This window comes from Intestinimonas massiliensis (ex Afouda et al. 2020) (assembly GCF_900626285.1).
Taxonomy (GTDB): Bacteria; Bacillota; Clostridia; order Oscillospirales; family Oscillospiraceae; genus Flavonifractor; species Flavonifractor massiliensis_A.
In genome coordinates this window covers 311,269-366,505 of the sequence record NZ_LR131148.1, presented here as the reverse complement: position 1 = coordinate 366,505, position 55,237 = coordinate 311,269, and the positions used below count along the sequence as shown (strand labels likewise).

The following is a 55,237-nucleotide window of genomic DNA, read 5'->3' as shown; positions in this document are numbered from 1 at the left end:
CCGTGCTGGTCTTTCTGTTGGCCAGATACCTGGGCCAGTCCTTTGTGGACCGCATGGTCAGCCAGTCGGTCACCGGACGCTATCTGGAGATCATCCGGCGCAAGCAGGACGTATTCCTGGCCCTGGTCTTTCTCTTTCCCTTCTTCCCCGACGACCTGATCTGTATTCTGGCCGGTCTTACCACGATCCCCTTCCGCCGCTTCCTCATCATCGCACTGCTCACCCGACCCTGGGGCCTGCTGGTGGCCTGCGCCCTTGGGGGCTCCGCCCTGTCTATCCCACTATGGGCTATGGCACTGCTGGCCGTTGGCGGAATCGCCGTATTTCTGGTGTGCCTGAAGTATGGGGATCGGTGGGAAAACTGGCTGCTGGAGCGCTTGAAAAAATGAAGAAACCTCATCTCTTCCTTGCCGCCCAGGCCGTGCTCTACGCCGCCTTCCTGGGGCTGGACCTCTTCCTGCCGGGCACCGGTTGGGACGTTCCTCTCAAATACCTCTCCATCCTGCTGTGCTTTTTCTGGTCCCTGGGGTCCGCCGGGAATCTGGACGGGAAGCTGACCTGTACGGCCCTGGCCTTCACCCTGCTGGCCGACCTGTTTCTGCTGGTGCTGGACCGCTGGTACGGGGCCGGGGTGGCCGCCTTCTGTGTGGTGCAGCTGCTCTACCTGGCCCGGATCCACCGGGCAGGCAGCCGCCCTCTGGCCCTCCGCCTGCTGCTCCGGATCGGCCTGACCGCCCTCCTGCTGATCGCAGGGGCTGCTCTGGGAGCCTTAAATGGGCTTACCGCCCTGACACTGTTCTACTTCTCCCAGCTGGCCGCCAACTTCATTGCTTGTCTCTCCCTGGGGCGGCGGGGCCGGGTGTTTGCCCTGGGGCTTCTTCTGTTCATGGGCTGCGATCTGTGCGTAGGACTGAGCAACCTGTCCTCCGTGCTGCCGCAGGCGGCGGTTCTCTCCCTGCTCCCCTTCGCCCGGGTGGGTATGTGGCTGTTCTACCTCCCCTCCCAGGTGCTCATTACTCTCTCTGCCGGAAAGTTGTGTGACTGATATGAAAGGTTCCAAACCCGCCTCCCTGCTGTGCGCGGCGGCTCTGGCCCTGCTGGTGCTGAGCTTCTCCATCGCCGTGCCCATTCTGTTCCGCCCCTTCTACTATGTACAGATCAACGCCCTGGAGCTGCCGGAGCGCACCGGCTGGTCGGAGGAAGTGATCCGGGAGGCCTACGACGAAGTGCTGGACTTCTGCGTGCTGGGTAAGCCCTTCGGCACCGGTCAGCTGGCCTGGTCGGAATCGGGCCGCAGCCACTTTGCCGACGTGCGGGTGCTGTTCCTGGTGGACTTCGCAGTACTGGCCGTCACAGCCGTGGTCTGCGCCGTGCTTCTGATCCTCCGGCTGCGGGGAAAGCTCCGCTTCCACCGCTTTCTGGGCCGCGGGCCCGGCTTCTGGGCGGGCATCCTGGCTGCCGGTCTGGTGCTGGTGGTAGGCGCGCTGGCCGCCCTGGACTTTGATCGGGCTTTTACCGTGTTCCACGCCATCTTCTTCCCGGGCAAAGACAACTGGCTTTTTGACCCGGCCACCGACCAGATCATTCTGGTCATGCCGGAAATATTTTTCCGCAACTGTTCCATTCTGATCGGCGTGGTGCTGCTGGTGTGCTGCGCGGTTCTGATCCTCTCCGACCTGCTCCGCCGCCGGACAGAGCCGCGCCGCGGCGCCTGAGAACCGAATCGTTTTCGCTTTCCCGGGGAATACTGCCTGTTGAGGTGATTCTATGGCCAAACAAGGCATGGCGCGTCCGGACCGGACCCACACCCAGCCCCGCAATGAGCTTGCTCCCGTTCCTGAACTCCAGGGCAGAGCCAAGCAGGGGAAGGAAAAGGCAAATCCCATCATCGCCGGTACCTCCGGCCCTCACATGAAGGTCTACCACTCCGAAAACAAGAATTGACAGCAAACAGGCGCCGGGCCGTCTCATAGTTTCTTTGATAAAAAGAGGGGCGGCTGCGGCCGTCCCTCTTTTTGACTTCCTTCGGGCACCAACCGGCCGGGCGCACATAGAATGGAGCGGAAGGGTTTCCCTTTCAATATCTGCTAGGAGGTATTGCAATGCCTGAGAAGGTTATGCCCGGCCCCGTGCAGGATACCGCTTGTATCCGGGAGGCCGTCTGCATACACACTAAGAAGATCTACGATTCCTGCAAAGAGGAAGATATGGCGTCTTTTATATTCACTTTTCTTTTCCTGACACGGCATCCCCTGCATCATCCACTTTGGATTCCAGGGCGGCGATCATCTTGGTCAGCCACGCGGGGATGGGGGCACCCAGGGCGCCGGCGTTCTCAATAATTGAGCCCGCCTCGGTTAGGATGTACCATACCACCACCAGGGGGCCAAGCAGCACAGTGTAGGTAAAGGGCAGCTCCACGCCGGGCACGTTTGCCAGCAGGTGGCCGATCACCACATCCAGAACGGCTGCCACGATGACGGCCACGATACTGCCCAGCTTGTGCCAGATGCCGTCCCGGGCACTTTTGCTGGACCACTCCCCTGCCCGCAGAGCGGCAGCAGAGCCGGTGATATAGTCGATCACCATGAAGCATACCCAGGCCACTACCACCCAGCCGAACCAGCCCCACAGGGCGGTCAGGGCAGCGCAGATAGCGGCGACGGCCGCTTTAAAGGCATTGATGTGCTCCATGTCCATCCCCTCACTTTCCCCGCACATAGGCGGCCATGCTCTTGATCAGGGCGTGGACGTTGCTGCTGGAGTAGGAATCTCCCTTCCAGTAGTCCACGGCAGTCAGCACCCCGGCCTCGGCCAGGGTATCCACAGCTGCCTCCAGCTCAGTCTGCTCCGGATCGCACAGGTCCAGGAAGGCCTCCCAGCCGCCTGGGGTGGCCCGGATGGTCTTGGGGCAGTCCTTGCCGTTCCAGTGGTTGTGCTGCACCACCTTGTCCAGCGGGATGCCATGCTCCGCCATCAGCAGGCGCACCAGGGAAGCCGCGTTGGCCTTGGCCCGCTCAAAGTCCCCGTCCTCGTTGACACAGATCTCGATGCCGATGCTGGTGGTATTGCCGGGTCCGTTGGCGCCATCACCAGCGTGATAGGATGTCTCACTGTCCGGCAGGTGCTGGACAATGGCGTGGTCATCCACGGTGTAGTGGTAGCTGATGTACTTCCCGGCCGCATCGTCACTCTTGAGCCAGGAGGCATGAGCGGCGGCGTCCGCCCCCTTGGCATCGTTGCCTGTCTCATGAATGGTGATCGCGTCATCCGGATTCGTTCCGCCGGGCCGGTTTTTCCGGCCCTTGGGGATGCAGTCCACCTGGATGACTATGCCGGTATCCGTGACCCGCTGGACGGCCTCCACAGGCTCCAGATAGGCCATGGACACCCACCCCTTGCCGGTCTGCCCCCAGCCCTCCTGGATGGCCAGGATCTCCACCACAGTGCCGCAGGAATAGGCGCCCGCCTTGTCGTAGTTTGTCCCGGGGCCGCTGCGGATGTTCAGGCCCACGGATGGGGTCACTCTGTACTTTCCCATACTCTCCTCGCTTTCCGGCGGCTCAGGTGCCGCCTCTTTTTTGACCCACACACAGATCCAGTTGTGAGGCCGTTTTCCTCCCTGGATCTGATCCCCGTCAAAGTCGCACTGGCTGGAGGTGCCGCTGTCCAGCATCATGGCCGAGCTGCATCCCCGGTCGGCCAGCTCGTCACTGAGCTGCTCCGGCGTCATGGCGGAATTGGTGCAGTACAGGAGCAGTGAGCTGCCCACGATGCCCATGGCGCTCCGGGGCCGGGCTCCGCCCTGGGCGCTGTCGTAGGGCAGTTTTGCCAACCGCTTGCCGTCCACGATCAACGGAGAGGTGGCGATATAATTGTCGAATTCCTGCCATGCTGTGGTCTGGGTAAGATCCTGCGGCGTGTCCCAGCCATAGCCCGCCAGATCTCCCCAAGGGGTGGCAGACAGCAGCTTGCCGGCCACCTTCAGCCCCCTACAGGGTGAGCCGTCACCGTTCCACATGCCGCCGTTGAGGATATAGTCTGCGCCGGTCTCCGCTTTGACCTGCTCCAAGGTCCTGCGGCAGTTAGTCACTGCAATAGACAGCCGGCTGATCCGTTCCAGCGGAATAGATGCCATACACTTCATACAATCACCTCCTGTTGCCCGGACCCCAGTTTTCGGATCGCATCCGGGAACCGGTCCGCCACGATGGGATCGGTGCCGCCGGACACAGACCGGATAGCGTCTGCGATGTCGGCAAACAAGGCTGTCAAGCTGTCATGCTCCTCTATTTTAACGACGTAAAAGGTGTCTGTCCCGTTGGCGGTCATCCAGTAGATCCCGGTCATGGGATAGATTTTTCCGCTTTCGGTCATGGTCATAAATCCAAGCTGATTGCCTGCCTGCGTAATGAAACCTTCTGCCGCACTGAAAAAATCCGCTGAATATGCTGTGACCGGCAGAGACATCCCATACTTCTCGGCAGACGCGGCCGCTTCCTCCAGATAGCTGATTCCTTTTGCAAAGGATGCGTCCGAAGCGGAAAATGATATCTTCTGCAGCACGAAACGTGCCTGCTCCGCAAGTTGGCTGCCGCTAATTTTTGCAATTATTTCGCACAATTGGTCTATAAACTTTTCGTTCATCAGTAACTCGCCCCCATTGCGCCAAAGATTGCGGCATCTACATACTCCTTTGTGGTCGAACTGGCCAGCAGCCCGTTGAACTCCGGCTCCGTCCCAGTATAGCCCCCATCTACCGCGGATTGGTAGGCAGTCTTTCCATCTTGGCCGGGTTCTCCCTGGTCCCCCTTCGGGCCCTGGGGTCCCTGCTCACCGGGATCGCCCTGGTCACCTTTCGGGCCCTGGGGTCCCTGCTCACCGGGGACGCCCTGGTCGCCCTTGGGGCCCTGGGGTCCCTGCTCACCGGGGACGCCCTGGTCGCCCTTCGGGCCCTGGGGTCCCTGCTCACCGGGATCGCCCTGGTCGCCCTTGGGACCCTGGGGACCCTGTTCACCGGGATCGCCCTGGTCGCCCTTCGGGCCCTGGGGACCCTGCTCACCGGGGACGCCCTGGTCGCCCTTCGGACCCTGGGGTCCCTGTTCACCGGGATCGCCCTGGTCGCCTTTCGGGCCCTGGGGTCCCTGCTCACCGGGGACGCCCTGGTCGCCCTTCGGGCCCTGGGGACCCTGCTCACCGGGGTCGCCCTGGTCGCCCTTCGGACCCTGGGGGCCCTGGGGGCCCTGGGGGCCCTTGGGAAGCGGCAGGTCAGATTCGATGTATTGATTCGATTCATGGTCCCATACAAACCAAAATTCACTTTCACTGACCATGGTGGGCGGATGTTCGCTGAGCGATCTGATCGAGGCCTCAATCTGGCTAAATTCTGACGGCACTTCGGGCCACTGCACATCTCCGGACATACTCTCAGGGATGAACACCCGAATTATATTGGTGTGACGTACAATTTCTCCCCGAGAGGCCCTGAGCTGCATGGTATAGTACCCGGACAGGGCCAGCATCTCCCTGGTCAGCGTGACCGACAGGGCTCCGTTCCCCAGGTCGGAGAGTGCGATTACATTAAAGTTGTCTTCCGCCTGCACCAGCAGGTCCCAGCTCCACCCCGCCGGGATATCTCCCTCTATGCGCAGCTCCCGGGTCAGGTTGTCATACTGTCTCGCAAGTGGTTCTCCATTCACATCAATGTGCCAGCTCGAAAATGCTATCACTTTATCACCCCATTCTGAATTTGCCTATCTACCGGTCAGACAGTGGGACACAGGCAGTTCACCCACGCCTCATTACTGCGGTACATTGAACTGAAGTTGGACGAAGCCATACAACGGCACAGCCACTCACGCTTTTCAGTCCCCTTGCGGCGGGGCAAAAGCCCGCTCCAGCGCACCTACGCGCTGTTCCAGTGTCTGTCCCCTTTCTTCGCCTCACACAATCGGCCGGCGGTCTGAACCGTAACTGACCCGGTCACCCCCTCAAATTTTATTTCCCATTTATTTTTTCTCCTTTTTAATATGTGCACCCTCCATGGGCATGCTATTATCGGAGGTGATTTGATGGAACCCACTTACAGTGACAGATACGCCAACCTGACAGCAGATCCGGCCATGGAGGCCTACTTCTCCCAGTTACCCGGCTATATCCAGGCTCAGATCCGCGCCCGCAAGCAGCAGCCCGCTACCCTGGAGGAACTCCAGCGTGCGGCGGATGAGGTCAAGAAACTGTTTTAAACACAGGCATTGAGGTGATCCTATGGCCAAACAAGGCATGGCACGTCCCGATCGGACCCATACCCAGCCCCGCAATGACCAGGCCCCCGTTCCCGAGCTCCAGGGCAGGGCCAGGCACGGGAAGGAAAAAGCGAACCCCATCATCGCCGGCACTTCCGGCCCTCACATGAAGGTCTGCCACGAAAAGCCCATCCCATCCGATGCCTACCCGGAGCTGGATACCGACCTGGCCCGGGACAACGTGGAGAACGACCTTCCCGCAGCCGATCTTGAAGATCTGTAGCCCACACGCCACCGTACCGCCCTATCGTGGGCGGTACTTTTTTATCATGCCCCGGCCCTCTGCCGGGCGCCCCGCATTTCCTGCCACGCCCAATCTTGACTTCCCGACCTGTTCTCTCAACGGGATTCCAACGGAAACCCGGCCGCCGGTTCCCCTCTGGCTGACCTGGAACGCCAGCTGGAGGAAAAACGCAGCGAATTGGAGGCCATCAACGCCCGTATGAGCCGCTTCTCTTACCGTTTTCGGAGGACCAGCCGCAGCTTTCTTTGGCTGCTTTGGCTTTCCGCCGTTTGCCTGATCTTGTTTGCTGTTACGATCGCCGCCCCGCTGAGGGGCGGTTTTCTGTTTTTACCGCCTATCCCCTTCCATCAGTTCCGCCGGAGACCGCCGGGCCTTCTCCCGGAGGCAGGCCGCCGAATCCTCCACCACCGGGCTGCGGCGCCGAAGGATCGTCGGGATCGTCGTCATAGATCCCCTCCCAGAAGCGCTCGGCAAAGCTCGCCTGCTTGTACTGCCTGGGCCGCTTAAAGGGGGCCGCCTGGGGCACCACGGACTGGCGGAAGCGCTGATAGGCCCCGTCAAAGGTGAGGTACATCCGTCCCCGCTCTCCGTCCTTGTTCTTGGCCAGCTTGAGCACCCGGCGGCTCTCGTTGGGCTTGGACGGGTCCTCCAGGTAGAGCAGCAGAATGGCGTCGGCGTCCTGCTCGATCTGCCCGGATTCCCGCAGATCGCTCATGGTGGGCTCGATGTACCTGCCCTCGTCCTTGGTCTTTTCCGACCGTGTCAGCTGGGACAGGGCTACCACCAGGATGCCGTTTCCGTGGGCCATCTGCTGAAAGGTCCGGCTGATGGCGGATACCTGCTCCGTACGGTTGGCCTTCCGGGGCTCCGGCTCCACGATCTGGAGGTAATCCACATAGACGATCTGGTACCGGTTGGCCAGGGCATCTGCCCGGATGTCACTGGCCGTCATGCCGGAGGCGTCGATCAGCTCCAGCTGGTGCTTGAGGATCCTGGGCGCCGCGTCGGCCGCCTGGGCCCATTCCCCCTCTGTGAGTGCCCCCCGTTTGATGGCGGCCATCTCAATGCCCGCCATGTTGGAGATCAGCCGGTCGGCCAGCTTGTAGCGGCTGGTCTCCAGGGAGTAGAACCCCACCCGCTTGGCCTCGCTCTGGTGGTAGGCGAAGGACACCGCCAGAGCCGTCTTGCCGGCGGAGGGGTAGCCCCCCAGCACCACCATGTCCCCCAGGTCGGCAAAGAGCTGCTCGTCCAGCTTGGACAGGCCCCAGGTCAGATACCGGTGGGGCGTGGTGTGCCGCTGCCAGAAGGATTGCAGCATCTGCTCCATGTTCATCCGCCGCACATCCTGGCGCTCCACGGTGAGGGCCTGGAGCTTGTCCAGACCCCGGCGGAGCTCCTCCATGTCCCGGGCCTCTGCCATGCTCTGTGCGATCTCCCGGCCCTGCACCACCCGGGCCTGCTCCTGCATCCGGGGCACATACTCCCAGATGTTCGCGGCCGTGGGCACATCCTCCATGATCTGGAGGAGCAGCTTGCCCCAGTTCTCTCCCCCGCCCAGCCTGTCCAGAACGGTCACCGGGTCCACCGGCTTGCCGCTGACGAACTGGGCCCGGATGGCCTGAAAGATCTGCCGGTAGGTACTGTCCAGGAAGTCCCGCTCCGACACCTTGCTGAGCACCGGCCCGATCAGCTTGTCCTCAATGAGCAGCGCGCCCACCACCGCCTCCTGATTGGACAGGCGGTCTTTGAGATCCAGGCTCACCATGTGGGCACCTCCTCACGGGCGGCCATTCCGGGCGGCGGCTGCTCCGGCGGGGTTATGTACTCGTCCTCCCAGGCCCTGGCATTGAGCCAGTTGGAGGCCATGGGGATAAACTTTCCGTTTTCCTCCTGCCACTGGGGAGACTGCTTGTCCCGCTCCAGCGCCGCCGCCATCCGGCGGCATAGGGCCGGGTCCGGCTTGAGCTTGTCCCACGCTTTCCGGGCCGCCTTCTTCCCGCCCCGCTTTCCCTGCCGGGGCGGGTAGACCGACCAGAACCGCTCAAAAAGCAGTTCCTGCCGGTCCACCGGGGCAGGCTTGTCCCCGTGGGGGACTATAGGGGGTATATTTAACTGGTCAGTAACTGTTTCCTTATTACATTTCCCCGTCCGGTGAAATGGTTGTCCCGATTCGGTGAAATGCATTTCACTGCTTGGTGAAATGGGAGGCGCAAGAAGCCCGTACACCTCCAGCACGCTGTCCGCCAGGGCATACCACACGGTCCGGTCGGTCTTGTCCTGACTGAAGTTGCCGGTAAGCAGTCCCCCGTCCTCCTTCAGCTTTGCCACGATCCGCTCCACCTGCCGGCGGGTCCAGAACGGGAACCGCTCGGCCAGGGCCTCCAGGGTGTTGTACGTCCAGGTACGGCCCTCGTGGAAGTGCCGCCCGTTGGCCTGGTTCTTGGCGATCCAGAAGGCCATTGCGTGCAGGAAGATGGCCCCATTCACGCCGTAACGCCGGGCCAGCTCGGCATTGAAATGATATTCTGTCACGGCCCCCCGCCCCCTTGAACATTCAGACTGTTTGCGGCATCAGAATTATGATTTCCGTGCACGAAACCATTGTCCGGCCCTGCTGTCTGTGCCCGCAGACAGCGGGGCCTCTCTTTTTGCTCTCTCATGGCGATCCTCCTACCAGATCCCCTGGTCCATCATGGCCTTGATGGCCGCCTTTTTGATCCGCTCCCGGTTGGCGGCCCGCTCCTCCTCACTGACCTCGACGTCCTGGTGCGGTGTGAAGCACAGAGTGGTGCCCAGCTTTCCGGAATCCATCGTGGCGCTCTCGTCCACCAGCACCCGCTCCCCCGACATCGCAGTCAGCCAGTGCAGCCCCTTCCGGCGGGTCATGACGGTGTCCACCTCATGCCGGCCGATCTTTTCATGGATGATCTTGGTGGTGACCACCAGCTCCTCCACAGGCTCGATCTTCAAATCCCGCATATGTACCGCACCTCCCTCATTTTGTTGTATGCGCCCCCATGGCTGTCCTATGTGGATTCCCGGGCGCAGCGCAGCTCCAGGACAGACTTGGGCCGTACCTCCGGCACCACACTGCTGTACAGGAGCACCATCAGCTCCGCTATCTTATTGGGCGGTACCCGCCGGCCAGTTTCATAAGCACGTACACTTTCCGCAGATATTCCCGGCCGCAGAGCGGCCGCTTCCTGTGTCGGTCCGGCGGCCTTGCGGCATTCCGGGTCTCATCCGGCATGGTGATCTCCGCCTCATCGGGGTAAAATGGACGGCATCAGCCACCTGCTGCGTCATCCCCCTTGCCTCCCGCAGTTTTTTCAGTTTCAAGATTTTTCCTCTTCTCAGATTGTCCTTTCTCCGGTTGTATGGTATAATTTATAAAAAGTGTCTGATTTGTACACTTTGAGAGAGGGAGGATACATATGATGAAAAAAGCCTCGGCAATTTTATCTCTGGTGCTCCTGCTGTTTGTACTGGCCTCTTGTTCCTCAACCACAGACAATGACGTTTCCGGATCGGCTCCGGCGGCGGACACAGCCACGGAAGGCCTCGTCTCCACAGAACCGTCACAGCAAGTTCAGGCGGAAGAAGTACCTACGCCAAATGCTGATGCATCCCTTACCATGGGCCAAAAAAATGCACTTGGCCAGGCGAATAGTTACCTTTCCCTCATGCATTTCTCCCGGACCGGCCTGATCGATCAGTTAGAGTTTGAAGGATATACCACCGAAGAAGCTGCTTTTGCCGTAGATAATTGTGGGGCAGACTGGAAGGAACAGGCTGCCGGAAAAGCGCTCGATTACTTGGATACCACCGCATTTTCTTACTCCGGCTTGATTGACCAATTGGAGTTTGAGGGCTTCACGACAGAGGAAGCCACCTATGGCGTCGATGCCTGCGGGGCAGACTGGAAGGAGCAGGCAGCTTTAAAAGCACAGTCATACCTGGATCTCATGTCTTTCTCCCGGTCTCAGCTGATCGATCAGCTGGAGTTTGAAGGTTTCACGGCAGAGCAGGCCGAGTATGGCGCCACTGCCGCGGGATATTGATTGGTACTTATGTGAGGACTATTAAGAATTTCTCCAAAAAACCGGAACATAGAAGGCGAACAACATGGCAAGAAGGAAAACGAACAAGCCCCAAAAGCCAATGCGAACAATTATTATCGTTCTCATTGTGTTGGCATTGATCGGCGGCATCATGAGTGCATGTAATCCGGAAAGCACTCAGCCCAGTGATACGCCGCCTGCCGTTGTAACGACCGCTTCTCCCGATCCCTCGAGTGAAGCAGCACCAACACCGACACCCACGCCCACACCTACACCTACGCCGACACCCACGCCCACACCCACACCTACACCTACGCCTACGCCTACGCCCAAGCCTACGCCTACGCCCAAGCCTACGCCCAAGCCAACACCCGCTCCCACTCCTGCACAGGAACAGTCAATGGGCGTATTTATCGGCAGCGTGGAATCTGACAAATACCATTACCCTTCCTGCCGCCATGCCAAAAAGATTACCGACGCCAATGCGATCTGGTTTTCCAGCGCGGAAGATGCTCAGGCTCACGGCTATTCAGCCTGTAAAGTCTGCCATCCGCCCTCCTGACCAGCGGCACGGAACGCACAAAAGAGCCGGGGCTTACGCCCCGGCCTCTTAAACCGCCAGAAATCGAACATTTGTGCCAGAAAAGGCAGGTGACAGACATGGACGCAGCGCAATACCTCCGCAAATCCCGGATGGAGGAGGGCATGGACACCGAGGAGGTACTGGCCAAGCACCGGAAGGCTCTGGCTTCCTTCGCCGCCGCCCACGGCATCCACATCATTGAGACCTACTACGAAGTGGTCAGTGGGGAGAGCCTGTACGCCCGTCCGGAGATGCTGCGCCTGCTGGAGGACGTGGAGGATGGCCGGTATGACGCGGTGCTGGTGATGGATCTGGACCGGCTCTCCCGCGGTCGGATGAAGGACCAGGGCATCATCCTGGACGCCTTCCGGGATTCCGGCACCCTGATCGTCACCCCGGAAAAGACCTACGACCTGTCCGACGACCTGGACGACGAGATGGCGGAGTTCAAGACCTTCATGAGCCGCCGGGAGTACAAGATCATCAACAAGCGGCTGCGCCGGGGGCTGAAGCAGACCATCCAGGACGGCTGCTATGTGGCCAACGCCCCCTACGGCTACCGGAAGGTGACGGTGGACCGGAAGCCCACCCTGGAGATCTACGAGCCGGAGGCCAAGTTTGTGCGGATGATGTATGACCTCTATCTCCAGGGCTACGGCTGCGTGTCCATCGCCCGGTACGTTAATTCCCTGGGGGCCAGGCCTCACCGCTCGGCGGAGTTCAGCCGGAACAGCGTGGCCCATATCCTCCGCAACCCCACCTTTGCCGGCAAGATCGTGTGGGATCAGAAGACCCACATCCGCAAGGGGGCCAAGGGCAACCCCAAGCACATCACCATCTGCAATCCCCGGGATCAGTGGACCATCGTGGACGGGATGCACCCGGCCATCGTGTCCCAGGAGACCTACGACCAGGTGCAGGCCATTCTGGCGGGGCGGTATGTCCCCTCCAAGCGGGACGGCACGGTGCGCAGCTCCCTGGCGGGGCTGGTGCTGTGCGCCAACTGCGGGCAGCATATGCAGCGCCTGACCATGAAGGGCACCCCCTACCTGCTCTGCACCCGGCCCGGGTGCTGCGCCTCCACCAAGTTTGAACTGGTGGAAGGGCGCATCCTCTCCTACCTGGAGGAGACCCTGGCCCGGATGGAGCTGGAGCAGCAGACCGGAGCCGGCCGGGATACCTCGGTACTGGACAGCACCCTGGAGGCCATCAAGAAGGAGCTTGTAGCCGCCCAGCGGCAGAAGAACCGGCTGTACGAGCTGCTGGAGCTGGAGGAGTACGACCTGCCCACCTTCCGGGAGCGGATGGCGGCGGTGAAGGAGAAGATCGCCGGTCTGGAGCGCCGGCAGCGGGAGACCGAGCGCACCATAGAGCAGGTCAGGCTGGCTGACCCCGCCTCCCTGGCCAGGAAGATCCGGGCGGTGCTGGACGCCTATGACGCCGCCGACGCCGCCGGCCGCAACGCCATGCTGAAGAGCGTTCTGGACACCGTATGGTATGAAAAAGAGAAGAAAACCGCGCCCACCGACTTTCAGCTGAGATTCGACCTGAAACTCTTCTGAAGGAGAGTTTTTTTCTATCTATAAGGTGCGGTATCTTCCGATAAGGATTGTATCGAAGATCTTCGCTTCTACCCCACCCAGAACTCCCAGGCCGCCATTGAGCGGGCCGTCAGCATCAAGGCCGGCAGCGCCGAGCTGCTGTATGTTTACATCGACGTGGAGCCGGTGAGCTTCCACCGGGGCTTCTACACCGTGGATGTGCGCTACTTCTACAAGGTCACCGCCGACGCCTTCGTGGGCGCCGCCCGGCCGGTGGAGGTGTGCGGCCTGTGCGTCTTTGACAAGCGGGTCATCCTGTTCGGCAGCGAGGGCAGCGCCAAGGTGTTCTCCTCCGAGCTGTCGGTGGACGGCCTGGATGAGCAGAGCCTGCGCAAGACCAATCTCCCCACCGCGGTGGTGGAGGTGGTGGACCCCATCGTGCTCAACATGAAGCTGGTGGACGTGTGCGAGTGCCACCCCTGCGACTGCGCCCTCTCCGAGGTGCCCCCCTGCATCTGCTCCTGCTTCGGCAGCGACCTGTGCTTCGGCGGCGACAACAAGCGCATCTACGTCACCCTGGGTCAGTTCTCCATCATCCGTCTGGAGCGGGATTCCCAGCTCCTCATGCCGGTGTACGACTACTGCATGCCCGAGAAGGAGTGCGCCTGCGGCGGCAACGAGGAGGATCCCTGCGAGATGTTCCGCCACGTGAAGTTCCCCGTCAACGAGTTCTTCCCCCCCAACGATCCCACTCCCTCCCACGACTGCTGCCCGGCTCCGAAAGGCTGCTGCCGCAGCTGACAGCACAGAACGGGCCCATCCCTCCGGATGGGCCCGTTCTCCTTACAGATCCAAGATCTTCACATCCAGCCCCTGCCGCATGGCGTAGGTCAGGGTATACATGGTGCCGCCCAGCATCCCGTCATACACGGCGATGAGCAGGGCGGAGCGGTCCACCATATAGCGGTTGCGGCGGAGCATGCAGCCCTTGTCATAGTGCCGCTGGACCATGGTCTCCTGGTCGCATTGCTCCACCAGCGTGAAGTACCGCTCCCGCTCCCGCTCCCGCCACCGGGCGGCCTGCTCTTCACAGGGGATCACCGCCTCCAGCGTCACGTCGGGGTACCGGTCCCGCAGCTTGAACACCGCCTCACAGAAATAAAAGTCTGCCCCCCGGGCCATGCCGCACATAAAGTGCCGCATGCCCCGCTCGTATGCCTCCTCCACCGCTTCATCCAGCCGCGCCTTCAGCGCCACGCACCGGGGATCGGCCTCGTTGTCCCTCCAGGGCAGCTTCTCCGGCCGATGGCCGGTAAAGCTGCAGGTGGTCTCCCGATCCATGTCCGCCGCCTCCCATCCAAGCAAAGTAAATTCAGTGGTTTCATTGTATTATATCCAGAGGGACAAGTCAACGATTTATCGAACATTTGTTTTTCTGTAAAGTCCCATTTAGGGGTTGCATTTCTGACAGGCTTGTGTATAATATGGTTGGAACAACTGAATGAGATGTCTTCAGGGCAGGGTGAAAATCCCGATCGGCGGTATAGTCCGCGAGCCTTCGGGCCGACCCGGTGGAACTCCGGGACCGACAGTGACGCGCACAGCGAGGCGCGAAGTCTGGATGGAAGAAGATGTGTTGAAATTGCGCATGCTCCTTTGATTTTGACACCTGGAAGACATGGTCTTTCGGGTGTTACTGTTTTCTAAGGAGTGTTTTTTATGTCTGCAAGATCCGCCCGCATCAAGAAGCTGGCCGTCATGGCCATGCTGGTGGCTCTGTCCATTGTTCTGGTGTCCCTGGTCCACTTTCCCATCTTCGCCCCGGTGGCCTTCCTGGAGTATGACCCCGCCGACATTCCCATCCTCATCGGCACCTTCGCCTACGGCCCCCTGGCCGGCATCGTGCTGGCGGTGGTGGCCAGCCTGATCCAGGGCTTTACCGTCAGCGCCCAGAGCGGCGTCATGGGTATCGCTATGCACATCTTCGCCACCTCCACCCTGGTGCTGGTGGCGGGCACCATCTATAAGATCCGCCACACCCGCTCCGGCGCGGTGATCGCCCTGGTGGCCGGCGTGCTGGCCATGACCGTGGCCATGATGGTGTTCAACCACTTCCTGACCCCCTACTTTATCACCGCCGACATCAGCGACGCCGCCGCTGTGGCCGCCAACCGGGCCTATGTGGACACCCTGCTGTTCCCCTTCATCGCTCCCTTCAACCTGATCAAGGCGGGCGCCAACTCGGTCGTCACCTTCCTGGTGTACAAGGTGGTCTCCCGGTACATCGTCCACGGGGACGCCTTTTCCGCCAAGCCCCGGAAGGCGGCCGACCAGATCTGAGCCGTTCTTCTGAAAAATGTCCCACAGCAGCCCCTGCTGTTTTGTTGAAATCTGCCTTTGAAAAAGGGCGGGCGGCATTTTATAATAAGTGTATAGCGTGTGGCCGAAGGCATAAATCCAGCTTTCGGCCACACGCTTTTTTGTCGCCCGTCAACGGGTCCAGCAAAAAAGGAGGCTGCTGCTTATGCACGAACAATCCAACTCATTTCTGGTCACCCAGCCCATCGGAAACCTGATGCGGCGCTATGCCATCCCCTGTATCATCTCCCTGCTGGTGGCGGCGCTTTATAACATTGTGGATCAGATCTTCATTGCCAACGCCAGCTATCTGGGCTCCTACGGCAACGCTGCCAACACGGTGGTCTTTCCCCTGACCGTGGTGGCCCTGGCCATCGCGGTGATGATCGGAGACGGCTGCTGCGCCTTTGTCAGCATCAGCCTGGGCTCCGGCCAGACGGATCGTGCCCGGAAGAGCATCGGCAGCGCCATCCTGCTCAGCGTGCTGCTTGGTATTCTGCTGACCGTCTGCTATCTGCTTTTCTCCCCACAGATCCTGACCGCGTTCGGCGGGCAGGTCAATCCGGAGACCTACGCCTGCTCCAGGGAGTACTTCTTCTGGATCACCCTGGGGGTCCCCTTCTACCTGTTCGGCCAGGCCATGAACCCCATCATCCGCTCCGACGGCAGCCCCCGGTTCGCCATGGCCTCCACCCTGGCGGGGGCGGTGGTCAACCTGATCCTGGACCCGGTGTTCATCTTCGGCTGCCGCTGGGGTATGATGGGAGCCGCTGTCGCCACTATCCTGGGCCAGATCCTCACCGCCTTTCTGTCCATCTGGTATCTGCGCCATATGAAGGCTGTCCGGCTGGACAAGAGCTGCTTCCGGCTCCACGGGGACCTGGCCAGGCGCTATCTGCCCCTGGGCATCTGCAGCTTCCTGTCCCAGATCTCCCTGGTGGCCGCCATGGCCGCCATCCAGAACATGACCCTGAAATATGGCGCTCTGGACCCGATCTTCTCCCAGGCCCAATACGCCCAGATCCCCCTGGCGGTGCTGGGCATCGTGATGAAGTTTTTCCAGATCGTCATTTCCGTGGCGGTAGGCATGGCCGCCGGGTGCATCCCCATCATCGGCTATAACCTGGGGGCGGAGCGCCGGGATCGGGCCGCCAGCCTGCTCACCCGGCTGGTCCTGGCTGAGGCCGCCGTGGGCGCACTGGCGCTGGTGATCGTAGAGCTCTTCCCACGGCAGCTCATCGGCCTGTTCGGCGCCGCCAACGAGAGCGCCTACTACACCCAGTTTGCTGTCCGCTGCTTCCGGGTCTACCTGTGCATGATGATCCTGGCCACGGTGAACAAGGCCGCCTTCATCTACCTCCAGGCCCTAGGCAAGTCCTTCCTGTCCACTGCCCTGTCCATGATCCGGGAGGTAATTTTCGGCGTGGGTCTGTCCCTGCTTCTCCCCCATTTCTTCGGTCTGGACGGCGTGCTGTACTCCATGCCGGTATCCGATGTGCTCACCTTCCTGATCTCCGCCGCGGTGCTGGTCCGCACCTACCGGGCCCTGCGCACCGCCGCTCCCCGGCCCGGCGCCCCTCTGCCGCAGAACAGCTGTCCGGGCTAAGTTTTCCCGCTCTCCGTATACTCCGAAATTTCGTCTAAAAAGCACTCCTTCATTTTGGCACAACCACCAAATTTCCCGAAAAAGCGCCGCTGCCATTTACGAAGGCCGGCGGGTGGACTATAATTGAATCGTACAATTTGATGTGTTTGTGATTATTTGGCCAAGAGGGCCAGATTTGGGGGAGAATTGTGGAGCTTGCAAATATCATCGCCGTATTTGGCGCTGTGGCCACCTTCCTGTTTGGCATGTCCACCATGACCGACGGTCTGGAAAAGCTGTCCAGCGGCCGGTTGGAAAACATCCTGGAACGGCTGACCAGCAACGTGTTCAAGGGCGTCCTGCTGGGCGCCGTGGTCACCGGCCTGATCCAAAGCTCCGCCGCCACCACCGTCATGTGCGTGGGCTTCGTCAACGCCGGCATCATGAAGCTGGAGCAGACGGTGGGCATCATCATGGGCGCCAACATCGGCACCACCGTCACCGCCCAGCTGCTGAGCCTGGGTGATATTTCCTCGGACAACATCGTGCTGATGTTCCTCAAGCCCTCCTTTCTGGGCCCCATTCTGGCGGTCATCGGCATTATCTTCTATATGTTCATCAAGGGCGGGCACAAAAAGACGGTGGGCCAGATCGTTCTGGGACTGGGCCTGCTGTTTATCGGCATGAACACCATGTCCGCCGCGGTGGAGCCTCTTCAGGACCTGCCGGAGTTCCAGGCCGTGTTTACCGCCTTCTCCAACCCCTTCCTGGGTGTGGCCGTAGGCGCCCTCATCACCGCCCTGCTCCAGTCCTCCTCCGCCTCCATGGGCATTCTGCAGGCTATCAGCACCACCGGCGTGGTCTCCTTCCATATCGCCATGCCCCTGATCATGGGCCAGAACATCGGCACCTGCATCACCGCCCTGATCTCCTCCATCGGCGCCTCCCGCAACGCCAAGCGCACCGCTATGATCCATCTGTTCTTCAATATTATCGGCTCGGTCTTTTTCCTGGTGGTGCTTTACGCCGGCAACGCCCTGTTCCGGTTCCCCTTCTGGGGTACCACTATGACCATGAGCTCCATCGCCAACCTGCACCTGGCCTTCAACGTGGCCTGCACCGCCCTGCTGCTCCCCTTCCACCGGCAGCTGGTCAAGCTGGTGAAGCTGGTGGTGCCCGGCGATGCCGAGGAGCGGGAGCTGTCCGTGCTGGATGACCGCTTCCTGTCCTCCCCCTCCCTGGCGCTGGAAAAGTCCCATGACGCGGTGGTGCAGATGGGTGAGTTCGCCCGGGACAACTTCCTTCTGTCGGTGGACCTGATCAAAAAGTTCGACCCCAAGAAGCTGGAGCGGCTCAATGAGACCGAGACCGCCCTGGACAAGCTGGAGGGTCTGCTGGACAACTACCTGGTAAAACTGACTGACCGGGCGCTCTCTCCGGAGGAGAGTACCAAGGTGTCCGAACTGCTCCACACCCTGTCCGACTTCGAGCGGATCGGCGATTATGCCGTCAACGTGTCAGAATGTGCGGTGATTCTCCGTAACCGGGGCATGTCCTTCCCCGCTCAGGCCCAGATGGAACTGGATCAGCTGGCCGCCGCGGTGAATGAGACGCTGGAAAAGACCATCGCCTGCTACCAGAGCAGGCAGCGGGCTGTGGCCGTCCAGGTGGAACCCCTGGAGGAAGTGGTGGACCTGATCGCCGACACGCTGAAGAACCGCCACGTGGAGCGGCTGAAGACCGGCGAGTGTACCATAGAATTGGGCACCCAGTTCCTGGAGTTGCTCATCAATCTGGAGCGCATTTCCGACCACTGCTCCAACGTGGCCCTGCGCATCGTGCGCCAGACCGCCTCCAAGGAGGACAAGGCGCGGATCGACTCCCACGCCTACACCCGGGACCTGCACCACGGCGGTACCAACCCGGAGTTCGACCAGCTGTTCGGGCAGTACCGGGAGAAATACTTCTCCCCCATCGCGCAGGAAACGACAGCCGCTCCGTAAAAATCAAAACGCCCCGGTTCGTCTGAACGAACCGGGGTGTTTTTTTACAGCTCTGCCTTCCGCTGGCGGCGGATGGTCATAACGCACAGAGCCAGGGCCAGCAAGGCGGCCAGTGCGGCGCAGAGGAACTCCGTCCCCGGCAGGCCGGTGAGCCGGACGGGACTGCTCATGAACAGTCCCGCTCCCGCCATGATCCAGGGCACCACGCCCCAGCACAGCACGAAGATCAGGGGGATGGCCTTGAGGAGCATGGCCACATAGCTGGCACTGAACCGGGAGAGCACCACCGTGAACCCGGAGGCCGCCAGGGCAAGCAGGAAGGTAAGCCCCAGCAGGATCAGCAGATACTGGCCATAAGTCCAGTCGAACCAGGGAAATTCAGCGTTCCACACACTGACCAGGGGGCAGTTCCGAAACCGCAGCGCCCCGGTGGCCAGGAAGGGGCCCAGGTAGACGGCGCAGTTGAGCAGGGTGAGCAGCACCCCGGACAGCAGGGCCGCCCCCATCTGGGCATTCAGCACCCCCCGCCCCCGGCGGGAAGTCCACTGCATGGCTCTGGTGCGGCGGAGGGCGTCCCGCACCAGGGTGGGGGACAGCAGCAGCACCGCGCTGAAGACGCACCAGATGGCGAAGTAGTGAAAGAAGTTGTCGGTATTGTTTGTCACGGTGCCGGGCAGGAAGCCATAGACGCCCTCCGCTCTCACATCCTCCACCCGCCGGATGCTGGGCTGGTGGGCGGGAGAATAGTCCCCCACTTCACCGCCCCAGGCCTCCGGCACTTCCCCCGCCGCCAGGGTGTCATAGTTCTCCATAAACTGAAGCAGCGATTCTATTGTGTTCAGATTGGTGGTATAGTAGATGGCCCGGGACAGGTCGGAATCCTCCTCCGTCCGCGTCCCTGCCTGGGAGCTGTTGTGGTAGTCCGCCTCCCAGTCCAGATAGCTCTCGTAATCGGTGATCCCCGCCTCCGCGGCCCCGGGGACCTGGGCCGCCTGCCGGGCAAACTCCGCCTCCAGATCTTCCAGCTGGCCGTCCAGCTGAGCCCGTTCCTCCGGCTCCATGGTGGTGCCGCAGGCCTCCAGCCAGCCGGAGGAGAGCTGAGCCTGGGCGCCCCTCCAGTCGCTGGAATCCCAGAAATATTCCAGATAAAAGCCGGGCCGCGCGTCATAAAACACCAGGCCGATGAGGGCGATGGCCAGCAGCAGGCCGGGCCGCCAGATCTTTTTCAGTTCCCATTTCAGCAGAGCCATTCACGCCACATCCTTTCTTCCGAACCGCCTCAGGGCCAGCAGAGTGAAGCCGCCCCACACCAGCAGGTTGAGGGCCAGCCCCGCCGTCTCCTGCCAGGGGATAAGCCCGCCCTGCCCCAGCTCGGTGAACCAGCCGCTGATGGACAGCCACAGATGGGCCGGGGAAAAGGTGGTGAGCAGATAGGCCCACCACAGGCCCAGGTTGTTGACCAGGACAGAGGACAGGCCGATCATCAGAGCGCACAGGGCCGCCGCCCCGATGGCCGCCCCGTAAGTATTGCCTATCAGCAGGCCCGCAACAGCCCCCATCAGGGTAAAGACCGCCACCAGTGCCCCGCCGGCCGCCACCATGGCGGCAAAATAGCTCCCCACGGTGAAGTCCGCCCAGGTGAGGAAGGGGCGGGGGTGGAGCATATCTACAAAATAGTTGAACTGGCTGGACACGCTGGCCGACCAGATGCCGCCGTAGTCCCACAGGATCAGATAGGGCCCCAGGGTGAGCAGGACCAGCAGGGCGTACAGCCCCAGGGCGGCGGCCAGGGCGGCCAGGGCCTTGCTCCGCCACAGCTTCCGCCCCGTCCGGCTGGCGCAGGTCAGGGCACGGGTGCCGCTCATACCCTCATACCCCACCAGATAGAGGGCGCACAGCAGGCCCAATAGAATGCCCTCGGCCACGATGGCCCGGAACAGGGTGTCATAGAGGTACTGATGGCTGTCGTGGGTGATGGGCCCCACGTACAGGTCCAGGGCGGCGCCGGTCCGGGCCAGGTGATCCACCCGGGCCTGGAGCAGGCCGTACTTCCAGGCCATCCAGCTCTGGGCCAGGGTGTCCCCCTCCATCAGCTCCTGATAAAAAGCGGTCAGCTCCCCGGTGTCGTAGCCCTCCAGGGTGTTCTCCAGCCCGGTCACATAGGGGCGCAGAAGCGCCCGGTTCTCGGTGTCCGGCAGGGCGTCCAGCCCCGTCAGGAACGCCTGGTCCACCCGCTGGCCCAGGAGGGCGGCGTCCGCCGAGGTGTCGTTGAAGAAGGCCCGGTCCAGGGCGGAGGGTGAGGACAGCAGCAGGCCGTTGAACACCAGGCACAGGCCCACAAACACCCACAGGGCGGGCAGGCGGAACAGCTTCCGCCATTCCCACACCGCCAGCCTCATGCTCCTCCCTCCTCCCGGTAGATGGCCAGGAAGGCGTCCTCCAGGCCGGGCGTCACGGGAACGGCTCCCGCCGGGGGCGTGTCGGACAGCACCCGCAGCACCGCCCCGGCCTCGCTCTGGCCCTCGCTGAGGACCAGCTGGTCCGGGCCCAGGGCGGCGCCCGCCGGCACCTGCCAAACCCTGCCCTTCCACTGGGCGCAGATGCGGGCGGGACTGTCGCAGCAGTACAGTTTATGGTCCTTGAACAGGACGATCTGCCCGGCGATGGTCTCGATGTCCGAGACGATGTGGGTGGACAGGATGACGATCCGGTCGGCGGCCAGGGCGTGGATCAGGTTGCGGAAGCGCACCCGCTCCCGGGGGTCCAGCCCGGCGGTGGGCTCGTCCAGCAGCAGCAGTCTGGGGTTCGTGAGCATGGCCACGGCGATGCCCACCCGCTGGCGCATGCCGCCGGAGAAGGTTTTCAGCTTCTTGTCCGCCGCGTCGGCCAGACCCACGGTGTCCAGCAGCTCCGCAATGCGCTTTTCCGCCTCCCCCTTGGGCAGGCACTGGAGGGCGGCGGCGTAGCGGAGGAACTGCCGGGCGGTGTAGGAGGGGTAAAACCCGAAGTCCTGGGGCAGGTAGCCCAGCAGGCCCCGGTACTCCGCCCCCAGGGTGTGGATGTCCTCCCCGTCCCACAGGATCTGCCCCTCCGTGGGGAAGAGCAGGGTGGCCAGCAGCTTGATAAGGGTGGTCTTGCCCGCCCCGTTGGGGGCCAGCAGGCCGTACACCCCCGGCTCAAAGGCCAGGTTCACGTCCTCCAGGGCGGTGAAAGTCCCATAGCGCTTGGTCACATGTTCAACTGAAAGCATAAGCCTCTCCTCTCCTCCGCCCCAGGCAGAACCGTCTCAATTCCAGCAGATACAGGGCCAGGGCTCCCCCGGCCAATGTCAGGAACACCGCCCCGGGCAGGGCGGCCAGCCAGGCCGACGCCCCGTCCCACGCCAGCAGCAGGCCCCCCAGTGCCGCCCAGATCACCGGCGGAGCGATCAGCCGCCCCCGTCCCTTTCCCTCCAGGCAGGCCAGGGACAGCAGGCCATAGAGGAACAGGCTGGACAGGGACACCCCCAGCATCCAGCTCAGGGGCAGTTCACCCCCCATGGCTTTCCACAGCCACAGGTTCACCGGCACACACACCAGCACCGAGCCGCCGCCGAATACCGCCATCCGCAGGGCGGTCACCGCCTGGACGGACAGCCGGCAGCTCCGCTTCCAGTCCAGCAGACCGGACTGGGCCTCCTTCCAGGCGGTGAGCCCCAGCAGCAGGGCGTACAGCGCCGGGGAAGCCAGAAAGAGCATGGGGGCCGGGGACAGCAGCTGGAGGGCGGCGGCCAGCAGGGGGATCATCAGCAGCACCGCCGCCAGGATGCTCAGAAAGATGCAGTCGGCCACCCCGAAAAAGAGCACCCGGACATCCAGAGCCGTTCGGAGGGTGGCCGCCAGCCCCGGCCTGGGCACAAGCCCCTGATCCAGAATGGCGGAAATGGCCGCCTCCCGCTCCCCATGGGCGGGCATTTGTTCCTTCCAACGCTCCATATCAGCCAAACTCCTTTCTCAGCCGGCCCATCAGCCGGTAATAGCGGGTCTTGACCGCCGCCTCCGGCTGACCCAGAGCGGCGGCGATCTCGGGAAACGTGCGTTCTCCATAGAGCCGCAGGCGGTACACCGCCTGGGTGTCCGGGTCCAGGCGGGAAACATATCCCTCCAGCCGGTCCAGCAGGTCCCGGTCCTGGACCTGGGCGGCAAAGTCGGTCCCATCCGGCGCTCCGGCCTCCTCCAGAGGCATGGTGTCCCCCCTGGCTCTCCGGCGGCAGTCGATGGTCTTGTTCACCGCGATGCGGTACAGCCAGGTGCGGAAGGAGGCCTTCCGTCCGTCAAAGGAAGGCAGGGCCCGCAGCACCGCCAGGAAAATGGTCTGGGTCAGGTCCATGGCGTCCTCCTTGTGGCCCAGCTGGCGGTAGGCAAACCGGTAGATCTCGTCATAGTAGGCCCGCACCAGCCGGTCTGCCGCCTGCCGGGAGCCCCGTCGCTGGATCTCCCGGATCCACTTTTGCTCCTCCTCCACTGCCTCACCGCCCTTCTGTTGGTATATTCGTTCCAGGATGGCCTGTCGTTTCACAAAAAATAAAAAACGGCCCCGGCGGAAAAATCCGCCGGGGCCGCTGCTGTACTCAGTTCAAAAAGTCCTTCAGCTTCTTGGAGCGGGAAGGATGTCTCAGTTTCCGCAGGGCCTTGGCCTCGATCTGACGGATGCGCTCCCGGGTGACGTTGAACTCCTTGCCCACTTCCTCCAGGGTGCGGGTGCGGCCGTCCTCAATGCCGAAGCGGAGCTTGAGCACCTTCTCCTCCCGGGGGGTCAGGGTGCCCAGCACGTCCACCAGCTGCTCCTTCAGCAGGGTGAAGGAGGCGGCCTCGGAGGGCTCGGATGCGTCCTCGTCGGGGATGAAGTCCCCCAGGTGGGAATCCTCCTCCTCGCCGATGGGGGTCTCCAGAGAGACGGGCTCCTGGGCGATCTTCAGGATCTCCCGCACCTTGTCCACCGGCATGTTCATCTCCTCGGCGATCTCCTCCGGCGTGGGGTCGTGGCCCAGCTCCTGGAGCAGCTGCCGGGAGACACGGATGACCTTGTTGATGGTCTCCACCATGTGGACGGGGATGCGGATGGTGCGGGCCTGGTCGGCGATGGCGCGGGTAATGGCCTGCCGGATCCACCAGGTGGCGTAGGTGGAGAACTTGTAGCCCTTGGTGTAGTCGAACTTCTCCACCGCCTTGATGAGGCCCAGGTTGCCCTCCTGGATCAGGTCCAGGAACAGCATGCCCCGGCCCACGTACCGCTTGGCGATGGACACCACCAGACGGAGGTTGGCCTCCGCCAGGCGCTGCTTGGCGGCCTCGCCCCGCTTCACCAGACGGCGCAGCTCCTTCTCGTCCTCCTCGCTGACGGAGGTCTCCTCCCCGTTCTTCCTGGCCTCCTCCAGCTCATCCAGCTGCTCCTTGGCGGCGTCGCCGGCCCCCATGTCCTGGGCCAGCTGCACCTCCTCGTCGGGGCTGAGCAGATTCACCTTGCCGATCTCCTTCAGGTACATGCGCACAGGATCGTCGATGCCGAAGGAGTCCACCAGAGTGTTGGGGTCCACGATCTCCTCCTCGGGCAGCTCCTCGATCTCGTTGAGCTCCTCCAGAGGGGGCACCACGTCGTCGGCCAGCTCAGGCAGATAGTCGTCTCCCACGGTGTCGATACCCAGGTTCTCCAGGGTATCGTAGATCTTGTCCATCTGCTCGCTTTCCAGGTCCATGTTCTCCAGCACGTCCATCAGCTCGCTGGCCGACAGCTTGCCGTTTTTCTTGCCCCGCTCGATCAGCTCCGCCAGCTTCTCGGCGCCCTGGACGCCTTCCACCACCTTCATGACCTCGATCTTGCCCTGCTCCATTTTCTTGGCGTTTTCCCGGGCAAGCTTGTTCTGGTCCTCCAGCGTCAGGGTGTGTACCTTCTTGCCGGTGGTCTTCTTCTCACTCATGCGGTTATCCTCCATACGATTTTTTCTCTCTGAATTTCTCCCGCGCGGCCAGCAGCGGATCTTGCTCCGAACCGCCTCGCTTCAGTGCTTCTGTTTCTATGATCTCTATGTAATCCCGCAGAGCCTGTTCACTGTTGGACAGGACCTGCGGCTGGTCCATAATATCTACCAGGCAGCTCATTTCATCCGCTGTCAGTTCCCCCGTCAGGGCGGCCAGCTGGAGGCTGCGCCCCTCCCGGTGGCGCTGGCGGAGCAGGCCGTAGATCTTGGCCAGCGCCGGAGCGGAGAATTGCTCCGGCTCCAGCTTCTCCACCGCCGGGAACAGGGTGGGCTCCAGCAGCAGCAGCCGCAGGACCCCTTCCTCCGCCCGGGCGGAGCGCACATTGTCGTACCGCAGCTCCCGCTCCCTGGGCTGGACCCGGACCGCCGGGGTCAGATCCCGGCGCTCCTGCCGTTTCCTGGCCTGCCAGGTCTTGTTCTTGCGGTACCGCGCCACCTCCTGGCCAAAGGCCTGGCCGGTGATGCCCGCGGCGGCGGCGGCTTTGTTGCCATAGATCTCCCGCTCGATGGGGCTTTGCAGGGCGGCCACCGTGGCAACCGCCTCCTTCAGATAGGCCAGCCGGCCCTCCTCACTGCTCAGATCGTGGCGGCTCATCAGATCGCCCAGCCGGTAGTCGTTCTGTCCCGCGCTGCCGTTGAGGCACTTCTCAAAGGCCGCCGGGCCGAACTTCTTCACAAAGTCGTCCGGGTCCTGCTTGATGGGCTTACCCTCGCTGTCATAGGCGTTGGGCAGCTGGAGCACCCGCACGGTGAGCTCGGCATTCTTCAGAATGTCCAGCACCCGCTGGGTGGACTTTTTGCCCGCCGTGTCGTTATCGTAGCACAGCACCAGCTCCTTGGTGTACCGGGACAGGATGCGGGCGTGCTCCTCGGTGAGGGCGGTACCCATGGTGGCCACCACGTTGTCAAACCCCGCCTGATGGAGGGTGATGACGTCGATATTGCCCTCCACCAGCACCAGGTTGGGCCGTTTGGTGTTCTTGGCCAGGTTGAGGGCGTAGATCAGCCTGCCCTTGTGGAACACAATGGTCTCCGGGGTATTCAGGTACTTGGCCCCCTCCTCCCCCGGCAGGATCCGGCTGGTGAAGCCCACCACGTCCCCCCGCACGTCGATGACGGGGAGCATCAGGCGGGCACGGAATTTATCGTACACGCCGCCGTTTTTCCCGGCTACCGCCAGGCCGGCGTCGATCAGCTCCATTTTGCTGAACCCCTGGGCGGTAAGGGCTTTTGTCAACTCGTCCCAGCTGTCCGGGGCGGCTCCCAGGCCGAACCGGACGGCATAGCGGTGGCTGATCTGCCGCTGGGCGATGTAGTCCCGCACCCGCTGCCCCCCGGGGCTGTTGAGATAATTATAGTAGAACCGGGCGGCCTGCTTGTTGGCCTCCAGCACCCGGGCCCGCTTCTTCCTGCCCGCCTCGTCGGTGCCGGTGTCCGGCACCTCCAGGCCCGCCCGCTGGGCCAGCAGACGCACCGCGTCGGGAAAGGACAGGTTCTCCATCTCCATGATAAAGGAGATCACCCCGCCCCCCTTGCCGCAGCCGAAGCATTTGTAGATCTGCCGCTCAGGGACCACATGGAAGGAAGGGGTCTTCTCATTGTGGAAGGGACAGCAGCCCCACAGGCTCCCCCCTTTGGGGGTAAGGTGGACATAGCTGCCCACTACGTCGGCAATATCGATGCGGGCCACCAGCTCGTCGATGAATTGTTCCGGGATGGCCACCGCATGTCCTCCTTCCGACTATCTTTTCCAAAAAGTCCCAAGTCCATACCTGGGGGCGCTACTTCACGCTCCAGGCCTTGGGGATGAACAGCTCCCCGAACTGCTCCACGGCGTATTTGTCCGTCATGCCGGATATGTAATCGCAGACGGCCCGCTCCACGCCCTCCTCCACCCGGATGGCCTGGTATTCCGGCGGCAGCTTGTCCGGGTCCTTCACATAGGCCTCGAACAGGCGGCGGAGCATATCCTGGGCCTTGCCCTCCTCCCCCTTGGCCACCGGGTTGCGGTAGACGTACTCGAACATGAACTCCCGCAGCTCGTGCATGGCGTCCCGGCAGGCGGGAGACTGGAGGATCTCGTTCTTCCCGTCGCTCTGGGTCATGATGTCCACCGTCAGGGTGTTGATCCGCTCCGAATGAGTGAACCCCAGCACCTGGGATACCGACAGGGGGATGTCCATGGGGTAGATGATCTTGCCCCGGATGGCGTCGTCAATGTCGTGGTTGATGTAGGCGATCTTGTCCGCCAGGCGGAGGAGCTGACCCTCCAGGGTCTCCGCCCGGTCGGGGCCGGTGTGACACAGAATGCCCCGGCGGACCTCGTAGGTCAGGTTGAGGCCCTCCCCGTCCTTCTCCAGCCGGTCCACCACCCGCAGGGACTGCTCATTGTGGGCAAAGCCCCCGGGCATGATCTCGTTGAGCACCCGCTCCCCGGCGTGGCCGAAGGGGGTGTGGCCCAGATCGTGGCCGTAGGCCGCCGCCTCCGCCAGGTCCTCGTTGAGGCTCAGGCCCCGGGCGATGGTGCGGGCGATGCGGCTGACCTCGATGGTGTGGGTCATCCGGGTGCGGTAGTGGTCCCCCTCCGGCTCCAGAAAGACCTGTGTCTTGTGCTTGAGCCGCCGGAAGGCCTTGGAGTGGACGATCCGGTCAATGTCCCGCTGGAAGCAGGTGCGGACGGGGCAGTCCTCCAGAGGCCGCTGCCGTCCCTTGGACTGGGCGGACAGGCAGGCATAGGGGGACAGGGTCTCCCGTTCCCGCTGCTCGATCTGCTCTCTCAGTGTCAAAAAGGGTCACCGCCTTCCCTTTTTCCGCGCCGGTCTATCTGTTTATATACGCCCTTTCCCGGAAAAACCCTTCTCTTTCCTAAAACATTTACGATTTATTCACAATTCTTTTTTCGGAACGCCCCGGAACTGCTCCCCCGCAACAGTGACGGTCAGGCCGCCGGCGGTCAGTTCGGTGAGACGGGATGTAAAGCCCTCCACCTTGCCCTCCGGCAGCAGGGCGTGGATGGTCACGTCGGCGGCGTACTCCACGTCCCCCACCACGCCGTTCTGCCCCTCCACCTCCTGGCGGACCCGCTCAAAGAAGGCGTAGGGACAGGGGACGGTCACCTCGATCCAGCGGCGGACCACCGAGATGCCGGCGGCGTCCAGGGCGTCCTTGGCCCCCTGGGTGTAGGCCCGCACCAGGCCCCCCGCCCCCAGCAGGATGCCGCCGAAATAGCGGGTCACCACGCAGCACACGTTGGTGACGGCCTCCCGCTGGAACACGTTGAGCATGGGCTGCCCGGCGGTGCCCTGGGGCTCCCCGTCGTCGGAGTAGCGCTCCACGCCGCCGTCCTTGATCCGATAGCACCAGCAGTTGTGCCGGGCGTCGTAGTATTTCTTCTTCATGGCCTCGATGCAGGAGCGGGCCTCCTCCTCGCTGTCCACCGGCCACACGTGGCCGATGAACCGGGAGCGCTTTTCCACCAGCTCGGCCTCCCCGGGGGCGGTGGGGATCTGATATTCCGTCATCGCTTCTCCCATTCCCTCCTGGTGATGGCATAGTAGCGGGCCAGCCGGGTCTCCCCCAGCTGGGCCACGTCCTCCACCCGGGACAGGCGGTAGGTCATGCCGCACTTCTCCATCACCCGCTTGGACTTGCGGTTGCCGTCGTAGTAGGCCGCCCACAGGGCCTGGTAGTCCAGCTCTGTAAAGGAATATCGGATGACAGCCTCTACCGCCTCCGGGATCAGGCCCTGGCCCCAGCAGTCCCGGGCCAGGGAGTAGCCGATCTCCTCGCTGGGGGTGCCCAGCTCAGTGCGGTGCCGGTCCACAAAGCCCGCCGAGCCGATGAGGCGGCCATCCGACTTGCGGATCACCGCCAGAGAGTTGGCGGGCTGGAAGATCTCATGGATCACCCGCAGGCTCTCCTCCACGCTCTCGTGGGGCTTCCACCCCGCCGGAGGACCCACCTCCGGGTGGCTGGCGTAGGCGTACAGGCCCTCCGCGTCCTCATCGGTAAAGGGGCGCAGAAACAGGCGGTCAGTCTCCAGTTGACACATAGGCGGCCTCCTTTTTTATGCGGGCCGATGTGGACATCGGCCCTACGGTTTATTCTTCCCAGAACTCCTTGGGGGGCGTCCAGCCGGATACGATATACTCCTTCAGGCGGCCCAGCTGGACGGGGGTGCAGACAGCCTCCACCTCGATGGCGTCGCCGTAGTCCACCCGCTCCACCTTTGCCTCCCGGTGGAGCAGGTCCACGATCCCGCCCTTGTCGTAGGGGATGCGGAGCACCACCTTCTGGGCGCCGGTGTCCAGCCGGTCCCCGATCTTCCGGAGCAGCTGGTCCAGTCCCTGGCCGGTCCTGGCGGAGATGGACACGATGTCCTCCCCGTGGGGCAGGATCTCCCCGGGGCAGCGGTCCACCTTGTTGAACACGTCGATGCGGGGGGTCTGCTCCGCCCCCAGCTCCACGATGAGCCGCTCCACCACGTCGGCCTGCTCCCGCCACTCCGGGTTGGAGGTGTCGATGACATGGAGAAGCAGGTCGGCGTAGGAGAGCTCCTCCAGGGTGGCCTTGAAGGCCTCCACCAGGTGGTGGGGCAGCTTGCGGATAAAGCCCACGGTGTCGCTGAGGAGCACCGTGCAGGTGTCACTGATCTCCAGGGTGCGGGTGGTGGTGTCCAGGGTGTCGAACAGCCGGTTGTTGGCCGGGATGTCCGCCCCGGTCAGCTTGTTCAGCAGGGTGGATTTGCCCGCGTTGGTGTAGCCCACGATGGCCACCACCGGCACCTCGTTCTTCTCCCGGCGCTGGCGCTGGGTGGCGCGCACCCGGCGCACCTGCTCCAGCTCCTCCCGCAGCTTCTGGATCTTTCTGCGGATGTGCCGCCGGTCGGTCTCCAGCTGGGTCTCGCCGGGGCCGCGGGTGCCGATGGCGCCCTCCTGCCGCTCCAGATGGGTCCACATGCCCAGCAGACGGGGCAGCAGATACTGGTACTGGGCCAGCTCCACCTGGAGGCGGCCCTCCTTGGTGCGGGCCCGCTGGGCGAAGATGTCCAGGATCAGGGCCGCCCGGTCCAGCACCTGCACCTTCAGGTCCTCCGACAGGGCCCGCTGCTGGGAGGGCGACAGGGGGTTGTCCACAATGACCAGGTCCGCCCCCATGGCCTCCACCAGCTCTTTCACCTCGGCCACCTTGCCCTCGCCGATGAAGGTGCGGGGGTCGGGGGCGTCCTTGTTCTGGAACACGGTGCCCACGCACTCCCCGCCGGCGGTCTCCAGCAGGTCGGCCAGCTCCTCCATGGAGGAGTCGTCGGCATTTTCCTCCTCGGGCAGGCAGTGGGCATTGAGGCCCACCAGCACCGCCCGGTTCAATACGATTTTCTCTTGGTTGTCCGTCATTGGTTCCTCCGAGCCGGGTTCACCGCCCCGGCCTCATTTCTTTTTCAGTACCGTCTCGATCTCCCCGATGAAGATGCGGTGATAGTCCTTCTGGGGATACCACTTGCTGTCGATCTCCCCATCCAGGAAGTGGGTGGGGTCCATGTCCTGCCAGTAGGCTTTCCGGCACACCAGCACCAGGTCGGCCTCCTGGAAATAAGGCGCGCCGTCCGCCGTCTCTACCGTAAAGCTGCATTCCTTTACCTTGTCGATGTCCCGGCCGCTCTTGGAGCCGCACAGGGCCAGTGCCTGCCGGTACTCCTCCCCGAAGAAGCAGAGGGTGAACCTCTCCTCCCGCTCCACAAATTCCAGGGTATACCGCTGGGGGCGGATATATACCGTGGCCACCGGCTTGCCCCACAGCACGCCCAGGCCGCCCCAGCTGGCGGTCATGGTGTTACACTTGTCCCTGGTACCGGCGGTGATGAGCATCCACTGGTCCCCGATCAGGGAAAATACATTCTGGTCCAGGCTCTTGGGGTCGATCTTTTCAAACATAGCGTTTCCCTCCTGTCAGGCTATTGTATGCGTGCCGGATGAAAAAGAGCCCGTACCGGCTTCGGTACGGGCTCTTTCGACCAGCTTACTTCTTGTCCAGGCCGAACTTCTTGTTGAAGCGGCTGACACGTCCGCCAGTATCCACCATCTTCTGCTTGCCAGTAAAGAAGGGGTGACACTTGGAGCAAACTTCGACGCGGATATCCTTCTTGGTGGAGCCGGTCTCGATCACGTTGCCGCAGGCGCAGCGGATCGTGGTCTGCTCATAGTTGGGATGAATGCCTTCCTTCATGTTGTGTTCACCTCTTTCTCGTTCCGGATGAAGCGGCGCAGCAAACCTCCACGCCTTATAAACGCTAGAATATGATAGCACAAAGAAACCCGGATTGCAACTGTTTTTTCAAATTTTTTTACAGCGGCAAGTTCTAATATGTATTTAGACAAGCGGGAATCCGCCAGAGAAAGGGGAAGGATAGGCTCCCCGCCGCTGGTTGGGGTTCCCGCTTGTTATATAAACAGGGGTATAGCCCCAGAAAGAGAGGCTCTATATGGGCAAAGAATTCATCGTAGAAGGCGGATACGAAGGTTACGTTTTTGTTGGTTGGGCATCCGGCCAGTTTGACACGGAGCAGGGGGAGAAACGGCCCTACTATAATATGTATGTCATTTCTCCGGTCAGCTCGTATCAGTCTGCGGATTACCAGGCGTCCGGTTACAAGGCCGAAAAGAAGCGTTGCTCTGGGCCCGATGTCTGGAAGGATCTTGAACCCGGCACCCGTGTGAAGCTGTTCTTCGATGATAAAGGTCGTGTTGTCATGACCGCACTGGATGGTTAAACGCACTCGCACTCCCGGAGGGTCGCTCCCTCCGGGAGGCCCCCCTCGCTAACAGGGGGGCACTATCTACATAGGAGACAATGGGGGGCATACCATGGACAGTAATATCAATGAAAATGTTGTGCTGTATGACTGGCTGTCATTCACCAGTAANGGAGGGTCGCTCCCTCCGGGAGGCCCCCCTCGCTAACAGGGGGGCACTATCTACATAGGAGACAATGGGGGGCATACCATGGACAGTAATATCAATGAAAATGTTGTGCTGTATGACTGGCTGTCATTCACCAGTAAGAAGCATACTCCGCAGCAGCTGATTGAGGCTCTTGGTATGTCGCATTGTCCCTGGACTGAAACAAAAGGCGCCCGTGGTTACATGGACCGGCTCTATTTTGGCTGTATCTCCATCCATTATAATGGCCGTGAGGATATGGGTGTCTGGTGCGAAATGTCCGGTCAGGGCTGCCGGAATTTTGAGGATCTCACCACGTTGGCCAATAAGTGGGAAGATCTTTTTGCGTTCATCCATGGCAATGATTTGCATATGACCCGGCTGGATGTCGCTTATGACGACCATACCGGGATATTGGATATAAACCGGGTGGCGCAGGATACTGAATCCCAGCACTACATCAGCCGTATGAATTGGTGGGAAGTGACACGTTCTTGCAAAGGCATCAGTGTCCAGATCGGCAGTCCCAGGAGCAAGGTCCTTGTCCGGATCTACGATAAGGCCGCCGAGCGTGGTTTCGGTGATGGTCGTCATTGGGTACGTGTGGAGCTGCAGCTCCGGGATGGCCGGGCGGAAGAATTCAGCAAGATCCCCATGGATGTGGGCGAGGCCTTTGCCGGTGTGCTGCTCAATTACCTTCGCTATGTGGAGCCGGATGAAGATGACAGTAACAAGTCCCGTTGGCAGACAACGGATTATTGGTATGATCTTATCGGTGATGTGTCCCGTATCAAGATCTTTACAGTGCCCGGCGGGGCCTATAACCTGGAGAAGTGCAAGCACTATGTGTTTGAGATGGCGGGTAACGCCATTGATGCCATGCTCCAGGTCTGCGATACATTTGATGATTTTGTGAGTATGGTCAATATGCGCCGCTGTAAGCCTAATCCCAAGTATGAGCTGATTGTAAAGGAGCATCAGGCTCGGAAGGAAGCCTTTGCCGACAAGGTGCGGCGGTGGTTCACCGTGGAAGATGATCCGGAGTTTTGATATAAATTTGCTGGTTTAAGTCACATAAAAAAGCCACAAAGGGAAGTCTGGGTGTTAAACGTCGCCCTATTAAATAGTCTTCTGCATGTAGACAACTGATGATACAAAAGGCTTTCCAGCATTTATATCGCGGGTTGGTGCAATGGCAGCACGTCAGATTCTGCGTCTGGAGCCGCTGGTTCGATTCCAGCACCCGCAACCAAATTTTGTAGGAAAGGAGGAGTGACCGCAGGAAGCTGTTACCGCCGCCACTCTGCTTACCGAAGCAGGTACCGTCATCACTTCCGGTATTAGTATCGTTTGGGACGTCATCACCGGCAATCCCATCCTTACCCTCTTTGTCGGTGCGTCCATCGTGTCTCTTGGTTTCCGGTTCTTCCGCAAGGCCAAGGGTGCCGCCCGGTGATCTCCGCTCAGGGGTGTGGGCCCCGAGCTCACACCCCTACTCTTTTTGGAGGCTGTTATGATTGATTTTTTCTCTGGCTGTTCCGGCCTGTTTTCAGATATCTTCCAGGCTGCCTGTAAACTGGAGTTTTTCCGGTTTCTTGCGGGGTTCCTGGTTTTCCAGATCTTCCTGGGCTTGTTCCTGTTGATCTATCATGGTTCCAGGAAGTTGTAACACAATCCGTTCCTGCAGCTGCTCCGGATCCGGCCGGCAGCACGAGCTGGTTGTGTGACAAAAGAACAGCGCCCCCAAAGGGAGCGCTGTTCCTGATTTCGATTATCACCGGTGGCGTTTGCTGACTGCGCCGGTGATGATACCTAAAGCGATGGGGATATAAATAACAATCATATTGGGGCTTGTCATTACATCCCAGATTGCTTTTAGGTTTTCCATGGGGCTTTCATCTCCTTTCCTGGAATTCTGTCCCTATACTGAATTCCAGGGAGGAGGCCCCCTTATAAAGTTTTTGAATCTCGTTACGCAACACCTCCAGGAGTGACATCAGATGGACGCCCTGTTTGTCGTCCTGCCATCTAGGCCTGTCTTCTCCTGGAGGTAATGCGCCCCTATAAGGAGTTCCCGCTCCGGGGTAAAAGCGGCTCCTGTTCAAATGCTGGTTGTGTGCCTACGGCTGCTTTTTGTTTGCGGCCTTCCATTCCTCAAAACTCTGCTGTGTCAATGGCTTGGATGCCGCCCGAAATTCCTGGTTTGCCTTTTCTTCTGCTTCGCGCTCAGCTTCCCATTGTTTGCGGAACCGTTTTTCTTTAGGCGTGTAATGCCCATTTTTTCTGTCGATTTTTACCGCAATAGCGACAATTATCCAGACTGCGAGTAAAATCGCTCCTCTTATCAACCAGTCCATAGGCTTACCTCCTGGTGGTGAAATAGGATGAAAATCTTTAACCGCATTATAGCATTGATTTTATCGGTTGTCATGTGTATTTCCACATGTTTTACTGTTGTTTTTGCTGCTTGGTATAATGAGGTAGCTTACTATTATGTAACGTCTGGTTATGGCCCTTGGCTAATGGATGCAAGTTTGCAGGCATTAGGGTTTGTCGGGGATTTCACCGTTCTTCCTGGTGGCCTTGGTACATTTTTAGCGTCTGTAGCGAGTTCAGGCATTAATTCCTTTGCGGAATATCTTGCCGCCGGTTACACCGAGGCCGACATATATGCCGCTGAGGATGATTATATATCTGGCCTTCCATATGTTGCGGTGAGTTCAAATGGTTCTTTTGTCATTTATCCGGTTTGGACGTATACTTCCAATGAAAATTTCTTTGTTCTTCAAGATTTCATAACATCTAATGGTGCATTTTCCGTTTCGGAATATTGTTTTGAGACTTATGGCAAGCGTTATCCCTCTATTATGTCAGATAATTTTTATCTTTCACCTGGTAAGTATCGATTTTATGTCGATAGTTTTATCTTTCAAGGTAATCCGGTGTCATCTATTACATTTTACGTAAATGTTGGAACTCCTGGACAAGGAGGGACATCTGTTGCGTATGGATCTTATATAGCACCTGTTGATTTTGAAGTTACTTCAAAATATTTTGGACAAAGCTATGTAGATTTAAATTGTCAGTCGCCGCTTAATATTTTTAGGGGTGATACTTGTACATTTTCTGGTGCTGTTCATATTGAGCGGTTAGATAATATTTCTGATGTTCCTGGTGTGGTGTCTCGTCCCAGTTCCTTCATGCAGCTGGTAACCAACTACAACAATGTAGACAACAGCACCAATTACTTCATTGGTACGGTGGATGCTGACGGAAAGGTCACCGATGTTTTCGACCCGGATTTGTACGATGAAGATACCCTTGTCTTTACTGAGCCGGTCACCGGCGCTCAGTATCAGACCACCGGCTGGATTTTTGACTACAATACCCGTACTTACCAGCTTTTTCTGGAGCCCGGCACCTTCCTGATCGGCGAGGCCGATATTGACCGGATTGACCTGACCTATGGCGATGATCTGCTGACCATCTCCTATTATGCGGACGGGGCTCTGATCCAGGCCGATACCTACGCCTATGTGACGGCGACCAAAAAGGACCCCAGTACCTGCCAGCATAGTTACACATCAGAGATCACCACCGCCGCCACCTGTACCGCTCCCGGCGTGCGGACCTATACCTGCTCTCTGTGCGGGGATACCTACACGGAAGAGATCCCCCAGCTGGATCATGTCTATACCTATGAGACAGTGACGCCGCCCACCTGTATTGATCCAGGGGAACGAAAAGGCGTCTGCTCAGTGTGCGGGGCTGAGGTCGTGGAGGATCTGGAGCCGCTGGGTCATGACTGGCAGCCCACATCCTCCACCCAAACCACCTATGCTCTGCCGGAGGATGCCGCCTGTCCGGACTGCGGCAGCACATCATTCGATTCAGTGCTGAGCCAGAGCAGCGGCAGCTATGACTGCATCTGTTCCAGCTGCGGCACAGAATGGATCGAGCAGGCTGTTATTACCTACGGTCAGACCACCTACACCTGCACCCGCTGCGGCGAGACGTACGTGGAAACGCAGAATGCTGACAGTGGGCTGTTTGCGTCCATCGGCAATTTTATTGCCAACGGGATCGGCTGGATCGTGGACAAGCTGAAGCAGCTGATCGATAGCCTGTCCGGTATCAACGATATTTTCTCGGATTTTATCGCAGATATCAAAAGTAAAAGTGGGCAGTATCCCGCTTTCCTGGGCGCGGTCATTGGAGTGCTGCCAGAGGATTTCATGATGGTTTTCTGGTTCGCTGTTATAGCTGGTATCGTCCTGGCCGTTTGGAAATTGTGGTTTCGCTGAGAGGGGGGATCGCCGGTGCTGGATTGGATCGGCGGCGCGGTAAGTGATATTGCCGGTTGGCTGGGTGATGGAATCGGCTCCTTCTTTGACTGGCTTCTGGGCGGTATCATTACCATATTTACCAAGATCGTGGATGCGTTCAATGGGTTTTGGGATGTGCTGGACAGCCTATGGAATTTCGCTGTCGGGTTCAAGGATTCCCTGTTTGGCCTGTTGTCTGCGTTTTTCCCGTTTATTCCGGAGCCGGTTATGGCTGTGATCTCTCTCGGCCTGCTGGCTGCGCTGCTGGCGGGGATCGTGAAAAAAGTGTGGGGGAAATAGTATGGAGGATTTTCAGGCATTGGTTTCCACGGTGGTCAAGGTCATGACTGTTCCCTTTACTCTTTGGGGTTTTACTCTGAATTTTTGGGATATTATGATCTGGACGATGATTGCGGGTATTATTATCTACCTGATCGTGAGGTTTTTCAATGGATGATGAAATGATGGTTGATAGGGAGCTTGTATCCAGTCCTGAGCCGGTGGAGTCCTCTGCTCCGAGCATGGAAGTAATCAGTGTGGATGAGCTTCTGGAGCTGCTGGCGGTCAACGCAGCAGAGGAAGACGTGCCGGAAGCGTCCCCTTCTCCGGAGCCGACGCCGGGACCGGTGGAGGTGGTTGGAACTGACGAGACGATCCAGCTGTTGGGGAGTATCCAGGAGGATGTAACACCCCATCCTTTCCTGACTACCAACTTTGAGGATTATACCGTTACTGAGGGGCTGCTGCTCCTGGTCCTGCTCCTGTTTTTCATTGCCGGTTGTATCAAGCTGCTGAAGGAGGGCTTTTCATGGCTGCTGTCATAGCGGAGTTTTTTGGTATCATCGGCGTGGACGCTGTGCCGCCGTCCACCATGGCGGAGCTGATCCCTTACTTGCTCACTGTGGCTGTGGGCGTTGCCCTGGTTTCCGCTGTGTTCCGGGTCATCGGCAAGGTGGCGGAGATCCTGCTCAATTACAGGCGGTGGTGATATGTGGATCTTATTGCTGATCGGCTTGGCTGTTGTCTTGGTCATGTTCCCCACTTTTCGCTGCGGTTTCTTTCATCCGTTCCTGTTCATCTATCACGGTATCCGGGATCTGTGCGGCTACCTGCTGCATCGGCAGTATAATCTGTACGGCACTGGGGAGCTGGTGGCCTATACCGGCCTGTTCGGCAAGGGTAAGACCCTTTCAGCCGTGCATCGTGTGGTTGCTGCCTATCGCCAGTATGACGGGAAGAAAGTGTGGTGTCCCCGGCGCAAGAAGATGGTCACCCAGCGGGTGAAGGTGATCTCCAATGTCTCCCTGTCTATTCCTTATGAGGATTTTGTGAGCCTGGAGCAGATCGTTCTGGCTGCTGAGCGTAACCAGGCATATGATGACGAGCATGATACCCTCACTGTCACTTTGGTGCTGGGGGACGAGTTCAGTGTGCAGATGAACTCCCGGAACTTCAAAACCAATATTGATCCGCTGTTCCTGAACACCATTTTGACATGCCGTCATTACTACATATCGTTGTACTATACCGCCCAGCGCTTCGGCCATGTGGATGCTTTGCTGCGTCAGGTGACCAGCTATGTGGTGGACTGCGATAAGCTGTGGCGGTTCCAGCGTTACCGCACTTATGACGCTTGGGATCTCGAAAACGCCGCCAATACCCAGCTGATCACCCCCATGGGCCGGGGCTGCTGGTTTGTCCGCAATCGAGACTATGAGGCATATAATACCCTTGCTTGTGTGGGCAATCTGAAAAAGTCCATGAAGGCGGGCGACATGATGTCCGAGGAGGAGATCCTGAAGCTCCAGCAGAACACCCAACAGGTCAACATGGAGGGGATCTCGAAACCTTCCCGACGCTGGTTGAAGTCCAGAAAGAAGCAGAACAAGTAATCGGGGGCCCCGCCGCCGAGGCTTCAGCCGCGGCGGGGTCCTGCTGTAACACAATCCGGTGTTGCTGCGTCGCTGATCCTGGTTTCCTGAAGATCTCTTTTGTGTTACACGGTTGTTCCGGAATCTGTTCGTAACACGATTTCAAGTCCTGGTCGCCGGCAGCTGCAGGTAAATTGTGTTACGCTGCCATTTCCTCCGGTGTCCTCCAGCCTAATATTTTTCGCGGGTAGCCGTTCATCCAGTTCTGGATCTCGGCTATCCGCTTTTTTGATACCTTGGAGAAGTCCGTGCCTTTGGGGAAAAAGCGCCGGATCATCCTGTTGTGGTTCTCATTGGTTCCCTTCTCCCAGGCTGCGTAGGAATGGCAGTAATAGACGTCAAATCGTGTTCCGGTGTATATGGATCGGCGCAGCTGGTCGTACTGTAAAAACTCGCTGCCGTTGTCTGTAGTGATGCTGCGGAATTTGGTCATGAAGTGGTTTTTTCCCATGGAGCGCTCCAGCTTATCAAAGACGCTTCGGATTGTCTCGGCTTTTCGGTTTGGTAATTTGAAAATCAATTCCTCTCGTGTGGCCCGTTCTGTCAGCGTCAGCAGCACGGCCCGGCTGCCGGCGCGGCCCACGATCAGATCCATCTCCCAGTGACCTGGTTCCCGGCGCTGGTCGATCTGCTCCGGTCGGTCTGCGATGTTGGGCAGCTGCGGATGTGCGATCCGTTTTACCGGTGCATAGCTGCGCTTCTTCCGCTTGCGCTTTTCCCAGAGGTGAGCGTTGGTCAGGTGAAGAAATACTCCTTTGTCTATGTAGCTGTATAAGGTTGAAATGCAGATCACAGTTTGATGCCCCTCCGCTCGGGCCGCCGCCAATGCTGCCGCCGGTGAAAAACGGTTGTTCAGGATCTTCCGCTCCAAAAAGTCGGCATAGGCCCGGTCGGTCCCGATCTTGAGTGGTCTGCCTTTGGCAGTCTGATTGTAGTCGTGGGTCTGTTGGGCTTTGTCTGCGGAGTACCTGACCTCGGTGTAATGGTAACAGTCGTGCTCATAAGCGCCTCGTTTAATCTCGTTGTATATGGTCTGCCTGGTGAACCCTAATTCTTTGGCGATCCAAGCCACCGGTTTTTTGGCACGGAGATATGCCTCCAGCTTGAGCCGTTCATCCCTGGTCATATAGTGCTGTTTTTTCGTCATCACCCTACACCCTTTCCGTGTATTGAAGTTTTGACCTTAAACAGTCCCGCCCATAGCCGAAGCCATGGGCGGGTATATTGTAACACGGTTTTCAGCCTGGGCGCCTGGCTGCAGCCGTGGGTTTGTGTTACAGCTCTTTCAGCTGCTGCATGGTCTGATCCATGGATGCAGCGCATTGCTGCAGCTTGCGATCCAGCCCATCCATGGCCCGCTGGAGGCCCCAGCGCTTTTGCTGCAGCTCTCTGAGATGCTGCCGCTCCCGGTCGATCTGCTCCTGAAGCTGTTTCAGTTCCGCCTCCTTCTGCGGCAGCTCCCAGACGCAGCGGGTGACCAGGTTTTCAAACTTTTCTGTGAAGGTCCGGCCCATTTGTCGGTCTATGAGGTCTGCCAGCTCGTCCGAAAATCGGATGCTGCGGATATTGTTCTTTTGTGCCATTACCATACCTCCGTTACGTCCATCCACCAGTGGCAATCTTCGCAGGGAACTTCTCCAGCGTCCACAGCAGGCTCGAAGCTCGGGTCATCGCAGGGACAGTAGTCGTTGCTGGGCGTGCTCCAGTCCGGTCGTTTGCAGGTCATCATGGCTGTTCCTCCGTTTCCAAAATAAAGAGTAGGTGAAGCAAAGCTCGCTCGCGAGCTTTGCTCCCTACCCTCTGCGCGGAATTCTAAACGGGTCAAGACTTGGCCTCCCCCGCGAGAGGCCAACTCTGCATAAAAATTTTTAGCCGGGACCCATGCTTCGGGTCCCGGCGTTAAGAAAATTTTTATGGTCTTGACGCGATTTGATTTCCGTGCCCCGCCGTCCGCGGAGGACACCTTATTCCCCTCGTCCCGCCCGCAGGCGACACCAGCTCTCGACATTGTAACACGCCGCGCTCCTAAAGCAGCTCTGGATCCGGCCGGCTGCGGTCGCGCTTTGTGTTACATTCTTTCCCTATTTGTCAAAATTCTTCTTGACATCTGCCAAATTTTTTTACAGCTCCACTTCCCTGTCCAGGGCGAAGAACCACAGGGCCCGGCGGACCACCGGTTTCCCCGTGATCTCCTCCAGGGCCTGGCTGTAGGCCTCCAGCTGGGGCCGGTAGTGCTCCGCCCGCTCCGCCACCGTTTTGGCCGTCACCCGGTCGGTCTTGAAGTCCACCACCGTGATGCCCTCCAGGGTCTCGAAATAGCAGTCCACCACGCCCTGGAGCAGGACTTCGTCCCCCTCCGGGGCCATTGGGATATACCGCCGTGCAGGCACCAGGATGGAGAATTTGAACTCCCGGCGGAGGGATACCGAGGCCATCAGCTCCCGGCCCAGCTCCGACCGGAAGAAGGCGGCAATGCGCGCCGGGTCGGCGGCCTCCCCCTGCTGAGGGGTGAGGAACTGCTGCTCCACCAGCCGGGAAATCTCCGCCGCCACGCCCTCCGGGGTGCCCGCTTTCTCAAAGTCGATGTACTGCATCACCAGGTGGAGAGCGGTACCCTTCTGGGCGGGGGTCAGGCCCCACTCCTCCGCGGCCAACCGGGGCCGGCCGAAGGTAATGGCCCGGGGAGGCCGGGGTGCCTCCTCCGCCGCCTCCTCATCCAGCCCCCGCCCCTTCAGCTGGGTGGCGGTGAGCTTGGAGGGCAGCGCCTCGCTGGCCTCATAGGGGTAGCGCCAGGCCAGTTTTTCCGTCAGTTCCGCCGGGTCGTGCTCCGGCTCTCCTTCCTCCGGCGAAGGGGCGGCGTGGTACACCCGTTCCGGCCCCTCCAGGAAGGGGGTACCGTCCACAAACTTCACGTTCCAGTCCGGGCCGAAGTCCACATCGGGTATGGGCACGTCGGTCTCCGCCGCCCGGCGGAGGGCGGACCCGTCCGGTCGGCACAGGGCGGCCAGCAGCACCCACTGGCCCACGCTCTGGCAGGCCAGCAGTACCTGGGGATCCACCGGGCAGCCCGCGTCCCCCGCCAGCCTGGCCAGGTCCTTTCCGCCGCCGGTGAGGGCCACCGACAGGATCAGCTTCTCCTTTGCCCGGGTCATGGCCACGTACAGCAGGCGCAGCTCCTCGGCCATCATCTCTTTCTCCAGCTGCCGGGCCACGGCGGTGCGGGCCAGGGTGGGATATTCCCCCCCCCGCTCCAGGTCCAGCCCCTTGGGACCCACCCCCAGCTTGGGGTGGAACAGGATGGGCCGGTTCATGTCCTCCCGGTTGAGCCGCCGGGCCAGGCCGCACAGCAGCACCACCGGGAACTCCAGGCCCTTGGACTTGTGGATGCTCATGATGCGCACCCCGCCGCCGGTGCGGCACGCCCCGGGCAGAGCCAGCCTGGAGCCGTTCTCCCGCAGACGGGTCAGGTAGGTGAGGAAGCGGAACAGGCCCTTGTGGCCCGCCCCTTCGTACTGCCGGGCCAGCTCCGCCAGGGTAAGCAGGTTGCCCTGCCGGGTCTCCCCCTCCCCCATGGCGCCGAAAATGCCCAGCAGGTTGGTGCGGTCGTAGAGGTGCCAGATCAGCTCATGGCTGCTCATGTCCCCCGCACCCAGCCGCAGCTTTGCCAGCTCGTCCAGGAAGGCCCGGCAGTCCTCGCCGCCGTCTGCCTCCAGGGCGGCGTACAGGTCGGTATCCGGTGAGGCGGCCCGGAGCTGGGCCAGCCGGTCGGCGGAAAAGCCGTACACCGGGGAGCGGAGGACCGACACCAGGGGCACGTCCTGCCGGGGGTTGTCAATGATCTGCAAGAGGGACAGGGCCACATTCACCTCGGTGGCGGCGAAGAAGTCCCCGCCCCCCTCCGCCTCCCAGGGGATATCCCGCTCCCCCAGGGCCAGGGCGTAGTGCCGCAGCACCGTGTTGGGGGAGCGGAGGAGGATGACGATATCGGAGGTGCGCACCGGCCGGGTGCCGCCCTCCCCGTCGGACACGGGAAAACCGACGTCCAGCAGCTCCCGGATGCGCCGGGCGGCGAAGCGGGCCTCCAGCAGGTCCCGGGCCACCTTCTCCCCCTCGTCCTCCCCGGTCACCGAGGCATCCAGCACGTCCAGCTCCACCTGATAGGCGGGATCGGGCGCATAGGGTGCTCCGGGGTAGAGGGCCTGGTCGTCGGTATAGTCCATCTCGCCAAAGGGCACCGACATGAGGCTGCGGAACAGGAAGTTGCACCCCTCCAGCACCTCCGGCCGGGAGCGGAAGTTTTTGGACAGGATCACCCGCCGCTCCTCCCCCTCCTCAGCCCGGTCATATGGTGTAAAGCGTTGATACTTGTCCAAGAAGATGGTGGGGTCGGCCAGCCGGAAGCGGTAGATGGACTGCTTCACGTCCCCCACCAGAAAGAGGTTGGTGCCGTCCTTGGACAGGGCGGAGAAAATGGCGTTCTGCACCTGGTTGGTGTCCTGGTACTCGTCCACCATGATCTCGTCGTAGCGATTGCTCCACTGCCGGGCCAGAGGGGTGGGCTGTCCGTCCGCCCCCACCAGCAGGGCCACTGCCAGGTGCTCCAGGTCGGAGAAGTCCAGCAGGCTCCGCCGCTTCTTCTCGGCGGTGTAGGCCGCCTCAAAGTCCTTCACCAGGGCGAACAGCCCCCGCACCGCCGGATACACCGCCCGCAGGCCCTCCAGCAGCTCCGAGCCGTCCTCGCAGAACCAGTCCTCCAGCTTTTCCAGCCGCTTCTTGCAGGCGCTGCGGATGGCCTTCACCCGCTCCGCGGCGGCGGGGTCGTCGGCCATCTTCTTCCGCCCCACCGTGGGGAAGGGGATGGGCAGGGCGGCGGCAGCGGCGTCCCAGCCGGTCCTGGTTCCCGCCAGGAAGGCGTCCATGGCAGATATGGTCTCCCCGATGCTGGGGGCGTAGTTGGCCTCCAGATTGGCGTCCCGCTGGCACAGCTCCAGGGCCTGGCCCATCCGCCGCCGCCAGTAGGCCGCCTGCCCGGCGGCGTCGGTCAGCAGCAGCTCCCCCCAGGGGGTGTCGGCGGGGTCGGTGATCCCTTCCAGGGCGAAGGTTTTCTCCTGCTCGTCCAGCCAGGCCGCCGGGTCCGGGTGGGCCTGGACCCGCCCCCGGATGTCCAGCACGATCTGCACCAGCCGGGAATCGTCCCGCCCGGCGGACATGGTGTCCACCAGTTTTGCAAAGTCGCTGCCCTCGCTGATGTCCTCATAGCGGGCGTCCAGCACGTCGTTGAGGGCGCGGAGCATGAGGATGCCCGCCTCTCCCTCGTCGCACAGCCGGAAGTCCGGGTCCACGTCCGCGCTCTGACCGCACTCCCGCAGCAGCTGGGCACAGAAGGCGTGGATGGTGGAGATCTGGGTCTTGTACACCAGGGTGGCCTGCCTCCGCAGGTGGCCGTCGGTGGGCCGCTCCGCCAGCCGGCGGGACAGCTCCTCCACGATCCGGCCCCGCAGCTCGGCGGCGGCGGCCTTGGTGTAGGTGATGACCAGGAAGCGGTCGATGTCCGCCCCCTCCTCCACCCGGGCCAGCAGCCGCTCCACCAGCACCCGGGTCTTGCCCGACCCGGCGGCGGCGGATACCAGCAGACCGCCGCCACGGTTGTCTACCGCGGCCTGCTGTTCACTTGTGAGGGAAAAGGCCATGGCGTACCCTCCTTATTGTTCTTCCCACTTGCGGGCGTGGGCCTCGTCCCACACCGTCCGGTCTCCGACCTGTACCTCGTCCCAGCGGTACACCGGGTTCTTCCCCGCCTTCTTCTGGTCCAGATAGTCCCGCAACACCCGGACGGCCTTGCCCCCCAGCAGCAGGATGGCCACCAGGTTCACCAGGGCCATCAGGCCCATGAGCACATCCGCCAGATCCCACACCATGGAGAAGTTCATCTGGGCGCCGATAAAGATGGCGGCCACGCAGGTCAGGCGGAACACCAGCAGCAGAGGCTTGGAATCCTTGATAAACTTCAGGTTGGATTCGGTATAGTAGTAGTTGCCCACCAGGGAGCTGAAGGCGAACAGGAAGATGGACACGGTGATGAACAGGGGCCCGAAGGCACCCACCTGGGCGTGGACCGCCGCCTGGACGAAGTTCATGCCCTCGGCGTAGGCGTCGATGGGCACCCCGGACAGCAGCAGCATGAAGGCGGTGGTGGAGCAGATGAGGATGGTGTCGATGAACACGGACAGCATCTGCACCAGCCCCTGCTTCACCGGGTGGGACACATCGGCGGCGGCCGCCGCGTTGGGGGCGGAGCCCATGCCCGCCTCATTGGAGTAGAGGCCCCGCTTGATGCCCTGCATGACGCAGGAGGCCCCCACTCCGGCGAACATGGCCTGGGGGTCGAAGGCCTGGGAGAGGATCAGAGAGATCATGTGGGGCACCTGGCCGATGTTCCTGATGGTGATGAACAGGCCCAGGGCGATATAGATGGCGGCCATCACCGGCACGATGCCGGAGGTGATGGCGCTGATGCGCTGCACCCCGCCGAAGATACACACGCCGGTGAGGATGGCCAGCACCGCGCCCACCACAATGGGCCAGATGCTCTCGGAATAGCCGGGCAGGTAGTATTGCAGGGCGGAGCCGGCGTTATAGGCCTGGAGGGCGTTGAAGCCGTAAGCGAAGCAGGCGATGAGCAGTACGGCGAACACCACACCGAACACCCGGCTGCCCAGGGCTTTCTGGATATAGTAGGCCGGGCCGCCCACCCAGTTCTCCCCGTGCTTTTCCTTGTAGCACTGGGCCAGGGTGCTCTCCACGAAGGCGGAGGCCGCCCCGATGATGGCCAGCAGCCACATCCAGAACACCGCGCCGTAGCCGCCGATGAGGGTGGCGGCGATGATGGCGTTGGCCACACCGGCGATGTTGCCGGTACCCACCCGGGAGGCGGTGGAGATCATCAGGGCCTGGAAGGAGGAGATGTCCTTGCCGTCCTTCTTCTTCTCCCCCAGCACCCGCAGGGCCTCGGGGAAGAGCCGGAACTGCACCCCACGGGTGCGAATGGTGAAATATACCCCCGCCGCAATGAGCAGGGCGATGAGTATATAGGTGTACAGAAAGCTGCTGAGATGGCTGAGTATGGCTCCAAACTGGGTCATATGGTCAAGTTTCCTTTCTCTCTTCGGTTTCTTTGGCCACCGCCGTCCAGAAGTCCTCCCCCTTGACGGTGGGCAGCCAGCGCCGGCGGTCGTTCCCCCTGCCCTCTTCAAAGTGGCAGGCGGCGGCGTATTCGCACCACTGGCAGGCGTTGTGGTCCGGCCCCCGCCAGAAGGGGTCGGCGTTGATGTTGCCGGCGGCCAGCTCCCTGCCGATGTCCTCCAGCACCTTCTGGGTGTGCTTGGCCAGCCTGCCCAGCCGCTGGGCGGACACCAGGGCCTCCCCGCTGATGGTGCCGGTGCGGGTCACCCGGACGGGCAGGAAGCGGATGCCCCCCTCCCCCGGGTCCTCCATGGCGGTGAGCACGTCGGGGTCGTCCAGCAGGATGCCCTTCCGACGCAGCTGGGTATCCACCAGCTTCCGGCGCTGGGCATCGCTCATGGCCCGGCTCCCCGCCGCCACCGCGTCCCGGGCGGGCAGGTAGAGCACGCCGGCCCCGGTCACATCCATATTGTAAAGCTCATTTCCTTGCTCCTCCAGAGTAAACAGATAGAGCAGCATCTGCAGGCCCATGCCGTTCCAGATCTCGGTGAGGTCGAAGGATTTCCGGCCGGTCTTGTAGTCCACCACCCGCAGGTAGAGCCGCCCGTCGTGGACCCAGCCGTCCACCCGGTCCACGAAGCCGGATATGCTCACCGTCACCCCGTCCACCGTCAGCTCCACCGGGGGCAGGTCCTGGCCCTTGCCGAAGCCCAGCTCGAAGGAGATGGGCTGGAACTGAGAAGTGCGCAGCTCCTCCGCCACGTTGTCCACCACGGCGTACACCGAGCGGCGCAGCCGCCGGAACAGGTAGCGGAACCGGGCGTTCTCCCCCTCCAGACCGCCCAGGTCCTCCGCCACATAGTCCTCCACCGCCTGGTCACACAGGGCGTGGAGTTCCTCGGGGGACACTTCCTTCACGCCGCCTTTCTCCTTGCACCAGAGCAGCACATGCTCCAGCACGTAGTGGACGAAGGTGCCGTACTCCGGGGCCTGGAACCCGGCGGCCCGGCGGGGCTCCGCCTTCAGGCCGTACTGCATGAAGTAGGAGAAGTGGCAGGCCTTGTACTTGTCCATCCGGGAGGCGGACATGGGCACCCGGCTGCCGTAGAGGGCGTCCACCGCCTGCCGGTGGAGCCGCCCCCGGTCCAGGGAGGCGGCCCTGCGCATCCGCTCCACCAGGGGAGCATAGTCGGGCAGCTGTTCCAGAGCATCTCCCGCCCAGCTCCAGCGGCCCGCCAGCTCCAGGGCAGGCCGGGGCGCGGCCAGCCGGAAGGTGCCGTCCAGCCGTCCCTCCTCCGCCCGTTCCAGCTTGGGGAAGATCAGCTTCAGTTTTTCCGCCAGGAAGGAGGGGCGGCGCTCCGCGCCGTCCGGCCCGGCGGCGGCCCAGCTGACGGAGAACCGCTCCCGGGCCATGGCGCAGCACTCGTACACGATGGTCATTTCCCGGTACAGCTTGTCCCCCAGCTGGGGGGCCAGCTCCAGGCCGTAGGAGGCCAGCAGGCTCCGGTCGTCGTCGTTGAGCAGGCCCGGTGAGGGGGCCGCCGCCGGGATGGCCCCGTCGTCCGCCCCCAGCAGGAACACCGCCCGGTAGCGCTTGTGGGCCAGCCGGGGCATCTCGCCGCAGGTCACCTGATCCAGGGACACGGGGATGGAGCCCACGTCGTACTGGGAGAGCACCAGGGCAAACAGCCGGGCAAACTCCTCCAGCTCCATGGGGCTCTCCCCCAGAATCTGGGCGCACTGCTCCAGGCCCCCGCACAGGATGTCCCACAGCTGGGCGTACTCCTCCGCCAGGGCCTGCTGGCCGTCCTCGCTCAGGGCCTTGGCCCGCTGGGCCAGCCGCTCCGGCACCCCGATGTCCTCCAGCAGCTTGTAAAGGGCTTTTGCCTGCCCCACTCCCGTCTTGTCCTTGTTCTTCCGCAGGGCCTCCAGTGGGCCCACCACCTGCCGCCGCAGGCCCTCCAGCCGCTCCACCAGGGCCTTGTCCTCTGGGGTGAAGGTGCGGCCGTAGCCCTTGGGGTGGTTGGTCCAGGGCTTGGCGCCGGTCCAGGCGCTCCCCTCCAGATTCCAGGTGAGGGCGTAGTTCTCCAGCAGATCCACGTCCTCCTGGCTCAGGTCGGTAAGCCCGGTTTTCAGGTAGCGGAAAATATCGTCGTAGCGATAGCCCCCCGCCGCCGTGTCCAGGGCGGCGGTGATGAGGGCCAGAATGGGCTTTTCCAGAATGTCGCTCATGCGGCTGAGGAACACCGGCACGCCATACCGGGCAAACACCGTCTGGATCAGGCTGCCGCAGCCCTCCATGCTCCGGGCGCACACGGCAATGTCCCGGAAGCGGTAGCCCTCCTCCCGCACCAGGCGCAGGATCTCCGCCGCCGTCCACTCCACCTCGGAGTAGGGGGACAGGGCGGTGAACAGGCTCAGCCCCTCCGGCTGTTCCGGGTAGGGCACAGGCTGGGGAGCGAACAGCTCCCGCTCCAGGTGGGCCAGAGCGGGGCTCCGGACCTCGGCGGGCAGGGGCCGCACCTCCACCTGGGCGGGCACCCCCTGATCCCTGGCCAGCCGGAGCAGCTGGCGGGCGGTGCGGCGGGCGGGGGAGAAGATCCCCGCGCCTCCCTCGTCCTCCTCCAGCCTGTCGCAGGTGAGAGCCACTGTAAGGCTATTGCACTTTCCAGCTATGGCGGCCACCACCTGCCGCTCCTGGGGGGTCAGGTCGGTAAAGCCGTCCAGGTAGAAGTCCTTGTCCTTGGCCCAGTCGGTCCGCTTGAGGACCTCCGCCAGGCGGGTGAGCCTGTCCCGGGGGTCGGCCCCCTGCCGGGCGGTGAGGGCCTCATAGGCGCCGTAGATGAGGGACAGGTCGGCCAGCTTCTCCCCCTCCTCCCCGCCGGTCTCTGTTCCGGCGTTCCACAGCTGCTCCGGGGTGACCCGGCAGGTTTTCAGCTCGTCCACCGTGGCCAGCAGGCCGCTGAGAAAGGCGGGCTTCCGGGAGGGCCGCTGGTAGACCTTCAGCTGGTCCGCCACCGAGCCCAGGGCCATGTGGAGGAGGAGCAAACGGCCGCCGTTGTCCAGAGCGGGGGCGGCCAGGCCGCCGCAGACGGAAAAGACCCGGCTGGCCAGACGGGTGAAGGAGAGCACCTCCGCCCCCAGGGAGACGGAGTTGCCGCCGATGGCGCACAGGGTCCGCTCCATGTCATGGGAGTGCTGTTCCGGCACCACCAGGATCTGGGGGCGGACCTTCGCCGAGGCCGCCATGGTCTCCAGCATGGCCCGGGTCTTGCCTGATCCCGACCGGCCCAGCAGCAGCTTCAGCATACCGGATCTCCTCCTTTTTTGCAGAATGATTTATTATACCATAGCTTGCCCAAAAGCAAAAGCCGTGTCATACCCTATTTGACAACAGATGGGAACTATGCCATACTAAATTTTAGAAATGCGGGTGCTCCACAGCCCGCCGGGATCGGAGATGACAGATATGTATCAGCGCAAGCCCTCCCTCTCTGTACGCCTGCTGGCACTGACCCTGCTCGTTTCTCTGCTGCTCACATCCACAGTCTTGGCTGCCGATGCGCCCAAAAAGCCCGCCATCACGGCGGACAGCGCCATCGTCATCGACTACGACACCGGCGAGACTTTATACGAAAAGGACGCCGACACCATGCGGGTGCCCGCGTCCATGACCAAGGTGATGACCGCCTACATCATTTTTGAGGAGCTGGAGGCGGGCAATCTCACTCTGGACACCATGGTGCCCGTCAGCAACACCAATGCCGACCGCTCCCGCAGCTCCAGCTACCCCGCCATCGTGCCTCTGCCCTACGGCAAGTCCCAGTCGGTGGACACGCTGCTCAAGCTGATCCTCATCCCCTCCGCCAGCGCCAGCTGCATCGTCATGGCCGACTACATCTCCGGCAGTGAGGCCGCCTTCGTCCAGCGGATGAACGAGACCGCCAAGCGGCTGGGCATGACCGCCGAATACAAGAACTGCCACGGGGCCCACGTCCACTATCTCACCGCCCGCTCCCAGGCCATTCTGGTGCGGGAGTTCATCCGCCGGTTCCCCCAGGTGCTGGAGTACACCTCCATGACCGGGGTGACCTTCAACGGCAAATACTACCCCAACACCAACAAGCTGCTGCCCGGCCTGGACTACGCCTATGACGGGGTGGACGGCTTCAAGACCGGCACCATCACCGCCGCGGGCTACTGCCTCAGCGCCACCGCCGTGAAAAACGGCCGGCGGATCATCAGCGTGGTGATGCACGCCGACGACGACAAGACCCGCCACACCGACAGCACCGCCCTGCTGGACTACGGCTTCGCCATGCTGGAGTACCAGTCCCCCTATACCGACGTGGCCTACCACTGGTGCCGGGAGGACGTGGCCGCTCTGAAGGACCTGGGGGTAGAGCTCCACGCCGACGGGGAGACCTTCCGGCCGGACGCCGACGTGACCCGGGCGGAGTTCACCGCCATGCTGTACACGGCGCTGGAACAGTCCGGCGCTCTGCCGGAGGCACCGGCGGCGGAGACAGAGGAAGCGGAGGCTCCCCTCTTTGCCGACACGGAGGGCCACTGGGCCCAGGCCTACATTGAGAAGGCCACCGGGCTGGGCCTGATCTCGGGCACCGGAGCCGACACCTTCTCCCCCGACCGCTCCATCACCCGGCAGGAGATGATGGTGCTCATCGACCGGTGTGTGGACCTGCCCGATGAAAACGGGCTGGGCTTCTCCGACGACGGGCAGATCGCCTTCTGGGCCCTGGAGGCCGCCGCCCGCACTGCCGCCGCCGGTCTGTTCCAGGGGGACAACGGCAGGCTGATGCCCACCGGCACCGCCTCCCGGGCTCAGGCCGCCGCCGTCATCAGCCGGGTACTGGCCCTGACTGCCTGAGGAAGGAGGGAACCACCCCATGCGCCGAGGTCTTTTCCTGGCCTGCACGCTGGCCCTGACCTTCGGGCTGGCAGCCTGCACCCACCGGGAGCCCCAGCCCGCCCCGTCCGACACCTGTTTCTTATACACATTCGGCGCTGCCGACGAGTCCCCTTGTGGTTGTTTTCGCGGGCGTCGGGTTGTTCACAAAAAAAAATCTACTGTAATTTATTGTCATCACTGCTGCCACACACAGATAGTATGGCGTACGCCATCTCTACTCAGTACGTCACANACCTACCCCCACACCGTCTGCAGAGCCCACCCCCACACCGGAGCCTACGCCCCCGGTCTTTGACGAAGATCACACTCTGGACCGGGACCTGCCCAAGCTGACCTCGGCCGGGCTGGAGCTGCCCGTCTACGGAGCCACCGGCTGGGCGGCGGTGGAGATCGGGCTGTATGAGGCCATTCCCACACCCACTCCCACTCCGACACCGACACCCACACCCACACCGACACCGGTGCCGACACCCACACCGGTGCCGTCGGAGGAACCGTCCCTCACCCCGTCTCCCGCTCCGGAACCCTCTGCCAGCCCGGAGCCGGTCCCTGAGACCCCCGCCCCGGCGGTCACTGTCTCCCTGCTCTCCGCCCCGGTGGCCACACCTGCTCCCACCCCCGACCCCTTTGCCGGGGCCATGGCAGTGCTGTCCCCGGGGGATTCCTTCACCATCCTCAGCGAGAAGGGGAACTGGTGGAAGGTGTCCTCCTCCCACGGCACCGGCTGGGTGGACCACCGGTTCTGCCTGATCAACCTGCCAGACGTAGTGCCCTCCATGGTGTATGACGCCACCAACTCCTATTCCTCCCGGTACGTCAGCTCCGGGAAGGAGATCCCCGGCATCACCGGGGAGGCGCTGTACCAGGGCAAGGTGTACAATCCCCGGTTCGACCGGGAGCAGTACCTGATGCCGGTGCTCTACCACACCGCCAAAAAGGTGTGCGCCGCCCAGCAGGAGGCCCTGGTCCAGGGCAACAGCCTGAAGCTCTACGAGGGCTACCGCCCCTATTCCGCCCAGCGGGCGGTGGTGAAGGCCCTGAGCGCTCTGGCGGAATCCGATCCGGAGGTGAAGGCCGGCATCACCACCAAGCCCTGGACCATGACCTACTTCATCAGCACCGGCTACTCCAACCACCAGAAGGGGCTGGCGGTGGATGTGAGCCTGGTCAGGGTGAGCCGCACCGAGACCCGCTCCACCGGCGGATACCGCTACCTGGTGCCGGTGGAATATGAGGAGTACCAGATGCCCACCCCCATGCACGAGCTGAGCATGGCCTCCGCCTCCACCACCGGGCCGGGACAGGACACCCTGGCGGACACCATGAACGGGCCCGCCCTGGCCCTGCGGGGCTACTTCGGCAAGGCGGGGATGACCCCCCTGGAATCGGAGTGGTGGCACTTCAACGACTACGCCGCCCGCACCGCCGCCGGCGGGATCACCGGCACCGGCGGATTTGAGGTGACACGCTGCCGCAGCGCCGCCCCGGGATAGCAAAAAAGTCCGGACCCTGACGGGTCCGGACTTTTTGATTGGAGATTTACTGGGCCTCGTAGACCGCCTTCATGCCCCGGTAGGTCATATAGCAGTCCAGCTTGGACACGGTCTCGAAGGGGGAGTGCATGCTCAGCACAGGCACGCCGGCGTCGATGGTGTCGATGTCACGCTCGGCCATATAGGCGGCCACAGTGCCGCCGCCGCCGGCGTCCACCTTGCCCAGCTCGGCCATCTGCCACACCACGCCCTGGGCGTCCAGCACCTTGCGGACATAGGCCACCAGCTCGGCGGAGGCGTCGGAGCAGCCGGACTTGCCCCGGGCGCCGGTGTACTTGCACAGGCCCATGCCGTAGTTCACCCGGGCGCTGTTGCGCTTCTCATACACGTCGGCGAAGTTGGGGTCAAAGGCCGCGGTCACGTCGGCGGACAGGCAGAAGGACTTCTCATAGCAGGCCTTCAGGGACACCCGCTGGGCGTCGCACAGGTCGCTCATAAAGGTGTCGAAGGCGGCGGACTTCATGCCGGTGACGCCGGTGGAGCCGATCTCCTCCTTGTCGGCCAGCATGCACACGGCGGTGCGGGCCGGAGTGCCCAGGGCCAGCAGGGCGGCCAGGGAAGCAAAGCCGCACACCCGGTCGTCATGGCCGTAGGCGCCGATGAGGGAGCGGTCAAAGCCGATGTCCACGGCCCGGAAGGCGGGCACGGCGGACAGCTCGGCGGAGATGAAGTCCTCCTCCACGATACCGTACTTCTGATTCAGCAGGTCCAGGATGGCCAGCTTCACCCGGTCGGAGCCCTCGTCGTCCTTGAAGGGGCGGCTGCCGATGAGCAGGTTCAGGCTCTCGCCGGGGATGGCCTCGCCCAGAGGCTTCTTGGACTGCTCAGCACCCAGGTGGGGCAGCAGGTCGTCGATGGTGAACTGGGGCTCGTCCGCGCCGCAGCCGATGGCCACCGTCACGGTGGAGCCGTCCTTCAGGGCGATGACGCCGTGGAGCTCCAGGGGGATGGTCACCCACTGGTACTTGCGGATGCCGCCGTAATAATGGGTCTTGAAGAAAGCCATCTCGGCGTCCTCATACACCGGGTTGGGCTTCAGATCCAGGCGGGGAGAATCGATGTGGGCCGCGCCGATGTTGGCGCCCTCGCTGAGGGGACGGCTGCCGATGACGGCCAGCATGATGGCCTTGCCGCGGTTGGCACGGTACACCTTGTCGCCGGGATTCAGCGCGGTGCCCCGGACATAGGGCTTGAAGCCGTGCTGCTCGGCCAGACGGATGGTCTCCGCCACGCACTCCCGCTCGGTCTTGCCCGCATCCAGAAACTTCTTATAGTCCTCGCAGTAGGTGTTCAGGTCGGCCTCCTCCTGCGCGCTCAGCCGGTCATAGCCGTTCTTGGGCTGGTAGAGCAGGGCTTCACGCCGCAGCTCACCCTGGGTCTTCTGCTTTTCTTCCATAATGTGGTTCCTCCTATATTTGATTTTCCTCGTGATCCAACCATGGGCCGAACAGCGCCAGCGCCTGGTCCTCGAAGGCCTTGGGGTCCTGGCCCCCGTTCTCCAGGATGTGGGTGCACCGGCTGCGGAAGAACTCGTCTCCCTGCTGGGCCTCCACCCGCTTGCGGGCGTACTCCTCCGAAATGCCCTCCCGGGCCATGATCCGGCGGACCCGCACTTCCTTGGGCGCCAGAACGCCTACCACCGCGTCGCAGCCCTCCGCCGCGCCGCTCTCAATGAGGGCGATGGCGTCGATGGCCACGGCGGGCCGTCCCTCCGCCTCCGCCCGGGCCGCCTGCCGGTCGATCTCCGCCAGGACAAACCTGTGGGTGATGGCGTTCAGGTCGGACAGGGCCTGCGGATCGGCAAACACCACGTTGCCCAGGGCTTTTCGGTCGATCTTTCCCTGATCGTCCAGGATGCCGGTGCCGAACCGCTCCGTCAGCGCCTCCTTCATGGGCGCGCTGGATTCCAGCAGATCGTGGTACACCGCGTCCGCGTCGATGACGTGGGCGCCCAGACTGGTCAGGGCGTTGAGGGCTGTGGTCTTACCCGCCCCGGTGGGGCCGGTGATGCCGATACGCTTCATGGCTGTTCGCCTCCAGCAGTTAGTATAACACATCAGACAAATGGTGTGTGAGAAATTTGTAAATTCAGTGGTCGGAGGCGTGACCGTATCCATGGCCATGGCCCTGACCCTGGCCTTGACCCTGACCCTGGCCGGAGGCGTTCCCGGCCCCCGCCTGTCCGCAGTGGACGTTCTGCCGCCCGGCGGCACAGTGCTGCGCCCCCTCCAGCAGGCGGCCGCACTGGGTCTCGTCCCCGGACACGGTGATGGACACCGGCTGGCCGCTGTCCCAGCTGTCCAGCAGCAGCTCCAGGGCCTGGGCGTAGCTGAGGAAGCGCAGGCTCCCCGCCAGTGTATCATCCTCACACTGTACCCCCACCACCTGGTCGAAGCGGTTGATCTCCAGCTCCAGGCTGGTGTCCCCCTCCACGCTGATGGCGGAGGTGGGCACGAAATAGGCCCAATAGCCCCCGATCAGGGCGACCAGCAGCACCACGCAGGCTGCCAGAGCGCCCAGCCGCCGGGGGGCGGCGCGTCGATGCCTGGCCCGGTCCAGAAAAGCCCGGGTCTCCTCCTTCTGGGCCCCGGTGGCCCGGACCTGGTCAAAGGCCTCTCTGATCCGCTCATCCATCCGCCTCACCTCCCAGTATGGTCTTGAGCTTCTCTCTGGCACGGGTCAGGTCGGTGTAGACGGTGTTCACGTTCCTGCCCAACAGCTTGCTCATCTCCGGAGCGGTATATCCCTCATAGTAGTGGAGGTATATGACCTCCCGGTACTTCCGGGGCAGGGACAGCACCGCGCGGAGCACCTCCCCGCTTTCCCCCTGGGGGGCGGGCAGGTCCCGCACCTGGTCCAGAGAAACGGTACGCCTGCGGAACACGCTTTTCAGCACGTCCCGGCAGGCGTTGATGGTGACCCGGATGAACCAGGCCTTTTCATGCTCCCGGCTCTCGAAGTCGGCGGTATGGAGGAGATACTTCAAAAACACCGTCTGAAAGATGTCCTGAGTATCCGCCTCGTTTTTCAGATGGATCATGCACAGCCGCCGGACGGTATCTCCATACCGCTCGATGGCCTCGTTGGTCTCCCGCTCGCTCCGCATCCGGTCTCCCGTCCTCTTTTCTTACCAGCGGCAGCCGTGGCAGCCGTGACCGGCCCCGGACCGGCAGCCCAGGCCCGTTCCGTAGTTGTCGCACACCCCGTCGCCGTCGGCGTCCACATAGCAGGCGCCCCGGTTATCACAGATCCCGTCGCCGTCGGTGTCCGCGTAGCAGACACCCCGGTTGTCACAGATCCCGTCCCCGTTGGCATCCACATAGCGGGAATAGTTGGCCATGTGGTGCCGTCCTCCGGCGGCAAAGGCGGTGGTGACCCCCAGGGCCAGCACGACGGCGGCGGCAACGGCTGCGATCCTGATTTTCTTCATCATCATTTCCTCCTTATGAATAGGGGCTGATTGACCCGTCTCACTGACAATACGACGGAGCAGGCCCCATCCATTCATCGGGAGGAAAAAATTTTTTATGTCTCGTCCGCCGCGTCCACGATGTGGAAGCCCGCCGCCTTGTTCAGGCGGTTGGACACCGCCAGGCCGATGCCCTCCGGATCGGGGCACTGGGCCCAGATGTGGACCACATCGGTACCGTCAAAGTACCGCAGGGCGTCGAATACCCGCCGGGCC

General features: G+C 61.9%; 58 protein-coding genes, 1 tRNA gene, 1 pseudogene and 1 riboswitch (2 of these 61 running past the window's edge). Of the genes and pseudogenes, 25 read left to right on the top strand and 35 right to left on the bottom strand.

Annotation, left to right across the window (positions count from 1 at the left end; genetic code table 11):
* The 4 genes in view from E0E41_RS17710 to E0E41_RS18660 are tightly spaced (at most 52 nt apart) and all read left to right on the top strand, a layout consistent with a single transcriptional unit that may run on beyond the window.
* Positions 1-389, top strand: partial view of a TVP38/TMEM64 family protein gene (locus E0E41_RS17710; RefSeq protein WP_130871198.1) — the 3' portion only. 286 nt of this gene lie to the left of the window's left edge; only the last 389 of its 675 coding nucleotides appear in the window; the start codon falls outside the window, past its left edge; its stop codon occupies positions 387-389.
* The gene (locus E0E41_RS17705; RefSeq protein ID WP_130871197.1) at positions 386-1,045 is read left to right on the top strand and encodes a lysoplasmalogenase family protein; all 660 of its coding nucleotides are present in this window, start codon (positions 386-388) and stop codon (positions 1,043-1,045) included. Before E0E41_RS17710 ends, E0E41_RS17705 begins: the two co-directional genes overlap by 4 nt.
* 1 nt (position 1,046) lies before the next feature.
* Positions 1,047-1,715, top strand: coding sequence for a TIGR01906 family membrane protein (locus tag E0E41_RS17700; RefSeq protein WP_130871196.1), 669 nt, complete (start codon positions 1,047-1,049; stop codon positions 1,713-1,715).
* 52 nt (positions 1,716-1,767) lie between these two features.
* Positions 1,768-1,944, top strand: a complete 177-nt coding sequence (locus E0E41_RS18660; protein WP_165450608.1) for a hypothetical protein — start codon at positions 1,768-1,770, stop codon at positions 1,942-1,944.
* Positions 1,945-2,223: 279 nt separating this feature from the next.
* Here the strand turns inward: E0E41_RS18660 and E0E41_RS17690 are convergent, their stop codons facing one another.
* Genes E0E41_RS17690 through E0E41_RS17680 form a run of 3 tightly spaced genes read right to left on the bottom strand, consistent with a single transcriptional unit; the run spans position 2,224 to position 4,647 of the window.
* The gene (locus E0E41_RS17690) at positions 2,224-2,694 is read right to left on the bottom strand and encodes a phage holin family protein (protein WP_130871194.1); all 471 of its coding nucleotides are present in this window, start codon (positions 2,692-2,694) and stop codon (positions 2,224-2,226) included.
* A gap of 10 nt (positions 2,695-2,704) precedes the next feature.
* Positions 2,705-4,147 carry an N-acetylmuramoyl-L-alanine amidase gene (locus E0E41_RS17685; protein WP_130871193.1) on the bottom strand — a complete coding sequence of 481 codons (1,443 nt, stop codon included), beginning with the start codon at positions 4,145-4,147 and terminating at the stop codon, positions 2,705-2,707.
* Positions 4,144-4,647 carry a hypothetical protein gene (locus E0E41_RS17680; RefSeq protein ID WP_130871192.1) on the bottom strand — a complete coding sequence of 168 codons (504 nt, stop codon included), beginning with the start codon at positions 4,645-4,647 and terminating at the stop codon, positions 4,144-4,146. Before E0E41_RS17680 ends, E0E41_RS17685 begins: the two co-directional genes overlap by 4 nt.
* 140 nt (positions 4,648-4,787) lie before the next feature.
* On the opposite strand from E0E41_RS17680, the gene E0E41_RS19330 reads away from it, so the two are divergent.
* The 3 genes from E0E41_RS19330 (at position 4,788) to E0E41_RS17670 (ending at position 6,528) form a co-directional block, all read left to right on the top strand.
* Entirely contained in the window at positions 4,788-5,390 is a 603-nt protein-coding gene (locus E0E41_RS19330) for a hypothetical protein (protein ID WP_242623868.1), read from the top strand.
* A 681-nt stretch (positions 5,391-6,071) separates the two neighbouring features.
* A complete protein-coding gene (locus E0E41_RS18655) occupies positions 6,072-6,245 on the top strand; it encodes a hypothetical protein (RefSeq protein WP_165450607.1) in 174 nt (57 codons plus the stop codon).
* 22 nt (positions 6,246-6,267) lie between these two features.
* The gene (locus E0E41_RS17670; protein WP_130871191.1) at positions 6,268-6,528 is read left to right on the top strand and encodes a hypothetical protein; all 261 of its coding nucleotides are present in this window, start codon (positions 6,268-6,270) and stop codon (positions 6,526-6,528) included.
* A gap of 355 nt (positions 6,529-6,883) precedes the next feature.
* Here the strand turns inward: E0E41_RS17670 and E0E41_RS17665 are convergent, their stop codons facing one another.
* The 4 genes and pseudogenes from E0E41_RS17665 to E0E41_RS19325 form a co-directional block, all read right to left on the bottom strand.
* Positions 6,884-8,314 (bottom strand): replicative DNA helicase, encoded by a 1,431-nt coding sequence (locus E0E41_RS17665; protein ID WP_130871190.1) that lies wholly within the window; start codon positions 8,312-8,314, stop codon positions 6,884-6,886.
* Positions 8,308-9,081, bottom strand: coding sequence for a hypothetical protein (locus E0E41_RS17660; protein WP_130871189.1), 774 nt, complete (start codon positions 9,079-9,081; stop codon positions 8,308-8,310). The genes E0E41_RS17665 and E0E41_RS17660 overlap by 7 nt, the downstream gene beginning before the upstream one ends.
* 138 nt (positions 9,082-9,219) lie before the next feature.
* A complete protein-coding gene (locus E0E41_RS17655) occupies positions 9,220-9,528 on the bottom strand; it encodes a hypothetical protein (RefSeq protein WP_130871188.1) in 309 nt (102 codons plus the stop codon).
* Between the two features lie 47 nt (positions 9,529-9,575).
* Positions 9,576-9,767, bottom strand: a pseudogene (locus E0E41_RS19325) (hypothetical protein); the annotation flags it as partial.
* 216 nt (positions 9,768-9,983) lie between these two features.
* On the opposite strand from E0E41_RS19325, the gene E0E41_RS17650 reads away from it, so the two are divergent.
* The 4 genes from E0E41_RS17650 to E0E41_RS17635 all read left to right on the top strand — a co-directional run bounded on the left by E0E41_RS17650 (position 9,984) and on the right by E0E41_RS17635 (position 13,535).
* Positions 9,984-10,610 carry an Ltp family lipoprotein gene (locus E0E41_RS17650; RefSeq protein WP_130871187.1) on the top strand — a complete coding sequence of 209 codons (627 nt, stop codon included), beginning with the start codon at positions 9,984-9,986 and terminating at the stop codon, positions 10,608-10,610.
* Between the two features lie 400 nt (positions 10,611-11,010).
* Positions 11,011-11,172: an Ada metal-binding domain-containing protein gene (locus E0E41_RS18650; protein ID WP_165450606.1), complete on the top strand. Its 162-nt coding sequence runs from the start codon at positions 11,011-11,013 to the stop codon at positions 11,170-11,172.
* A 98-nt stretch (positions 11,173-11,270) separates the two neighbouring features.
* Positions 11,271-12,755 (top strand): recombinase family protein, encoded by a 1,485-nt coding sequence (locus E0E41_RS17640; protein WP_130871185.1) that lies wholly within the window; start codon positions 11,271-11,273, stop codon positions 12,753-12,755.
* A 165-nt stretch (positions 12,756-12,920) separates the two neighbouring features.
* Entirely contained in the window at positions 12,921-13,535 is a 615-nt protein-coding gene (locus tag E0E41_RS17635) for a hypothetical protein (RefSeq protein WP_242623867.1), read from the top strand.
* A 42-nt stretch (positions 13,536-13,577) separates the two neighbouring features.
* Here E0E41_RS17635 and E0E41_RS17630 read toward each other — a convergent pair whose 3' ends face one another.
* A complete protein-coding gene (locus E0E41_RS17630; protein WP_130871183.1) occupies positions 13,578-14,075 on the bottom strand; it encodes an SLOG family protein in 498 nt (165 codons plus the stop codon).
* Between the two features lie 163 nt (positions 14,076-14,238).
* Positions 14,239-14,371: riboswitch (FMN riboswitch) on the top strand.
* Between the two features lie 82 nt (positions 14,372-14,453).
* Between E0E41_RS17630 and E0E41_RS17625 the strand changes: the two genes are divergently transcribed.
* From E0E41_RS17625 to E0E41_RS17615, 3 genes are all read left to right on the top strand, one after another.
* Positions 14,454-15,074 (top strand): ECF transporter S component, encoded by a 621-nt coding sequence (locus E0E41_RS17625; protein ID WP_130871182.1) that lies wholly within the window; start codon positions 14,454-14,456, stop codon positions 15,072-15,074.
* A gap of 184 nt (positions 15,075-15,258) precedes the next feature.
* Positions 15,259-16,698, top strand: a complete 1,440-nt coding sequence (locus E0E41_RS17620) for an MATE family efflux transporter (protein WP_130871181.1) — start codon at positions 15,259-15,261, stop codon at positions 16,696-16,698.
* Between the two features lie 188 nt (positions 16,699-16,886).
* On the top strand, positions 16,887-18,680 hold the full coding sequence (locus E0E41_RS17615; RefSeq protein WP_130871180.1) for a Na/Pi cotransporter family protein: 1,794 nt from the start codon (positions 16,887-16,889) through the stop codon (positions 18,678-18,680).
* A 44-nt stretch (positions 18,681-18,724) separates the two neighbouring features.
* Here the strand turns inward: E0E41_RS17615 and E0E41_RS17610 are convergent, their stop codons facing one another.
* From E0E41_RS17610 to rpmE, 13 genes are all read right to left on the bottom strand, one after another.
* Positions 18,725-19,930 (bottom strand): ABC transporter permease, encoded by a 1,206-nt coding sequence (locus E0E41_RS17610; protein ID WP_130871179.1) that lies wholly within the window; start codon positions 19,928-19,930, stop codon positions 18,725-18,727.
* Complete coding sequence (locus E0E41_RS17605; RefSeq protein WP_130871178.1) at positions 19,931-21,079, bottom strand: hypothetical protein; 1,149 nt, start codon at positions 21,077-21,079, stop codon at positions 19,931-19,933.
* Positions 21,076-21,930, bottom strand: coding sequence for an ABC transporter ATP-binding protein (locus E0E41_RS17600; RefSeq protein WP_130871177.1), 855 nt, complete (start codon positions 21,928-21,930; stop codon positions 21,076-21,078). Before E0E41_RS17600 ends, E0E41_RS17605 begins: the two co-directional genes overlap by 4 nt.
* A complete protein-coding gene (locus tag E0E41_RS17595) occupies positions 21,917-22,654 on the bottom strand; it encodes a hypothetical protein (protein WP_130871176.1) in 738 nt (245 codons plus the stop codon). The genes E0E41_RS17600 and E0E41_RS17595 overlap by 14 nt, the downstream gene beginning before the upstream one ends.
* Position 22,655: 1 nt before the next feature.
* Positions 22,656-23,183 carry an RNA polymerase sigma factor gene (locus E0E41_RS17590; protein ID WP_130871175.1) on the bottom strand — a complete coding sequence of 176 codons (528 nt, stop codon included), beginning with the start codon at positions 23,181-23,183 and terminating at the stop codon, positions 22,656-22,658.
* Positions 23,184-23,289: 106 nt separating this feature from the next.
* On the bottom strand, positions 23,290-24,636 hold the full coding sequence (rpoD, locus tag E0E41_RS17585; protein ID WP_242623866.1) for an RNA polymerase sigma factor RpoD: 1,347 nt from the start codon (positions 24,634-24,636) through the stop codon (positions 23,290-23,292).
* 4 nt (positions 24,637-24,640) lie between these two features.
* Positions 24,641-26,419, bottom strand: coding sequence for a DNA primase (dnaG, locus tag E0E41_RS17580; RefSeq protein ID WP_130871174.1), 1,779 nt, complete (start codon positions 26,417-26,419; stop codon positions 24,641-24,643).
* A gap of 58 nt (positions 26,420-26,477) precedes the next feature.
* Positions 26,478-27,482, bottom strand: coding sequence for a deoxyguanosinetriphosphate triphosphohydrolase (locus E0E41_RS17575; protein ID WP_130871173.1), 1,005 nt, complete (start codon positions 27,480-27,482; stop codon positions 26,478-26,480).
* Between the two features lie 99 nt (positions 27,483-27,581).
* On the bottom strand, positions 27,582-28,229 hold the full coding sequence (locus tag E0E41_RS17570) for a YigZ family protein (RefSeq protein ID WP_438819474.1): 648 nt from the start codon (positions 28,227-28,229) through the stop codon (positions 27,582-27,584).
* Positions 28,214-28,747, bottom strand: coding sequence for a GNAT family N-acetyltransferase (locus E0E41_RS17565; protein WP_130871172.1), 534 nt, complete (start codon positions 28,745-28,747; stop codon positions 28,214-28,216). The genes E0E41_RS17570 and E0E41_RS17565 overlap by 16 nt, the downstream gene beginning before the upstream one ends.
* Positions 28,748-28,796: 49 nt before the next feature.
* Positions 28,797-30,089, bottom strand: coding sequence for a GTPase HflX (gene hflX, locus E0E41_RS17560; RefSeq protein WP_130871171.1), 1,293 nt, complete (start codon positions 30,087-30,089; stop codon positions 28,797-28,799).
* A 33-nt stretch (positions 30,090-30,122) separates the two neighbouring features.
* Positions 30,123-30,626, bottom strand: a complete 504-nt coding sequence (locus E0E41_RS17555; protein WP_130871170.1) for a flavin reductase family protein — start codon at positions 30,624-30,626, stop codon at positions 30,123-30,125.
* Between the two features lie 85 nt (positions 30,627-30,711).
* Positions 30,712-30,918 carry a 50S ribosomal protein L31 gene (gene rpmE, locus E0E41_RS17550; RefSeq protein WP_087236514.1) on the bottom strand — a complete coding sequence of 69 codons (207 nt, stop codon included), beginning with the start codon at positions 30,916-30,918 and terminating at the stop codon, positions 30,712-30,714.
* Between the two features lie 256 nt (positions 30,919-31,174).
* On the opposite strand from rpmE, the gene E0E41_RS17545 reads away from it, so the two are divergent.
* From E0E41_RS17545 to E0E41_RS17535, 3 genes are all read left to right on the top strand, one after another.
* Positions 31,175-31,462 carry a hypothetical protein gene (locus E0E41_RS17545; protein WP_130871169.1) on the top strand — a complete coding sequence of 96 codons (288 nt, stop codon included), beginning with the start codon at positions 31,175-31,177 and terminating at the stop codon, positions 31,460-31,462.
* Between the two features lie 232 nt (positions 31,463-31,694).
* Positions 31,695-32,681: a replication initiation factor domain-containing protein gene (locus tag E0E41_RS17540; RefSeq protein WP_130871168.1), complete on the top strand. Its 987-nt coding sequence runs from the start codon at positions 31,695-31,697 to the stop codon at positions 32,679-32,681.
* Positions 32,682-32,809: 128 nt separating this feature from the next.
* Positions 32,810-32,883, top strand: a tRNA-Gln gene (locus tag E0E41_RS17535).
* A 297-nt stretch (positions 32,884-33,180) separates the two neighbouring features.
* Here the strand turns inward: E0E41_RS17535 and E0E41_RS17530 are convergent.
* Positions 33,181-33,378, bottom strand: a complete 198-nt coding sequence (locus E0E41_RS17530) for a hypothetical protein (RefSeq protein WP_130871167.1) — start codon at positions 33,376-33,378, stop codon at positions 33,181-33,183.
* A 373-nt stretch (positions 33,379-33,751) separates the two neighbouring features.
* Positions 33,752-33,988 (bottom strand): hypothetical protein, encoded by a 237-nt coding sequence (locus E0E41_RS17525; RefSeq protein WP_130871166.1) that lies wholly within the window; start codon positions 33,986-33,988, stop codon positions 33,752-33,754.
* 27 nt (positions 33,989-34,015) lie between these two features.
* On the opposite strand from E0E41_RS17525, the gene E0E41_RS17520 reads away from it, so the two are divergent.
* The 6 genes from E0E41_RS17520 (at position 34,016) to E0E41_RS17500 (ending at position 37,848) form a co-directional block, all read left to right on the top strand.
* Positions 34,016-35,935, top strand: coding sequence for a hypothetical protein (locus E0E41_RS17520; RefSeq protein WP_130871165.1), 1,920 nt, complete (start codon positions 34,016-34,018; stop codon positions 35,933-35,935).
* Positions 35,936-35,950: 15 nt separating this feature from the next.
* Entirely contained in the window at positions 35,951-36,256 is a 306-nt protein-coding gene (locus E0E41_RS17515; protein ID WP_130871164.1) for a hypothetical protein, read from the top strand.
* 1 nt (position 36,257) lies between these two features.
* Entirely contained in the window at positions 36,258-36,413 is a 156-nt protein-coding gene (locus tag E0E41_RS18645) for a hypothetical protein (protein WP_165450605.1), read from the top strand.
* 64 nt (positions 36,414-36,477) lie between these two features.
* Entirely contained in the window at positions 36,478-36,780 is a 303-nt protein-coding gene (locus E0E41_RS17510; RefSeq protein WP_130871163.1) for a hypothetical protein, read from the top strand.
* Positions 36,765-36,944, top strand: a complete 180-nt coding sequence (locus E0E41_RS17505; RefSeq protein ID WP_130871162.1) for a hypothetical protein — start codon at positions 36,765-36,767, stop codon at positions 36,942-36,944. The genes E0E41_RS17510 and E0E41_RS17505 overlap by 16 nt, the downstream gene beginning before the upstream one ends.
* 1 nt (position 36,945) lies before the next feature.
* The gene (locus E0E41_RS17500) at positions 36,946-37,848 is read left to right on the top strand and encodes a hypothetical protein (RefSeq protein WP_130871161.1); all 903 of its coding nucleotides are present in this window, start codon (positions 36,946-36,948) and stop codon (positions 37,846-37,848) included.
* A gap of 178 nt (positions 37,849-38,026) precedes the next feature.
* Here the strand turns inward: E0E41_RS17500 and E0E41_RS17495 are convergent, their stop codons facing one another.
* From E0E41_RS17495 to E0E41_RS17475, 6 genes are all read right to left on the bottom strand, one after another.
* On the bottom strand, positions 38,027-39,034 hold the full coding sequence (locus E0E41_RS17495; RefSeq protein ID WP_130871160.1) for an IS30 family transposase: 1,008 nt from the start codon (positions 39,032-39,034) through the stop codon (positions 38,027-38,029).
* 127 nt (positions 39,035-39,161) lie between these two features.
* On the bottom strand, positions 39,162-39,470 hold the full coding sequence (locus E0E41_RS17490; protein ID WP_130871159.1) for a hypothetical protein: 309 nt from the start codon (positions 39,468-39,470) through the stop codon (positions 39,162-39,164).
* Entirely contained in the window at positions 39,470-39,613 is a 144-nt protein-coding gene (locus E0E41_RS18640; RefSeq protein WP_165450604.1) for a hypothetical protein, read from the bottom strand. The genes E0E41_RS17490 and E0E41_RS18640 overlap by 1 nt, the downstream gene beginning before the upstream one ends.
* Before the next feature lie 394 nt (positions 39,614-40,007).
* Positions 40,008-43,577, bottom strand: coding sequence for a helicase-exonuclease AddAB subunit AddA (gene addA, locus E0E41_RS17485; protein WP_130871158.1), 3,570 nt, complete (start codon positions 43,575-43,577; stop codon positions 40,008-40,010).
* Positions 43,578-43,589: 12 nt separating this feature from the next.
* Positions 43,590-45,029 carry an alanine/glycine:cation symporter family protein gene (locus E0E41_RS17480; protein ID WP_130871157.1) on the bottom strand — a complete coding sequence of 480 codons (1,440 nt, stop codon included), beginning with the start codon at positions 45,027-45,029 and terminating at the stop codon, positions 43,590-43,592.
* 4 nt (positions 45,030-45,033) lie between these two features.
* On the bottom strand, positions 45,034-48,378 hold the full coding sequence (locus tag E0E41_RS17475; protein ID WP_130871156.1) for a PD-(D/E)XK nuclease family protein: 3,345 nt from the start codon (positions 48,376-48,378) through the stop codon (positions 45,034-45,036).
* 160 nt (positions 48,379-48,538) lie between these two features.
* On the opposite strand from E0E41_RS17475, the gene E0E41_RS17470 reads away from it, so the two are divergent.
* Entirely contained in the window at positions 48,539-49,957 is a 1,419-nt protein-coding gene (locus E0E41_RS17470; protein WP_165450603.1) for an S-layer homology domain-containing protein, read from the top strand.
* A gap of 425 nt (positions 49,958-50,382) precedes the next feature.
* The gene (locus tag E0E41_RS17460; protein WP_165450602.1) at positions 50,383-51,492 is read left to right on the top strand and encodes an SH3 domain-containing protein; all 1,110 of its coding nucleotides are present in this window, start codon (positions 50,383-50,385) and stop codon (positions 51,490-51,492) included.
* Between the two features lie 46 nt (positions 51,493-51,538).
* Here the strand turns inward: E0E41_RS17460 and E0E41_RS17455 are convergent, their stop codons facing one another.
* The 6 genes from E0E41_RS17455 to E0E41_RS17430 all read right to left on the bottom strand — a co-directional run.
* On the bottom strand, positions 51,539-52,948 hold the full coding sequence (locus E0E41_RS17455) for an aminopeptidase (RefSeq protein ID WP_130871153.1): 1,410 nt from the start codon (positions 52,946-52,948) through the stop codon (positions 51,539-51,541).
* Positions 52,949-52,961: 13 nt separating this feature from the next.
* The gene (coaE, locus tag E0E41_RS17450) at positions 52,962-53,576 is read right to left on the bottom strand and encodes a dephospho-CoA kinase (protein WP_130871152.1); all 615 of its coding nucleotides are present in this window, start codon (positions 53,574-53,576) and stop codon (positions 52,962-52,964) included.
* Between the two features lie 64 nt (positions 53,577-53,640).
* The gene (locus E0E41_RS17445; RefSeq protein ID WP_130871151.1) at positions 53,641-54,186 is read right to left on the bottom strand and encodes a hypothetical protein; all 546 of its coding nucleotides are present in this window, start codon (positions 54,184-54,186) and stop codon (positions 53,641-53,643) included.
* Positions 54,179-54,658 (bottom strand): RNA polymerase sigma factor, encoded by a 480-nt coding sequence (locus E0E41_RS17440; protein WP_130871150.1) that lies wholly within the window; start codon positions 54,656-54,658, stop codon positions 54,179-54,181. Before E0E41_RS17440 ends, E0E41_RS17445 begins: the two co-directional genes overlap by 8 nt.
* A gap of 21 nt (positions 54,659-54,679) precedes the next feature.
* Complete coding sequence (locus E0E41_RS17435) at positions 54,680-54,982, bottom strand: hypothetical protein (RefSeq protein ID WP_130871149.1); 303 nt, start codon at positions 54,980-54,982, stop codon at positions 54,680-54,682.
* Between the two features lie 95 nt (positions 54,983-55,077).
* On the bottom strand, positions 55,078-55,237 hold the final stretch of the coding sequence (locus E0E41_RS17430) for an L-threonylcarbamoyladenylate synthase (protein ID WP_130871148.1). It continues 866 nt past the right edge of the window; 160 of the gene's 1,026 nt are visible here — the last part of the coding sequence; its start codon lies off the right edge, out of view; it ends in the stop codon at positions 55,078-55,080.

Coding starts and splice junctions, on each gene's coding strand:
- E0E41_RS17705 (WP_130871197.1), top strand. CDS start 386: ATGAAGAAACCTCATCTCTTCCTTGCCGCCCAGGCCGTGCTCTACGCC.
- E0E41_RS17700 (WP_130871196.1), top strand. CDS start 1,047: ATGAAAGGTTCCAAACCCGCCTCCCTGCTGTGCGCGGCGGCTCTGGCC.
- E0E41_RS18660 (WP_165450608.1), top strand. CDS start 1,768: ATGGCCAAACAAGGCATGGCGCGTCCGGACCGGACCCACACCCAGCCC.
- E0E41_RS17690 (WP_130871194.1), bottom strand. CDS start 2,694: ATGGAGCACATCAATGCCTTTAAAGCGGCCGTCGCCGCTATCTGCGCT.
- E0E41_RS17685 (WP_130871193.1), bottom strand. CDS start 4,147: ATGAAGTGTATGGCATCTATTCCGCTGGAACGGATCAGCCGGCTGTCT.
- E0E41_RS17680 (WP_130871192.1), bottom strand. CDS start 4,647: ATGAACGAAAAGTTTATAGACCAATTGTGCGAAATAATTGCAAAAATT.
- E0E41_RS18655 (WP_165450607.1), top strand. CDS start 6,072: ATGGAACCCACTTACAGTGACAGATACGCCAACCTGACAGCAGATCCG.
- E0E41_RS17670 (WP_130871191.1), top strand. CDS start 6,268: ATGGCCAAACAAGGCATGGCACGTCCCGATCGGACCCATACCCAGCCC.
- E0E41_RS17665 (WP_130871190.1), bottom strand. CDS start 8,314: ATGGTGAGCCTGGATCTCAAAGACCGCCTGTCCAATCAGGAGGCGGTG.
- E0E41_RS17655 (WP_130871188.1), bottom strand. CDS start 9,528: ATGCGGGATTTGAAGATCGAGCCTGTGGAGGAGCTGGTGGTCACCACC.
- E0E41_RS17650 (WP_130871187.1), top strand. CDS start 9,984: ATGATGAAAAAAGCCTCGGCAATTTTATCTCTGGTGCTCCTGCTGTTT.
- E0E41_RS18650 (WP_165450606.1), top strand. CDS start 11,011: ATGGGCGTATTTATCGGCAGCGTGGAATCTGACAAATACCATTACCCT.
- E0E41_RS17640 (WP_130871185.1), top strand. CDS start 11,271: ATGGACGCAGCGCAATACCTCCGCAAATCCCGGATGGAGGAGGGCATG.
- E0E41_RS17630 (WP_130871183.1), bottom strand. CDS start 14,075: ATGGATCGGGAGACCACCTGCAGCTTTACCGGCCATCGGCCGGAGAAG.
- E0E41_RS17625 (WP_130871182.1), top strand. CDS start 14,454: ATGTCTGCAAGATCCGCCCGCATCAAGAAGCTGGCCGTCATGGCCATG.
- E0E41_RS17620 (WP_130871181.1), top strand. CDS start 15,259: ATGCACGAACAATCCAACTCATTTCTGGTCACCCAGCCCATCGGAAAC.
- E0E41_RS17610 (WP_130871179.1), bottom strand. CDS start 19,930: ATGGCTCTGCTGAAATGGGAACTGAAAAAGATCTGGCGGCCCGGCCTG.
- E0E41_RS17605 (WP_130871178.1), bottom strand. CDS start 21,079: ATGAGGCTGGCGGTGTGGGAATGGCGGAAGCTGTTCCGCCTGCCCGCC.
- E0E41_RS17600 (WP_130871177.1), bottom strand. CDS start 21,930: ATGCTTTCAGTTGAACATGTGACCAAGCGCTATGGGACTTTCACCGCC.
- E0E41_RS17595 (WP_130871176.1), bottom strand. CDS start 22,654: ATGGAGCGTTGGAAGGAACAAATGCCCGCCCATGGGGAGCGGGAGGCG.
- rpoD (WP_242623866.1), bottom strand. CDS start 24,636: ATGAGTGAGAAGAAGACCACCGGCAAGAAGGTACACACCCTGACGCTG.
- E0E41_RS17570 (WP_438819474.1), bottom strand. CDS start 28,229: ATGGGAGAAGCGATGACGGAATATCAGATCCCCACCGCCCCCGGGGAG.
- E0E41_RS17565 (WP_130871172.1), bottom strand. CDS start 28,747: ATGTGTCAACTGGAGACTGACCGCCTGTTTCTGCGCCCCTTTACCGAT.
- hflX (WP_130871171.1), bottom strand. CDS start 30,089: ATGACGGACAACCAAGAGAAAATCGTATTGAACCGGGCGGTGCTGGTG.
- E0E41_RS17555 (WP_130871170.1), bottom strand. CDS start 30,626: ATGTTTGAAAAGATCGACCCCAAGAGCCTGGACCAGAATGTATTTTCC.
- rpmE (WP_087236514.1), bottom strand. CDS start 30,918: ATGAAGGAAGGCATTCATCCCAACTATGAGCAGACCACGATCCGCTGC.
- E0E41_RS17545 (WP_130871169.1), top strand. CDS start 31,175: ATGGGCAAAGAATTCATCGTAGAAGGCGGATACGAAGGTTACGTTTTT.
- E0E41_RS17540 (WP_130871168.1), top strand. CDS start 31,695: ATGGACAGTAATATCAATGAAAATGTTGTGCTGTATGACTGGCTGTCA.
- E0E41_RS17525 (WP_130871166.1), bottom strand. CDS start 33,988: ATGGACTGGTTGATAAGAGGAGCGATTTTACTCGCAGTCTGGATAATT.
- E0E41_RS17520 (WP_130871165.1), top strand. CDS start 34,016: ATGAAAATCTTTAACCGCATTATAGCATTGATTTTATCGGTTGTCATG.
- E0E41_RS18645 (WP_165450605.1), top strand. CDS start 36,258: ATGGAGGATTTTCAGGCATTGGTTTCCACGGTGGTCAAGGTCATGACT.
- E0E41_RS17510 (WP_130871163.1), top strand. CDS start 36,478: ATGGAAGTAATCAGTGTGGATGAGCTTCTGGAGCTGCTGGCGGTCAAC.
- E0E41_RS17505 (WP_130871162.1), top strand. CDS start 36,765: ATGGCTGCTGTCATAGCGGAGTTTTTTGGTATCATCGGCGTGGACGCT.
- E0E41_RS17500 (WP_130871161.1), top strand. CDS start 36,946: ATGTGGATCTTATTGCTGATCGGCTTGGCTGTTGTCTTGGTCATGTTC.
- E0E41_RS17495 (WP_130871160.1), bottom strand. CDS start 39,034: ATGACGAAAAAACAGCACTATATGACCAGGGATGAACGGCTCAAGCTG.
- E0E41_RS17490 (WP_130871159.1), bottom strand. CDS start 39,470: ATGGCACAAAAGAACAATATCCGCAGCATCCGATTTTCGGACGAGCTG.
- E0E41_RS18640 (WP_165450604.1), bottom strand. CDS start 39,613: ATGACCTGCAAACGACCGGACTGGAGCACGCCCAGCAACGACTACTGT.
- addA (WP_130871158.1), bottom strand. CDS start 43,577: ATGGCCTTTTCCCTCACAAGTGAACAGCAGGCCGCGGTAGACAACCGT.
- E0E41_RS17480 (WP_130871157.1), bottom strand. CDS start 45,029: ATGACCCAGTTTGGAGCCATACTCAGCCATCTCAGCAGCTTTCTGTAC.
- E0E41_RS17475 (WP_130871156.1), bottom strand. CDS start 48,378: ATGCTGAAGCTGCTGCTGGGCCGGTCGGGATCAGGCAAGACCCGGGCC.
- E0E41_RS17470 (WP_165450603.1), top strand. CDS start 48,539: ATGTATCAGCGCAAGCCCTCCCTCTCTGTACGCCTGCTGGCACTGACC.
- E0E41_RS17455 (WP_130871153.1), bottom strand. CDS start 52,948: ATGGAAGAAAAGCAGAAGACCCAGGGTGAGCTGCGGCGTGAAGCCCTG.
- coaE (WP_130871152.1), bottom strand. CDS start 53,576: ATGAAGCGTATCGGCATCACCGGCCCCACCGGGGCGGGTAAGACCACA.
- E0E41_RS17445 (WP_130871151.1), bottom strand. CDS start 54,186: ATGGATGAGCGGATCAGAGAGGCCTTTGACCAGGTCCGGGCCACCGGG.
- E0E41_RS17440 (WP_130871150.1), bottom strand. CDS start 54,658: ATGCGGAGCGAGCGGGAGACCAACGAGGCCATCGAGCGGTATGGAGAT.
- E0E41_RS17435 (WP_130871149.1), bottom strand. CDS start 54,982: ATGAAGAAAATCAGGATCGCAGCCGTTGCCGCCGCCGTCGTGCTGGCC.